Source organism: Streptosporangium sp. NPDC049376, assembly GCF_044466505.1.
GTDB lineage: Bacteria > Actinomycetota > Actinomycetes > Streptosporangiales > Streptosporangiaceae > Streptosporangium.
Window position 1 is genome coordinate 283,069 of the sequence record NZ_JBITMT010000008.1, and the last position, 46,935, is coordinate 330,003.

The following is a 46,935-nucleotide window of genomic DNA, read 5'->3' on the forward strand; positions in this document are numbered from 1 at the left end:
GGCGGTCAGCGCCGCCAGCGGTACGGCCGCCGCCTCCTCGTGCCCCAGGGAGCGGGGCCTGCAGGCGAACTGCCGCGAGGGGGCCGTGACGTACTCGGCGTAGGCGCCCGCCTGGCGGGGGAACCACGGCATGCCGTACACCTCGTCGCCGACGGCCAGGGTGTGCACGCCGTACCCGATCTCCTCGACGACGCCGCAGACGTCCCAGCCGAGGACGAAGGGCGGGGCACCCAGGACACCCGCCATGCCGCCGCCCGCCCTGGTCTTGGCGTCGACGGGGTTCACCCCGGCGGCGACGACCCGGACCAGCACCTCGGTCGGCAGCGGCCGTGGCCTGTCCAGCAGGACGGGGTGCAGCACCTCGGGGCCGCCGAAGACGTCCTGGCTTACGGCGCGCATGGAAGTCATGTTCTGTCTCCTCCTCGGTCGTGGCCGCGGGGCGGCGCGGCGCGGCAGAGGGTAACCCCGCCCGCCGGGCCCGCGCGGGCGCCTTGTCCTTTCCGGGAAACCTCCGGCACCTTTCGTTCACGGACTGTTCAGGAGAGCGTTCCCGGGAACCGGGGTAGACCGGATCTTCCGGTTATGGAGGGGTAGTAACTTCGACGCATGCGACTGGGCGTTCTCGACATCGGTTCCAACACGGTTCATCTCCTGGTGATGGACGCGCACCGGGGCGCCCGGCCGCTCCCCGCCTACTCCCACAAGGTGGACCTCCGGCTCGCCGAGTACATGGAGGACGGCGAGCGGCTCTCCGAGGAGGGCGCGGCGCTGCTGCGCGGGCACGTCGAGGAGGCGCTGCGGCTGGCCGAGGACAAGGGCGTCGAGGACCTCATGGCGTTCGCGACCTCGGCGGTCAGGGAGGCGGTCAACGGCGAGGAGGTGCTCGCCGACCTCAACGCGCGGGCCGAGGTGAACATCCAGGTCCTCTCCGGTCAGGACGAGGCGCGGCTGACCTTCCTGGCCGTGCGGCGGTGGTTCGGCTGGTCGTCGGGGCGGCTGCTGGTGCTGGACATCGGCGGGGGCTCCCTGGAGATCGCCTCGGGCATCGACGAGCAGCCGGACGTCGCGATCTCGCTGCCGCTCGGGGCGGGCAGGCTCACCCGCGACCGCCTCAGCGCCGACCCGCCCTCCCAGGAGGAGATCAGGGCCCTGCGCAGGCACGTGCGGGCGGAGATCGCCCGCAAGGTCGGCGACGTCGCCAGGTACGGCAGGGCGGACCACGCGGTGGCGACCTCGAAGACCTTCAGGCAGCTGGCGAGGATAACCGGGGCGGCCCCGTCGAGTGAGGGGAACGTCCGCCGGGTGCTCAGGCACACCGAGCTGGTGGAGTGGACCGGAAGGCTGGCGGGGATGGACCCGCGCGCGCGGGCGGGCCTGCCGGGGGTCTCCGAGGGGCGGGCGCCACAGCTGCCCGCGGGGGCGATCGTCGCCGACGCCGCGATGGACCTGCTGGGGGTGGGGGAGCTTGAGGTGTGCCCCTGGGCGCTGCGCGAGGGCGTCATCCTGCGCAGACTCGACACGATGCCCGAGATCTGAGGTTTACCGGCTCTTCGTCGGGTAGGGGCGCGCCTTCATGAACAGCGCTCAGGTACAAGGCGCCGCCCGCAGAGCGGCCGGCAGCCGGACTCTGGAGAGACTGACCCGCCTCGGGCTCGCCTGCCGTGGCGTCCTGTACGGCCTCATCGGCTTCCTGGCCCTGCGGATCGCCTTCGGCGGCGGAAGCGGAGGCAAGGAGGCCGACAAGACCGGGGCGGTCGAGACGGTCGCCGAGCAGCCGTTCGGCACCGTGCTGTTGTGGCTGATGGTCGCCGGCTTCGTGGCCCTGACCCTCTGGCAGATCTCCGAGGCGGTCCTCGACCGGGGCGGGAAGGTCAAGGACCGGGCCGAGGCGGTCGCGCGGGCGGTCACCTACGGGCTGCTGGTGGCGACGCTGCTCGGCCTGCTGCTGAGGGGCGACCCGGGCAACTCGTCCGACGACAGCTCCAAGGACCTGACCGCCATGGCGATGGACCTGCCCGGCGGGCGGGTCCTGGTCGGCGTGGTGGGACTCGGGGTGGTCGCGCTCGGAGCCCACTGGATCCACAGCGGATGGAAGAGGAAGTTCCTCGATGACCTGCGCACCGGGGAGGTGCCGCCGGGCGCGCGGCGCCTGGCCGAGCGGCTCGGCACGGCCGGATACCTCGCCCGCGGCGTGATCGCGGTGGCGGCCGGGGTCTTCGTCGTCCAGGCCGCGGTCACCTACGACCCGGAAAGGGCCAGGGGCGTCGACTCGACGCTGCGCGCGCTGGCGGACACTCCGGCCGGGCCGTGGCTGCTGGGCGTCGTGGCCTTCGGCCTGCTGCTTTTCGCGGCCTACTGTTTTCTCCAGGCGCGCTGGCACCGGCTGTGACGTACGGCCACGCGCCTCGGCGCCGCCGTGGCAAGCCTCACCTACCTATCCGGTAAGTCACCCTATTGGTGCTTTTCCATGACATCGCCCTGTCCGGGTCCCGCGTCCTTCCATGGAGGCGGATGGCATCGGGAGGGCCATATGGATTTGTCGGAGCGCGACGGCGGTGAACGGATTCTCCACCTGGAAGGGTCCCCCGACCAGGTGGGGAGGGCCAGAAAACTGATCTCGGCGGCTCTCGGCAGGGACCACCCCCTCCACGACGACTGCGTGCTGCTCACCAGTGAGATAGCCACCAACGCGGTCGTCCACTCCAGGTCGGGGGACGGCGGCATGTTCACCGTCACCGTCACCCACTGGGCGGGCGGCGTGCGGGTCTCCGTCCAGGACGACGGCTCGGCCGAGGTCCCCTGCCTGTGCCACACCCCCGCCGACGCCACCGGGGGGCGCGGCCTGCCGCTGCTTGAGGCGCTGTCCCACAGCTGGGGATTCACCCGGGAGGCGGGGACCAACCTGGTCTGGTTCGAGCTCGTCCTGGAGACCGCCGGGGTGCCGGGGGACAGGCTGGCCGCCGTACGGTGAGCCCTCAGGCGGCGGGGGAGGCCAGTAGCCGGTCCAGCACCCGGACGCCGAACTCAAGCCCCTCGACCGGGACGCGCTCGTCCACCCCGTGGAACATGCCGAAGTAGTCAAGGTCGGGGGAGAGCCGCAACGGCGCGAAGCCGTACCCCCTGATGCCGATCTCGGCGAAGGACTTGGCGTCGGTGCCCCCCGACATCACGTACGGCACCGGCCGCGCCTGTCCGTCCTCGGCGAGGATCGCCGCGCGGAGCAGCTCGAAGAAGGGCGCGTCCGGCGACGCGTCCGGCGCCTCCTCCAGGTTGAGGAACTCGCGGGTGATCCTCGGCCCGAGCAGCCGGTCGATCGTCTCCAGGAACTCCTCCCGGTATCCGGGCAGGAACCGCCCGTCCACGTGGGCGGTCGCGGTGCCGGGGATCACGTTGACCTTGTAACCCGCCTGGAGCATCGTCGGGTTGGCCGAGTTGCGGATCTGCGCCGCGAACAGCGTGCCCGCCCGGCCGAGCCGCTCGGCCTCCTGTTCGAGCCGGTCGCGGTCGATGCGTTCCCCCAGGATCTCCTCAAGGCTCGTGAGCAGGGCGGCGACGCCGGGCGTCAGCCGTACCGGCCAGCGGTGGGCGGCGAGCCTGGACAGGGCGTGGCACAGCTCGGCGACCGCGTTGTCCGCCGGAGGGCGGGAGCCGTGGCCCGTCACGCCGTCCGCGGTCAGCCTCATCCACGCGGTGCCGCGCTCGCCGACCGCGATCGGGTAGACGCGCCGCCCCCGCACCTCGACGCTGTAGCCACCCGACTCACCGATCGCCTCGGTGCAGCCGTCGAACAGCTCCCTGCGCCGCCGCACCGCGTACCGCGCGCCGTACTCGCCGGTCGCCTCCTCGTCGGCGAGGAAGGCCAGCACCATGTCCCTGGCCGGACGCACGCCGCGTCTGGCCCAGTCGCGGACCAGGGCGAGCGTCATGGACAGCGTGCCCTTCATGTCGACCGCGCCCCTGCCCCAGACGCAGCCGCCGGTGATCTCCCCGGAGAACGGGTGGATCCGCCAGTCGGCGGGCTCGGCGGGCACCACGTCCAGGTGGCCGTGGACCAGCAGGGCCTCGGGCGAGTCGCCGGGAATCCTGGCGACCACGCTGGTCCTGCGGCTGGCCGACTCGAAGACCACCGGCTCGATGCCCACCTCGGCCAGCAGTTCCGCGACGTACTCGGCCGCGGGCCGTTCCCCTGCGCCCGGATTGGTGGTGTCGAACCTGATCAGGTTCGAGCAGATCGACGAGACCTCGCCAGTCATGGAACACGCCCCCCGCAAACCGACTGATCATGGGTGCATACCCACGGTGACGTCTTTGCATCTTGTTATCCACACGTATAAATTTATCCGCATGGATAACAAAGTGTGGAGTCTGGTCAGGGCGCTCTTCGTCGCCGTGCTCGTCATCTCCGTCGCGGCACTCGGGACGGCCGCCGTCGTCGGCGGCAACTGGGTGGTGTGGCTGCGCGGCGCCGCCGTCGCGGTCGCCTCCGCCTGGCTCGTCGTCCTCGCCGGGCGGGCCGCGCACGGCAGGCGGTCGGCCTACGTGCGCATCCGCTTCGTCACCGCCGCCGCGCCCGTCGGAATCGTGCTCATCATCCTCGCGCCGGACAGCGGCTACCCCGGCTGGATGAAGGTGGAGCAGGGCGTGATCGGCGTCCTGGTCGCCGTCGTCGCGTTCACGATCAACCGCCGCGCCGTGCGCGAGGCGTTTCCGAAGCGTGGCAGGCTGAGGTGACATGGAGATCGCCAGAACCCGCCGGGCCGCGGCCACCGAGGCACGCAGGGCCCAGATCGCCTCCGCCACCATCGCGGTGCTCGCCGAGCGCGGCTACGCGGAGACCACCTTCGAGGCCATCTGCGAGCACGCCGGGCTGAGCAGCAAGAGACTGATCTCCTACCACTTCTCCACCAAGGAACAGCTCTTCGAGGCCGTCGTCGGCCAGGTCACCGCCGACGCCGCCGCCTTCATGCGCCCGCGGCTCGACGCCGCCACCGGGGCCCGCGCGCTGCTTGAGGCCTACATCAGGGCGAACATCGCCTTCGTCGCCGCGCACCCCGGGCACGTGCGCGCGATACAGCAGATCGTGTACAACCACGTGCCCGTCGGCGGCCGGGAGCACGACGCCGCGATCGGCAGACTGGTCGCGCTGTTCGAGGACGGGCAGCGCGCGGGAACGTTCAGGGCGTTCGACGGCGAGCTGATGGGCACGGCGCTGCGGTCGGCCATCGACGCGACGGCCGACCGCGTCGTCAACGGCCACGACGCGGACCACTGCGCCGACGAACTCGTCGAGATCTTCGACAGGGCGACACGGGCCGAACCCTCGTGAACCCCTGTTCCCGGGCGGCAGCCCGGGCCTCGGCCGGATCGTGATCACTGTCAGCGACACGCGCTTCGGCGACCTCAGGCACAACCTGGGCAGGGTGCCGGGCCCGGTCCGGAGGTCCCCGGACGCTCTGGCCGGCCCGGGTTCCTTTGACGTCACCGTGCCGCGGCCGGGTGTGGCGCCGGGCCGCGTGGGTTCAGGCGTGGGAGCCGGAGTGTTCCATCGGCGGCGCGATCGCCTGGGCGTCCACCCCCTCGCCGACCCAGAGCCCGATCAGGAAGGCCGCGGTCGCCTCAAGCAGGTCCGCCCGTTCCAGCCCTCCGCCGTCGAACGGCCCGCAGCCCAGGTCACGTACCAGGCTCCGTACGGTCTCCAGCGCCTGCGCGTCGTCACCGCAGAGCGGGACCGCCAGCGGACGGCCGCCGAAGACCGGCGGGTCCAAGTGCCACACGCTCCGGTGGCAGAGGTTGAACGCCTTGACGACGCGCGCGCCGGGCGCCGCCGCGGCCACACGCTCGGCGGCGGAGGGGCCGCCCGCGGTCTCCAGCAGGAAGCCGGGGGCGACCGGGTTGGTGCAGTCGATCAGCGTGCGGCCGTCCAGGACGCCGGCCAGGGCGGAGACCACCCCGGTGGCCGCGCCGTACGGCACCGCAAGCAGCACCGCGTCCACGCCGTGCCAGGCCGCCCGCCGGGGGTCTCCCGCGCGTGCGCCGATCCTGTCCGCGAGGGCCGCCGCACGGCCCTCGTCCCGCCCGCCGACCAGCACGTCGTGCCCGGCGCGCGCCCACCTTCCGGCCAGGGCCTCCGCCATGCCGCCGGTGCCCACGATTCCGATCCTCATCGTGTTCGTCCCTTCCTGTGGTCGGACCCGGGTACGACGTTAGGCAGCCGATCGGGCACCATTTGGTGCGTGTCCGCCGGCCAGGGGTTCCTCGCCGACTGCCGGGCCAGGCTCGCCTTCGACCTGCTGGCCAACACCTGGAACGCCGTGGTCGTCTGGGCGCTGCGCGAGGGCCCGGTACGGCCCGGCAGGCTGCGCGAACGAATCGGCGGGATCAGCCCCAAGGTGCTCACCGAGACCCTGCGCAGGCTGGAGTTCAACGGCCTGGTCGAACGCCGGGTCCACCCCGGCGCACCGCCCCACGTCGACTACGGTCTCACCGACCTCGGCCGGAGCCTGCTGCCGCCGATAGAGGCGTTCGGCCTGTGGGCCGCCGAACACGGCGACGAGGTCATGCGCGCCCAGGAACGCGTGGAGACCCGCGACGGGTCCTGAAACGGAACCGCGGCTCATGGTCGCCGGTCTCGCGGCGCAATCCCCTTGAGTTTGGATCGCAAGCTGGTTTACAGTTCAAACCAGAGGTTTACGGTTCAAACTAGTTTGAGGAGCAGGGGGATGGATCGGCTCGACGACGACGACCGGCCACTGAGTCCGGAGGAGATGCTCCGCCTGATCGAGGAGCAGCAGGCCACGACGACCAGGCGGCTCGGCGGCGACCCGCTGCTGACCCACACGCCATGGGGGATCACCTGGTTCGCCGGGTTCGGCGCCCTGTTCCTGAACTACGCCTACGGCCTGCTCTCCCGGAGCACGGCACTGGCGGTGCTGTTCGCGCTGATGGTCCTCTCCATGGCGACCACCCTTTTCGCGCAGCGGACGGTCAGCGGCCAGGTGAGGGGAGAGGCGGCCGACCGGGGCATGATGTACGGCATCTCCTGGTCGTTCGGCTTCGCCTGCGTGGTCGCGATCTGCGTCAGGCTCTCGCTCCTGCTGCCCTCCGAGGAGTCCGGCCTGCTGTGGGCGGTGACGTCCATGACGGTCGTCGCCGTCCTCTACGCCGTGGGGGGCGCGCTGTGGCGGGTGCGGACGATGTTCTTCCTCGGCGCCTGGCTCGCCGCGCTCAACGTGGCGGGTGCCATCGCGGGACCGACCGTCCACGCCCTGCTCATGTCCGTCGGAGCCGGTGGAGTGTTCACCGTCGTCGGAGTGGTGCAGCGGGCGCGGCAGCGGGGCGGGGCATGACGGGACCGCGCGAGCTCGACCCGGTCATCCACGCCCAGGCCAGGCTCCGGGTGGTCGCCACGCTCAACACGCTGGGCGAGGCCAACCAGATCACCTTCCCGGGGCTGCGGGAGCTGCTCGGGATGACCGCGGGAAACCTGTCCGTACACCTGGGGAAGCTGGAGGAAGCCGGTTACGTGGAGATCGTCAAGACCCACCGGGGGCGCACCCCGACGACCTACGTCGCTCTGACCCGGCGGGGGCGCCGGGCCTTCGAGGACTACACCGCCGCCATCCGTGAACTTCTCGACCTGTCCTAGGAGGGGACCCCAATGACAGAGATCCTGGCCCGCGCCGTCGAGGTCACCCGTGCCTACGGGGCCGTCACGGCGCTCGACCGCGTCAGCCTGGACATCCGGGCCGGTGAACTGGTCGGGCTGCTCGGTCCGAACGGCGCGGGCAAGTCCACGCTGGTCAACCTGTTCGCCGGGCTCAGAAGGCCGACCTCGGGAACCGTCGAACTGCTCGGCGGCTCACCGCTCGACCCGGCCAGGCGCCGCGGCATCGGCGTCACCCCGCAGGAGACCGGCCTGCCGCCCGCGCTGCGGGTCGGCGAGTGCGTCGACTTCGTGGCCGCCCACTTCCCCGGCGCGGTGAGCAGAGGGGAACTGCTCGAACGCTTCGGCCTCGTCGACCTGGCCAGGCGCCAGATCGGCGGCCTGTCCGGCGGGCAGAAGCGGCGTCTGGCGGTCGCGCTCGCCTTCACCGGAAACCCCCGCCTGGTCTTCCTCGACGAGCCGACCACCGGTCTCGACGTCGAGGCCCGCCACGCCCTCTGGGGCGCGGTCAGGGACTTCCACGCCGGAGGCGGGACCGTGGTCCTGACCAGCCACTACCTGGAGGAGATCGAGGCCCTGGCCCAGCGGGTCGTCGTGATCGGCGAGGGCCGGGTGCTCACCGACGACACCGTTGGGGCGGTGCGCGGCCTGGTGGGCGTCCACCGTGTCACGCTGACCGTCTCCGAACCGCCCGCCCTCGCCGGAGTCATCGGTGTCGAGCGAGAGGGCGACCGTACGCACCTGCTCACCGCCGACGCCGACGCCCTGGTCCGCGAGCTGGTGCTGAGCGGCGTCCCCTTCTCCGGCCTTGAGGTCAGGCCGACCTCCCTTGAGGAGGCCTTCCTCTCCATCACCGGCCGTGAGCCCCAGGCCGCCTGAGGCCGCCCCTCGCGGCCCGACCCCCAACGGACCCCTCCCACCGGACCCCGACAGGAGCCCGTGATGTCCCTCGTCCTCACCCACACCCGCTACCAGTTCCTCGAAACCGTCCGCGTGCCCATGACGGTGATCGGAAGCTCCGTCTTCCCCGCGCTGTCGATGCTGTTCTTCGTGGTGCCCTTCGCCGGGGACGACCCGGTCGCGGCGACCTACGCGACCGGCGCGATGCTGGTCTTCGCGGTCATGTCCTCCTGCCTGTTCACCTACGGCATCGGTGTCGCCGAGGACAGGGCCCAACCGTGGGACCCCTACCTGCGCACCCTGCCCGCCGGGCCGCTGCCCCGCTTCACCGGGCGCATCCTCACCGTCATGGGCATCATGACGATCGCGGTCATCCCCGTCCTGCTCATCGCGGCCTTCCTCACGGAGGCGACGGTGACCCTCGGGCAGCTGCTGCTCGGCCTGGCCGCGCTGCTCCTGGGATCGCTTCCCTTCACCCTGATGGGCCTGTTCATCGGCTACGCGCTGCCGTCGAAGGCCGCCATCGTCGTGGCCCAGGTGGTGTTCTTCCCGATGGCCGTCGGCGGCGGTCTGCTCACCGGTCCTCCCAGCACCGCCCCGGCGTTCATCCAGGCCGTCGCCCCCTACCTGCCGACCAGGGGCGCGGTCGAGCTGGTCTGGGCCGCCAGCACGGGCTTCTCGCCCGCCCCGCTCTCCCTGGCGATGCTGGCGCTGTGGGTCGCGGTATTCGCCGGCCTGGCCGTGTGGGCCTACCGCCGCGACGAGGGGCGCCGCTTCTCCTGAGCTAATCCGAGAGACCTTGGAAGGAGCCCTCACCCGCCTCACAGGGGCAGGCGGGGACGGCGACACCGGAGAAAGTCCCCGGTCTCGCGTAACACGATGTCAGCGAGGGCGGAACGGCCCGGGCCAGGTGGCCCGGGCCGTTCCCGTGTCCGGGAAGGGGAGCGTTTCCGCAGGTCAGCTCGTGGCGCTCCTCGGTCACCGCCACCACCCGAGCGCTCGCGCTCCACCTTCTCAAAGGTGGAGTCTCTGGTTTTGTCCTGTTGCGCCGACTTTTCGGGACCCGTCCTGTACATCAGGCGCTGTCGCTCGTTTCCTGGGCCCGTGGATTTCCCCCACGCGAAGGTAGCTCTGTGTAACTGACGGTTACGGTTCGTGTTTAATGGGGTGGCTACCACTTGAGGTGGATCGACAACTCCAGGAAAGAGGAGAAAGCATCGTGCGCCGCATCGTCATCGGGTTCGCTGCCGCTGGGATGGCCGTCTTCGGCATGCTGGCGACCACGGCGGCACCGTCAGCCGCCGACCCCGCACCGTCCAATGGGCTCGGCGTTCTTGAGTCCAACTCAAACCCGTGCGTAACGGCTAGTAATACCGGAATCCTCACCGCCATCTTGAAGAAGTGCTGACCGTGTCAGCTTGACCGTGGGTCCGGCAGCCGTAGCCGGTGACTGAGATCGATGGTGTCGTTGGGAAGCCGGATCGTCCGGGGTGGTCTGCCCTGGGCGACCCGGCTTCTGAGCGCTGTCCCAGGCGGTTCTGCACGGCTGTCGATGAACCCGGGTTCCGATGTCACCGGCCGGCGCCGACCGGCAAGCCGGCACGTGTCCGGCTCAAGTGACGATGCGGCCCGCGAAAGCTCTTGACCTGGGATTTCCTGCCTTACCTCCGCGCTTCCCCCTGGCCGGTCCTCCTCGGCCGCCGCCGTTACCCGCACGCCTTTCGCCTCTCCGGCGAAGCCGGGCTGCCTGCGAGTGCCCACCTCGCTGCTCGCCCTCGTCTCGGGGCGCCGGCCGGGCCGGTGCCGCTGACCGTGCTCGGGCCGGGTCCGGCGGCCTGGCGCTCGGCGTCCGCGCGATGCGGCGCGGGATCTGCCCCCCGACCGGCATATCGGACGATATTCCACGCCTTATATCACCATTTTTAGGCATATAACATAATCGAATATTTCGGGCTTTTCTTGTCTCTTTCCTAGGTCAAAGATAACTTTTGTCGCGCACCTCTGTGCGGGCGTCCCGCCCGCGGTCCACCCCTCGCTTCCCATCGGAGGTACCAGCGCGTGATCACCAGAAAGGCGGCCGTCGCCGCCGCGGGCGTTCTGGCCCTGGGAGGACTGGTGTACGGCCATCCCCCCGCCCAGGCCGGGACCTCCGGTCTGTCCGCCCCCCTGGCGACCTGCCGTTCCTACACCAACGACGCCAGGACCATCGGGTACGGCGGCTGCACCATCATGGACGGCTGGGAGCGCTGGCGGCTCGGCGTGCGGTGCACGACCGGCGGCGCCGACTACCACTCGCCCTGGCAGTACACCTCGCACACGAAGAGCTATCGGTGCCCGGGAGGCGGCAGGGTGACCGGTGTCTGGACCGACAGCGAGTCCTGAGCCCGGAATTCTCCCCGAACGGTCCGAGGTGATTAACGGCATATTTCATGACATATGCAATATGCCGTGAAATCTCAGGGTGAGCAGAGCGTTCTCTCGATGGCCGTCAGGACGCGCTCCGCCTTCCGGGAACCGGTCACGACTGTTTCGCCGAAGCGGGCGCGTACCCGCCGTCTCGCCTCCGCGCGATCCGTTCCCTCCGCCAGGTCCCGGCACGAGGCCAGCGCCCGGCCGACCGGCTCCCCCCGGCCGGGCGCGGCGCCGAGCGCGGGGTCGATCTCCCGCAGGGCGCCCAGCAGCGCCCGGACCCGGCGCGCGTCGGGGGACACGCCGACGGACGTCCCCGCGGACGGCGGGCCGGGCGCGGGGGTGGTGGGGGCCGGGGTGCTCGCCTTGACGGCGTTGTGCGCTCTGCTGATCCGGTCACCGACGGCGCCGATCCCGGAGACCAGGGCAAAGCCTGTCACGGCCGTCAGCACCAGCGCCTTCAGCGGGCTGTGCCGCTTCGGCCCCCGGTCACGGCCGGGGGAACGTTTGCCGAGAGTGCCCATCCACCGGACAATAACGGCGCGTCCCTCGTGGAGCGACATCCTGTCACATGCGGGGAACGACCCGGGAGACCACACGATCTCCCGGGTGCGACGCCCGCGGACACAGCCCTCAGAGGTACAGGCCGATGCTCTCCGGCTCGGCCGGGGCCTCGCCCACCCCGTCACGCAGGGCGAACAGCTCGGCGAGGGTCGCGCCCGACACCGGGACGCTTTCCGCTGTGCCCAGCCACCCGACCGCCTCGTCGTGCGGAAGGGCGCCGACCTCAAGCTGGGCGAGGCAGCGGCCCGGGCGGACCACCGCAGGGTGGAGCCGGGACAGGCTCTCGTTGGTCGTGATCGCGACCAGGACGTCACGGCCGTGACCGAGCAGGCCGTCGGTCAGGTTGAGCAGCCGGGAGAGACCCTGCCCCGTCACCTCCTTGGCTCCGGCCCTGATCAGCTCGTCACAGTCCTCAAGCACGAGGAGGCGCCACTTCTTGCCGCCCTCGTCGTCGGAGTCAGAGCCGACCGCGACCTCCATCAGATAGCCGGGGGAGTTGAACAGCCGCTCCGGGTCGAGCACGCAGTCGACCTGGCACCAGGAGCGCCACTCGCGGGCGAGCGTGCGCAGCAGCGTCGTCTTCCCGGTGCCGGGCGGTCCGTGCAGCAGGACCAGGCGGCCACGCACGTCGGCGGGGGTCAGGGCCATCAGCCGGTCGAGCGGGCCGCGCAGGGACCGGGAGTAGTTGCCGCCGATCTCCGCCCAGGGGACGGCGGTGATGGGCTTGCCGGAACGGCGGGCGCCGTGCGGGCCCTGCCACCAGAAGCCCATCTCGACGTGGTCGCTCTCCGGTACGGCCTCCCGCGCGTCCTTGACCGTCTCCTCGATCACCGAGCGGGCCAGCCCCTCGTCGACCGCGGTGACGCTGACCAGCGCGGAGCGGTTGCGGTAGCGGACGACCCGCAGCGTCCAGCCCTCCCCGCGGATCAGCCGGGACTCCCGCCCGTCGTCCTCCCGCGCGACCCGCACCAGCGTCCCCGTCGCCGGGGCGAGCGGGGCGTCGGCGCGGATCCGTTCCAGTTCGGTGGTGCGCGACCACGGCTGGGCGCCCGTCGCGAACGGCGACAGCGCCAGGGCGTCGATCACGTCGACCGCCGAGTCGCCGTCGTCGAGCCAGATGTTCATCGGTACTTCCGCCGGGTGCGGCTCCGGAGTGATACTGACCTCCCTGAGAACGGACATGTCGGCAATGATTCCCTTCGCGGCCATCCGGGTCGAGGGATTTACCTCACTTCCTGGACAGCACGCCGTCGTAGGTGGTGCCGAAGCCCATGCCGTCGGTCCAGTGGTAGGCCAGCCGTCCGCCCTTGCCGGTGAGGGTGAGGTCGCCCGGGACGCACTGGAGGACGTCGTGGACCTTCAGCTCGAAACCGAGGGCCTTCCCACTGGTTCTGGTGAGCGCGAGGGTGCCCGAGCACCCCGAGGTCGGCTCGGTCCACGAGCCCGACTTCTCCCCCTGGGCCAGGACGATCGTCACGTCGTGCTCGCGGAGGGGGAAGGGTCCGCTCTCCGTCGGCTTGATGTGCCCGGACCAGGTCCCGGCGAACGCGGCGGGGACTCCGGCGCCTCCTGGACCCGCCGAGGACTCGGGGACCGGCTCCCCGGTGTCGTAGACGTCGCCGGGCAGGTCGTCGTACTCCCCCCGGGACTCCTCCGGAGGGGAGGCGGTGGCGCCCGCGGGCGTGCCCGTCACGTGGGGGCCGCCCGTCGAGGCGGGGACCGAACCCGGCCCGCCGGCCAGGTACCAGACCGTGACACCCCCGGCGGCCACGAGCGCAACGGCGGCCAGACCGGCGCCGAGCACGGTCCCGGAACGCCGCCGGGACGCCTGGGTGCGCAGGCCCGCGCCGCCCTCACCGGTGCTCTCCCCGGCCTTCGCCCCTCCGGTGGCCTCTCCGGCCACCGCCCCGCCCACGGGCTTCCCGGACGGCGGAGCCTGCCCGCCCGGATCGACGAGGCTCACCATCAGGGAACGGGCGGTGGGCCTGCGCGCCGGGTCCTTGTCCAGGCACGCGCCGATCAGCCCGGCCAGCCTGGCGGGCAGTACGGAAAGGTCGGGCCGGTGGTTGAGGATCCGGTTCAGCACGGCGGGCAGTGTGTCGGCCCCGAACGGCGAACGCCCGCTCGCCGCGCACAGCATGGTGGCCGCCCAGGCGAACACGTCGGAGGCGGGCGAGGCCGGGGAACCGCCGATCTGCTCGGGCGCCATGTAGGCCGGGGTGCCGACGATGCCCGAGGTCATCGTCGCCGCGCCGTCCGCCCTGGCGATGCCGAAGTCCACGACCCGGGGGCCGTCGGGACCGAGCAGCACGTTGGCCGGCTTGAAGTCCCGGTGCACGACCCCGGCCGCGTGGATCGCCGCCAGCGCGGTCGCCGTGCCGACCACGAGCCGCTCCAGCTCACCGCCCCGCAGCGGCCCGCGCTCCCTGATCCGCTGCTGCAGGGACGGCCCGTCGACGAACTCGCTCACCACGTACGGCCGGGGCCCGTCGACCGAGGCGGCCAGCACGCGGGCCGTGCAGAAGGGGGCGACGCTCTCCAGCGCCGACAGCTCCCTGGCCAGTCGCGCGCGGGTCTCGGCGTCGGCGCCGAACAGCAGCTTGACGGCGACCTGCTCCCCGCCGGGCGTCTGCCCCAGGTAGACGACGCCCTGGCCGCCCTCGCCCAGCCTTCCGGTCAGCCGGAAGGCGCCCAGGCTGCGGGGGTCGTCCTGGGACAGGGGGGTGGTGCTCACGGGGCAAGGCTAGCGATGCCCGCCTGATATAGGCATATTTTGAGACATGCGGACGATCGACTGGGTGGACGACGCCATCGAACTCGTGGACCAGACGGCGCTTCCCGACAGATGCGACATGCTCAGGATCGGCACGGTGGACGAGCTCATCGGGGCCATCCGGCGGCTGGCCGTACGGGGGGCGCCCGCGCTGGGGGTCGCCGGGGCGCTCGGGGTGGCGCTCGCCGTACGCGACGAACCCGACCCCGTGGCGGTCGCGGCCAGGCTGCGCGCGGCCAGGCCGACCGCGGTCAACCTCGCCTGGGCCGTCGACGCCGCGCTCGGCCGTCTGGACGGCGGGTTCGAGGCGGTCCTCGCCCACGCCCTGCGGATCAGGGACGACGACATCGCGGCCTGCCGCGCGATGGGGGAGCGGGGCGCCGACCTGGTGCGCGAGCTCACCGGGCGTGACCGGGTGCGGATCATGACCGTCTGCAACACCGGAGGCCTGGCCGCGGTCGAGCGCGGCACCGCCCTCGGCGTCGTGCAGACCCTGCACGAGCGGGGACGGCTGGCCGAGGCGCTGGCCATGGAGACCAGGCCGCTGCTGCAGGGCGCCAGGCTGACGGCCTGGGAGCTGGACCGGATGGGCGCGCCGTACCGGCTGATCGCCGACTCGGCGGGACCGTTCCTGCTGGCCAGGGGGTACGCGGACGCGGTGCTCATCGGTGCCGACCGGATCGCCGCGGACGGCGACACGGCGAACAAGATCGGCTCGTACGCCCTGGCCCTGGGCGCCCGCCGGGCGGGTGTGCCGTTCGTCGTCGTCGCCCCGGAGAGCACCGTCGACCCCGCCACCCCGACCGGTGCCGGGATCGAGATCGAGGAACGCGACCAGGACGAGGTGCTCGGCGTGCGCGGGACACGGCTCGCGCCCGCGGGGGCCCGCGCGGCCAACCCGGCCTTCGACGTCACCCCGCACGATCTGGTCACGGCCATCGTCACCGAGCGCAGGATCATCCGCCCTGACCTGGGAGAACGACCCTGAATGGGTTTGGGGGAATTTCTATGGGTAGGCGAGGGTGATCGGTCGCCAGAGTCCCGTTTCTTCAGGAGATCAGTTCGTAAACCACGGGATCAGGCGAAGCGTCAACGACTACGCTCCGATTAACCCCCTGTACCCAAACCGTGGAGAACCCTCGTGGCCATCGATCTTGTTACCCGTCGAGAGTGGGGTGCCCGGGAGCCGCGCGGTTCCTACGGCAGGCTCACCTCGACCAAAGGAGTCAAGGTCCACTACACCGGCGGCCAGGTGAGCCCGGGCATCGTCGACGACCACGCCAAGTGCGTCGCGATGGTCAGGTCGATCCAGAACTTCCACATGGACGGCAACGGCTGGATCGACATCGGCTACTCGATGATCGCCTGCCCGCACCGCAAGGTGTTCGAGGGCCGTGGCCCCGGTCACCTGCCCGCGGCCAACGGCGCCGGTCTCAACAGCGCCCACTACGCCGTGCTCGGCCTGGTCGGCAACGCCGGTCTGGTCCAGCCGACCGACGACACCCTGAACGCCATCCTCGACGCCGTCGACTACCTGCGCCTCAAGGGCGGCGCCGGCAGAGAGATCAAGGGCCACCGCGACGGCTACTCGACCGACTGCCCGGGAGACGCGCTGTACGCCTGGGTCAGAAGGGGCGCCCCCCGCCCCGGCGGCGGCCAGACCCCCGGCGAGCCCCAGGAGCCGTCCCCGCCCGCCTTCCCCGGCCGCGTCCTGAAGTACCCGCCCCTCCTGGAGGGGGAGGACGTGCGCACCTGGCAGGCCAAGATGAAGGCCCGAGGCTGGGACATCGACGTCGACGGCCTGTACGGCGAGCGCTCCCGTGAGGTGTGCCGCGCCTTCCAGACGGAGAAGAGCCTGCCGGTCACCGGCGCCGTCGACCGCGCGACCTGGGACGCCACCTGGAAGGCCCCGGTCACCTGATCCGCCCTGGTGGGCATCCGGCCCACCAGAAGGCCCCGCCCTCCCGGCCCCTCCGCCGGGAGGGCGGGGCCTTTCCTCGTGTGACCCCGGGTAATCCCAGGCCGGCGAGACCGTACGCCTCGGCCGTGAGCGGGAGCCCGCCGTTCGGGACCGGGGGGAGGGAAGGCGGTTTGGCGGGTGGGCTTACTATCCGGTTCATGACGGTGCCGCCTGAGGAACTTCGAACGGCCGACGGTTTCCCGCCGACCACGCGGGAGCGGTGGCGTGAGCTCGCGCTCGGCGTCCTGCGCAAGTCCGGGATCGAGACGGACTCACCGGAGGAGGCGCTGTCCTCCACCACCTACGACGGCGTGACCATCGCGCCGCTCTACGACTCCTCCGACCTGCCCGGCGACCCGGGCCTGCCCGGTGCGGCGCCGTACGTCAGAGGGGCCCGCCCTGTGGGGGGCTGGGACGTCAGGCAGCGCCATGAGGTGGCCGACAGGGAGGCGGTCCTGGCCGACCTGGAGAACGGCGTCACCTCACTGTGGCTCACGCTGGAGCCGGAGGACCTGCCGCGTGTCCTCGGCGAGGAGATCTACCTGGACCTGGTCCCGATCGTCCTGGACGCCGGGGAACGCACCGCGGAGGCGGCCGGGACACTGTTCGCGCTGGCTGAACGGCGCGGCGTCGCCCGGGGTGGCCTGACCGGAAACCTGGGGGCCGACCCGGTCCGCGACCCCGTGACCGCGGCCGAACTGGCCCGGCGCTGCGCGGCCGACTTCCCAGGGCTGCGCGCGGTCGTGGTCGACGGCACGCCGTACCACGACATGGGGGCAAGCGACGCCGAGGAGCTCGGCTGCGCGACGGCGGCGGGGGTGGCGGCACTGCGGACGCTGACCGGCGCGGGACTGCCGGTCGAGGAGGCGTTCGGTCAGCTGGAGTTCCGCTACGCGGCGACCGCCGACCAGTTCCTCACCATCGCCAAGCTCCGCGCCGCGCGCCGGGTCTGGGCGCGCGTCGCCGAGGTGTGCGGGGCGGTGGAGAACGCGGGGCAGCGCCAGCACGCGGTGACCGGCTCGGCGATGATGACGGCCCGCGACCCCTGGGTGAACATGCTCCGCACCACACTGGCCTGCTTCGCGGCCGGGGCGGGCGGAGCGGACGCGGTGACCGTGCAGCCGTTCGACGCCTGCCTGGGGCTGCCCGACGCCTTCGCCCGCAGGATCGCCCGCAACACCCACGCGCTGCTCGTCGAGGAGGCGGGGACGGCCAGGGTGACGGACCCCGCGGGCGGGTCGTGGTACGTCGAGCGGCTCACCGAGGACCTGGCGGGCAAGGCCTGGGAGTGGTTCCAGGAGATCGAACGCGCCGGGGGCATGGCCGCGGCCGTGGAGTCGGGGCTCGCCTCCGGCCGGATCGCCGCCACCTGGCGTGAGCGCTCCGGCAACATCGCGCACCGCCGCGACCCGATCACCGGGGTGAGCGAGTTCCCCGACCTCGGTGAGCGCCCGCTGAGCAGGCCGCCCAGACCGCGTCCCCGGGCCGGTGTCCGTTACGCCCAGGAGTTCGAGGCGCTGCGCGATCTGGCGGACGCCCAGGAGGTCAGGCCCGCGGTGTTCCTGGCCGTCATCGGCCCGGTCGCCGCGCACACCGCCAGGGCCTCCTTCGCGGCCAACCTGTTCAACGCCGGGGGCGTCGCGGCCCTCACCGCCCCCGTGCCGCCGGGAGGCACGGTCGATCCGGCCGCGATCGCCGCGGCCTTCGCCGCGAGCGGCGCCAGGATCGCCTGCCTGTGCTCAAGCGACCGGCTGTACGGCGAGCACGCCGAGGCCGTGGCCGCCGCGCTGCGCGAGGCCGGGGCGGTGAAGGTGTGGCTGGCGGGCAGGGGGGACCACGTGGGCGTGGACGCCACCGTCCACGCCGGGTGCGACGCGCTCGGCGTGCTCCGCACGATCTTCGACGACCTGGAGGTGGCTCGTTGATTCCCGACTTCTCCGGAATCGGGCTGACCGGAGAGCCCGCGGCGCCCCCCGACCGGGAGGGCTGGGCGCGGGCCGTGCGGCGGGCGACCGGTCAGAACCCGGACGAACTGACGTGGCGGACGCCGGAGGGCATCGACGTCAAGCCGCTGTACACGGCCGACGACCTCGACGGGCTCGGCTTCCTGGAGACCTACCCGGGGACGGTGCCGTACCTGCGCGGGCCGTACCCGACCATGTACGTCAACCAGCCGTGGACCGTCAGGCAGTACGCCGGGTTCTCCACGGCCGAGGAGTCCAACGCCTTCTACCGCCGCAACCTGGCGGCCGGGCAGAAGGGACTGTCGGTCGCCTTCGACCTGGCCACCCACCGGGGCTACGACTCCGACCATCCGAGGGTGGCCGGAGACGTGGGCATGGCGGGGGTCGCCATCGACTCCATCTACGACATGCGGCAGCTGTTCGACGGCATCCCCCTCGACCGGATGAGCGTGTCGATGACCATGAACGGCGCGGTGCTCCCGGTGCTCGCGCTCTACATCGTGGCCGCCGAGGAGCAGGGGGTGGCGCCGGAGCAGCTGGCCGGGACCATCCAGAACGACATCCTCAAGGAGTTCATGGTCCGCAACACCTACATCTATCCGCCCGCTCCGTCGATGCGGATCATCTCCGACATCTTCTCCTACACCAGCGAGCGGATGCCGAAGTTCAACTCCATCTCGATCTCCGGGTACCACATCCAGGAGGCCGGGGCCACGTGCGACCTGGAGCTGGCCTACACCCTGGCCGACGGCGTCGAGTACCTCAGGGCGGGCACCGCGGCCGGGCTCGACGTCGACAGGTTCGCGCCCCGCCTGTCGTTCTTCTGGTGCATCGGCATGAACTTCTTCATGGAGGTCGCCAAGCTCCGCGCCGCCCGGCTGCTGTGGGCGCGCCTGGTCTCCGGGTTCGGCGCGGAGAACCCCAGGTCGCTGTCGCTGCGGACCCACTCGCAGACCTCCGGCTGGTCGTTGACCGCCCAGGACGTCTTCAACAACGTGGTGCGCACCTGCGTCGAGGCGATGGCCGCGACCCAGGGGCACACCCAGTCGCTGCACACCAACGCCCTGGACGAGGCGCTGGCGCTGCCGACCGACTTCTCCGCAAGGATCGCCCGCAACACCCAGCTGCTGCTGCAGCAGGAGTCGGGCACCTGCCGGGTGATCGACCCGTGGGGCGGCTCCTACTACGTCGAGCGGCTCACCCACGAGCTGGCGGTCAGGGCCTGGGGGCACATCCAGGAGGTCGAGGCGGCGGGCGGCATGGCCAGGGCGATCGACCAGGGCCTGCCCAAGCTGCGCATCGAGGAGGCCGCGGCCCGGACCCAGGCCCGTATCGACTCCGGGCGCCAGCCGGTGATCGGCGTCAACAAGTACCGGCCCGACGCCGAGGAGCCCATCGAGGTCCTCAAGGTCGACAACAGCGCGGTGCGCGCCCAGCAGCTCGACAAACTCCGCAGGCTGCGCCAGGAGCGCGACCCGGCGCGGGTCGAACGGGCCCTTGAGGCGCTGACCAAGGGCGCGGCCGGGGACGGCAACCTGCTGGCGCTGTCCATCGAGGCGGCGCGGGCCATGGCGACGGTCGGGGAGATCTCCGACGCGCTGGAGAAGGTCTTCGGCAGGCACGCGGGCCAGATCCGCACGATCTCCGGTGTCTACCGGCAGGAGGTGGGTCCGGGAGTGGACGAGGTCCGTACGGCCTGCGCCGAGTTCGAGCGGCTTGAGGGGCGCCGCCCTCGCATCCTGGTCGCCAAGATGGGCCAGGACGGCCACGACCGGGGGCAGAAGGTGATCGCGACGGCCTTCGCCGACCTCGGGTTCGACGTGGACGTCGGCCCGCTGTTCCAGACGCCCGAGGAGGTCGCCCGCCAGGCGGTCGAGGCCGACGTGCACGTGGTCGGGGTCTCCTCGCTGGCCGCCGGGCACCTGACGCTGGTGCCCGCGCTGCGGGCGGCGCTGGCCGAGCTGGGCGCGGAGGACGTCATGATCGTGGTCGGCGGGGTGATCCCGCCGGGAGACTTCGAGGCGCTGCGCGCCGCGGGGGCCTCGGCGATCTTCCCGCCCGGGACCGTGATCGCCGGGGCCGCCGGGGAGCTGCTGGCCGAACTGCGTACCCGGCTCGGCCATGTCCAGGACGGTTGAGGACTACGCCCGGGGGGTCAAGGAGGGCTCCCGGGTCTGGATCGCCAGGGCGATCACGCTGGTCGAGTCGAGCAGGCCCGACCACCGGGCCATGGCCCAGCGGCTGCTGGTCGAGCTGGCCCCGCTGGCGGGCAGGGCCCGCCGGGTCGGGGTGACCGGGGTGCCCGGCGTGGGCAAGTCCACCTTCGTCGACACGCTCGGCACCCTCCTGACCGGGAGGGGACACCGGGTCGCGGTGCTCGCCGTCGATCCGTCGTCGACCAGGACCGGCGGCAGCATCCTGGGCGACAAGACCAGGATGTCCAGACTGGCGGCCGACCCGGCCGCCTTCATCCGCCCGTCCCCGACCTCGGGCACGCTCGGCGGGGTGGCCAAGGCGACCCGTGAGGCGATGGTCGTGGTCGAGGCGGCGGGCTACGACGTCGTACTCGTCGAGACGGTGGGGGTCGGCCAGTCGGAGACCGCGGTCGCCGACATGGTGGACACCTTCCTGCTGCTCGCGCTGGCCAGGACCGGCGACCAGCTCCAGGGCATCAAGAAGGGCGTGCTGGAGCTGGCGGACGTGATCGCGGTCAACAAGGCCGACGGGCCGCACGAACAGGACGCCAGGAGGGCGGCCAGGGAGCTGGCCGGGGCGCTGCGGCTGTTGCGCTCCGAGCGCACGGTGCCCGTGCTGACCTGCAGCGGACTCGAAGGCGCGGGGATGGAGGAGCTGTGGCGTCAGGTCGTGGCGCACCAGGAGGCCATGGAGGTCTCGGGCGAGCTGTCCGCCCGCCGCCGCGCGCAGCAGGTCGGCTGGACCTGGGCGCTGGTGACCGAACGCCTGCTGGCCGGGCTCCGCGGGCATCCGGAGGTGGCCGCGATCGCCCCGGAGGTCGAGCGGCTGGTGCAGACGGGGGAGCTGACGCCGTCCCTGGCCGCCGACCGCATCCTGGACGCCTTCGGGCACCGGCCCGCGTGACCGCGCGAGGTCATGTGATCCCGGTCACGCTGAGCGACCACAGGTGGGAACTGATTTGCGAATTCTGCCCACATTACATGAATCCTTGCTTAAGAAACTGATTCATTACAGTTATGGTAAAACGATTATTTGGCTGCGACCTTGATCGCCCACTGCCAATCATGTGATACTTCGCCCAAAGGGTTGTGAAAGGCGTATTAAAGCCCTTTAGTCATGTGAGCGTGAGAAGGCGCATGGTGAGGCGCGGGAAGGACACAGAGGGGCCGCCGGTCGACCGGCCCTGACTGTTTCCCGTGTGGGACGGGTCACACCGGAGTGACCGCGGTCCCTGATTGCGTTCGACCGCCCCGGCATCGCCGTGGGCGGCGGTCACGCTGCGTGTGTTCGCGTCATGCGAGGTGGGAGAGCGTAGCAATGTCGATCGACGCGACCGCGGGAACATTCCGGCGGAGCAGGACCGTCCCCGTTCACCGTGCCCTTCCCGGGCTGATGAGGGACCCGGTGAACGCCCTGGCCGAGATGGGCAGACGGGCGAAGGGCGAGGTCGTCCGGCTTGACCTCGGGCTCTTCCGCCCCTATCTGGTCACCCATCCCGACCACGTCCAGCGGGTGCTGAGAGCCGAGTGGACCGGCTACCGCCGCGACGGCATGTTCTGGCGCCCCCTGCGCCGCATGACCGGTGCCAGCGTCCTGGGCGAGGACGAGCCCTGGGAGTCGAGCAGGAAGGTCCTGCAGCCCCTCTTCACCAGACGCTACATCGCCACGCTCGCCGGGGAGATGGCGAAGGTGATCACCGGCTGTGTCTCCCGCCTCGACGCGTACGTCACGTCGGGACGGCCCGTCGACATCATGGAGGAGATGTCCAGGATCGTGAACAGGGCCGTGATCCGGGTGCTGTTCGGCGACCGGATCACCCCCGAGGAGGGCGAACTCCTGGCCCCCGCCTACGACACGGCCGCGACCTCGATCAACTTCCGGCTGCTCATGCCGTTCATGCCCTACTCGGTACGGGTCCCCGGCGACCGGGCCTTCATGAGGGCCGTCAAGACGGTGGACGACGTGGTGTTCCCGGTGATCCGCCAGGCGCGGGCCGAACACGGCGACGGCCACGACGTCATCTCCGCGCTCTGCCGGGTCGGCCAGGAGGACGGCGGCGCGCCGCTCGACGACCAGCAGATCCGCGACAACCTCGTCAGCGTCTACGGCGCGGCCTCGGAGTCGACGGCCATGACCCTGACCTGGCTGTGGCCGCTGCTGGAGGCCCACCCGCACGTCGCGGCCAGGCTCCAGGAGGAGATCGACCGGGTCGTCGGCGCCGGCCCCGTGACGCCGGAGCACCTGCCCGAGCTGCGCTACACCGGCATGGTCCTGCAGGAACTGCTGCGCCTGTACCCGGCCGGCTGGATCTTCCCCAGGATGGCCGCCAGGACCGCCGAGCTGGGCGGGACGCGGATCAAGGCGGGCGCCCAGGTGCTGATCAGCCCCTACGCCACCCACCGGCTCGACGAGTTCTGGGAGCGCCCGCTCGACTTCGACCCGGAGCGCTTCGCGCCCGGCGCGCGGGACGGCGCGCACCGCTACTCCTACTTCCCCTTCGGCGGCGGGCCGCACCAGTGCCTGGGCAAGCACCTGTTCCACGTCGAGGCGCCCCTCATCGTGGCCGCCGTGCTGAGCCGCTTCCGCCTCCAGGTCGCGGCGGGGCCGTACACCCCCTTCCCCGCGGCCTCGCTCAGACCCAGGGAGAGAGTGATGATGAACCTTCTCCCGCTCAGGCACGCCCCCGGCGCGGCGGCGTGACCCGCACGGACGCCGCACCCCGGCCCGAGGCCGCGGAGTGCGGGACGATCTGCGCCGTCGCGGGCCGGGCCCAGCGGGACATGCGCGAGTGGGCCGAGGCCTACCCCGGCCTGTTCTCCGCCAAGCCGTTCGACGCGGCCCTCTACAGCACCCTGTCGCTGGCCATGGCCTTCAGCGGGCCCTGGTTCACCGCCGAGCAGCTGCGCATGGCCAACAAGGTCTGCCTGTGGGCCTTCGGCCTCGACTGGCTCGTCGACTACGTCGCGACCTCCCCCGAGGAGGTGGAGGGCGTCGTACGGCGCTGCCTGGAGGTGGCAGACGGCGCGGCGCCGGAGGACGGCGACGACCTCACCCTGATGCTCGCCGGGATCCGCGACGAGCTGGCCGCCTCGCCCGCCCACCCCGTGCTGGGCCCGTTCTGGCGCGCGGAGCTGGGGCGGATGCTGGAGGCGATGCTGCGCGAGGCCCGCTGGAAGGCCGACAAGGTCACCCCCGGGTTCGACGACTACCTCGGCAACGCCGACAACCTCGGCTTCTGCTTCGCCTTCGCCGCCCACTGGCTTTACACCGCGGGCGCGGCCGAGAGCCCCGCCGAAGGACTCGGTGAGATCCTCGACGAGGTCGCGGAGGCGTCGAGATCGGTACAGCGGGTGATCCGCCTCATCAACGACCTGGGCACCTACGAGCGCGACGTCGTCTGGGGCGACCTCAACGCCCTGCTGCTCGGGCCGGAGCGCGCCGAGGTCGAACGGCGGGTCGCCGAACTGGCCGCGCGCAGCCGCGAGCTGATCGCCCCGCTGCGGGACAGGGCCCCCGAACTCGCGGGCTACCTGGAGCGGCAGATGGACTTCTGCGCGGGCTTCTACCAGGTCACCGACTACTGGGGTGCGCTGTGACCGTCGAAGACCTGCGGGTGCCCGGTGCCGTACCGCGGGGCCGGAACACGACGCCGGAGCCGGGCGCTCCCCGCGAGGAGAGCCGGGTGGCCGCGGCCGCGGCCGAGCTGGTCGCGAGCCTGACGGCCGAGCCGTGGGGCCAGGTCTCCGTCTCGGTCTACGAGACGGGACGGCTGGTGAGCCTGGCCCCCTGGCTCACGGGCCACGCCGAACGCGTGCGGTTCCTGCTCGCCGCCCAGCGTCCCGACGGCGGCTGGGGCGCCCCCGGCGGCTACGCGCTGGTGCCCACCCTCGCCGCGGTCGAGGCGCTGGCCGCCGAACTCGGGCGTGTCCCCGGCGCCTCGGGGACTCCCTTCGCGGACGAGGCGGCGGTCGGCGGAGCCGTACGGCGTGGCCTGGCCGCGCTGCGCCGCTGGGCCGGTGCGGAGCCGGGAGCGGGCCGGGGCGGTGATCCACGCGTCCCCTACGACCTGCGGGAACTGCCGGACATGCCGGCGGTCGAGCTCATCGTGCCCGACCTGCTCGCCCGCCTCAACGGGCACCTGGCGGCGCTGGAGGAGGGGGAGCCGCTGCCGCCTCCCCGGGGCATGAACGGCGGGAAGCTGGCGCTGGTCAGGACCGGGCTGGCCGCGGGTGCCGCGGTCCCGCAGAAGATGCTGCACGCGCTGGAGGTCGCCGCGGAGGCGGCGTCGAAGGCCCCGGGAGTCGTCCCGACGCCCCTTCGCGAGGGGCGGGCCGCCGCGATCGGCGCCTCGCCCGCCGCGGGCGCCGCGTGGCTCGGCGGCCCGGGGGAGGACTCACCCGTGCGCCACTACCTGGAGGCGGTCGTGGACCGCTACGCGGGCCCGGTGCCCTGCGCGGCCCCCGTGACGGTCTTCGAGCGGGGCTGGACGCTGAGCTGGCTGCGGCGCGCGGGCGTCCCGGTGGCCGTGCCGGAGGAGCTGACGGCCGGGCTGGCCGCCGCCATCGGCCCCGGCGGCGTCGCCGCGGGCCCGGGGCTGCCGCCGGACGCCGACACCACCTCCGTCGGCCTGTACACGCTGGCGCTGCTGCGCGCGCCCCGGGAGCCCGACGCCCTGTGGGCCTACGAGACCGAGACCCACTTCTGCACCTGGCAGGGGGAGGAGGGGGCGTCGCCGACGGTCAACGCGCACGTGCTGGACGCCTTCGGCGAGTATCTGCGGCTGGCGGGCACCGGCGGGCGGAACGCGCGTTACGCGGCGGCGACGGGCAAGCTGTCGGCCTGGCTGCGCGGGCGCCAGCTACCCGACGGCAGCTGGCTGGACCGCTGGCACGTCTCGCCGTACTACGCGACCGCCTGCTGCGCCCTGGCCCTCGGCGAGTACGGCGGCGCGGAGTCGGCCGACGCGGTGCGCGGCGCCACGCGCTGGCTGCTGGACACCCAGCGTGAGGACGGCTCATGGGGCCGCTGGACGGGAACGGCGGAGGAGACCGCCTACGCCCTGCAGACCCTGCTGCTGACGCCTGCCGCCCTGCCGGCCACGGAAGAGGCCCCAGCAGAAGCCACGACAGAGGCCCCAACAGGGGCCACAGCGGGGGCCGCGGAGGAGGCCGTCGAGCAGGAGCGCCGCGCGGCGGCCGTCGAGCGCGGGCACCGCAGGCTGCTGACCATGGTGACCGGGTTCGGGGAACCGCTGGACAGACCCGCTCTCTGGCACGACAAAGACCTTTACTACCCGGCGGCGATCGTCAGGGCGGCCGTCCTGGGCGCCCTTCACCTGGCGCGTCGCCACCGTCCGTGACCTGCCGTGGCACACCGGTCACGGCAGGGCGGCCCGGCCGGCGCGTCCCTGACAGCGGACGGTGACCGGAATTCAACGCAGAATATTGATCTGCGAAAAGGACAGAAGCCCACATCTGGTCAATGTTGCCTTGAGTGTAATTGGCTATATTGCTAAGGTTCTCCGGGTGCCATGGCCGGATGCCGTCGTCCGGCGCAATGTGGCGTCTATTCCTTCACACGTATTTATCGTCGTGAAACGATAATGTGACTTTCTCTCACTTTTGCCGGGATGGGTGCTATGCGCTTGCGCAATGCGCGTTTGCGGACCAAGGTCACGGCACTGCTGGTGTCACTTATCGCGCTGTGGGCCTTCACCGCATGGGTCACCGTACGTGAGGGCTTCAACATGCTGGGCGTGGCCAGGCTCGACGCGAGCGTCGCGGAACCGAGCGAGAAGCTGCTGGTCGAGCTGCAGAACGAGCGCAGGCTCAGCCTGATCTACCTCGGCACCTCGGGCTCGGCCCGCCAGCAGCGCGAGACCCTCAGCGCCCAGCGCAGACGCACCGAGGACGCGGTGGCCAACTTCAGGGCCCTCGCCCAGGGAGGCGACGTCCAGTGGCTCGGCGGCGACGCCCTCAACCGGCGCATCACGGAGACCGTCCAGAGACTCGACGGCCTGCGGCAGGGCCGCAAGGCCATCGACGCGGGCACCATCGACCGGCTCAAGGCGGCCGACGTCTTCACCGACGTCGTCGACTCCCTCTACCGGATCTACGACTCCATGGCGACGCTCGACGACGCCGCCATCGCCAAGGACACCCGGACGGTCATCGAGCTGAGCAGGGCAAGGGACCTTCTGGCCCTGGAGGACGCCGTCGCGGCGGGAGGCCTGACCGCGGGCCGCCTGACCGACGCCGAACGCGCCCTGTTCGCGCAGACCGTCGGCACCCGGCGCTTCCTCTTCCAGGACGCCCTCACCGAGCTGCCCGCAGCGGACCGGGCCATCTGCGACAGCCTGATCGGCAGCGAGCCCTTCACCCGCATGCGCGTCATGGAGGAGCAGCTCATGCGGGGCGGCGCGCCCGCCCCCACCGAGCCCGTCGACGCCCGGCAGTGGGCCGCCTCGACCCAGGTCGTGCTGGCCAAGTTCCAGGAGGTGGTGCTGAGCGCGGGAGACGGCGTCGTCCAGCGGGCCACCCCCGTCGCCACCGGCGTGATCGTACGGCTCTCGCTCGCGGGCGGACTCGGCCTGCTGGCCGTCATCGCCTCGATCGTCCTGTCCATCACCACCGCACGGACCCTGGTCCAGCAGCTCGACAAGCTCAGGGTCGCCGCCTGGGACCTGGCCAACGAGCGGCTGCCCTCCGTGGTCGAGCGCATCGGCCACGGCGAGGACGTCGACATCGCGGCGGAGGCGCCGCCGCTGGAGTTCGGCAACGACCAGATCGGCCACGTCGGCCAGGCCTTCAACGCCGTACAGCGCACCGCCGTCAAGGTCGCGGCCGAGCAGGCGCAGCTACGGCGTGACATCGCGGACATCCTGCGCAACCTCGCCCGCCGTACCCAGTCGCTGGTCCACCGGCAGCTGAGTGTCCTGGACATCATGGAACGGCGGGAGGACGACCCGCAGGAACTGCGTGACCTGTTCCGCCTCGACCACCTGGCGACCCGCATGCGGAGATACGCCGAGAACCTCCTGGTGCTGTCCGGGGCCGCCCCCGGACGCGCCTGGCGCGACTCGGTGCCGATGATCGACGTGGTCCGCGGCGCGCTGGCCGAGATCGAGGACTACACCCGGGTCGACGTGCTGCCGCTCGGCGAGGTCGCGCTGGACGGGCGGGCCGTCGGCGACGTCATCCACCTGGTCGCCGAGCTGGTGGAGAACGCCGCCGCCTTCTCCCCGCCCTACACGACGGTGCAGGTCAGCGGATACTCCGTGGCCCACGGGCACGCCCTGGAGATCGAGGACCGGGGCCTGGGCATGAGCCAGGAGGACATCGACGCCGCCAACGAGCGGATCGCGAACCCGCCGGAGCTCAAGCTGTCGGGCAACGCCCGCCTGGGCCTCTACGTGGTCAGCCGCCTGGCCGAACGGCACGAGATCCGGGTGACGTTCAAGGCCTCGCCGTACGGCGGCACGACCGTGGTGGTCCTGCTGCCCCAGGAGCTCATCAAGGAACAGGCGGAGCGGGAGCCGGAACCCGCCGTCGCGGTGCCGCAGCCCCGCACGGTCGGCGTGGGAGGCCCGGGAGGGCCGCCGGCCCAGCCGGCACCGTACGCCGGACCCCGCGCGGCGACCCAAGGCGGGCACCAGGCAGCGCCTCAGCCGCCGCAGGGGCCACGGAACCGGGGCGCTGATCCGCTGACGGGCACCGGCCAGGACGGCGCCGGGCGGCGCGAGACGCGCCCGGCCACCCACAGGAGGATTCCGGGAGGAGTGCAGGAGCCCCAGGTGGGCGAGGGCGGTCCCGGTACGGCGCTGCCCCCCGTCCTGCCTCCCCCCGACACCAGCCACACGCCTGGCGGCCTGCCGCGGCGCGTGCCGCAGACGCACCTCGCCGCACCGCTGCAGGAGGACGAGCCCGCGCCGCGGGGGCCGGGCACCGAAGATCCGGACGAGCGTTCCCCGGAGATGATCCGCACGGCCATGGCGTCCTTCCAGGACGGCACCCGCCGGGGGCGTTCGGACGCGGCACAGCTGCTCGACAAGGAGGATGACCGCGCCGACGGGGGCGGATCCCGCGGGTGAGAACCGGGACCGTCCCGGATCTCCGCCGCGCCGATCCGGTGCAGACGGGCCGCCAGAGACACACGATCGAACGCCCACCGGCAGAAAGAGGACTACGAGTGGTGCAGGGAACAGGATCTTCCACCGACCTGGCCTGGTTGCTGGACGATCTCATCGAGCGGGTCGGAGAGGCCGAACACGGCATCGTCTTCTCCACCGACGGTCTGTTGCTGGCGACCTCGGCGGAGTTCGACCGGTCGGACGCCGAACACCTGGCAGCCGTCGGATCGGCGATCCAGAGCCTTGGCAAGGGCGTCAGCGACCGGGTCAACGGAGGCGCGGTACGTCAGACCATCATCGAGATGCGTTCCGCCTACCTGATCGTGACCGCGGCGGGCCAGGGCGCCTGCCTGGCGGTGCTCTGCACGAACGAGGCCGACGTGGGCCTGGTGGCCTACGAGATGGCCATGCTCGTCGCGCGGGTCGGCCAGTACCTCATCTCGCCCGCCAGAACGGCGGAGCCGGTCAAGGACGACGTACCACGATGAACGACCCCTTCGAGGAGCTGCCCGACACGCAGTGGGTGGGTGACGATGCCGGGGCGATCGTCCGGCCGTACATCCTGACCCGCGGCAGGACGGAACCGGCCAGCGGCAGATTCGACCTCGTCACACTGGCGGTGGCCGTCAGAGCCCTGTCGCAGCGGGACACCGGGCTCGATCCTGAGTGCCTGGCCATCGTGCGGCTCTGCCTGCAGCCGCAGTCGGTCGCAGAGATCGCCGCGCACATCAACCTTCCGGCGGGCACGGTCCGTGTCCTGCTGGGCGACCTGCTCGACCAGGGCTACATCGCCCTGCAAGAGCCGCATTCGGAGACCGACATGCAAGACGAGAGGCTGTACAGGGCGGTGCTCGATGGACTCCGTGCGCTCTAGCCGCGACGCGGGCCGGATCAAGCTGCCCAGGGCGATCAAGATCCTGGTCGCGGGAGGCTTCGGCGCGGGGAAGACGACCCTGGTCGGCTCCGTCTCCGAGATAGCGCCGCTGAGCACCGAGGAGACGCTGACCAACAGGGGCGTCGGCATCGACGACCTGTCCGGCGTCGAGAGCAAGCGGACGACCACGGTCGCGATGGACTTCGGCCGCATCACCATCGGCGACGCCTACCGGCTCTACCTCTTCGGCACCCCCGGCCAGGAGCGGTTCTGGTTCCTCTGGGACGAGCTGGCGCTCGGCGCGCTCGGCGCGGTCGTCATCGCCGACACCCGCAGGCTGGCCGACTGCTTCCCCTCCCTCGACTACTTCGAGCGGCGCCAGACGCCCTTCATCGTCGCGGTGAACTGCTTCGACGACTCCCGCCGCTACGACCTGGAGGAGGTACGGCTCGGCCTCACCCTCCACGAGGACATCCCGATCGTGATGTGCGACGCCAGGCAGCGGGAGTCGGGCAAGGAGGTGCTGATCGCCCTGGTCGAGCACGCGATGCGGACGCGTCTCGGCGCGACGGTCGGAGGGGACCTTCACGGGGGCGCGGTCTCCCAGTGAGGGATCCCGCCGGGCGCGCCGTACGGCCAGGTGCGGCACCGGCGGTCCCGGTCGCTAGTGTGGCCTGCGTGGTTCACCGAACGCGGGCCGTCGCGGCCGTACTGACGGTTCTGCTGACCGGCCTGGCGGGTCTGGTCACCGGCTGCGGTGCCGGAGGCGCCGTCTACAACTTCGGCACCGTCGTGCGCGGGGAGGCGGGCAGGACCGTCGAGGTCGGCCTCCCCCTCGGCAGGCGCTTCTCCCTCGCCGTGACCGACGGCGCCGCGGGCTGGCGGCTCGCGGCCCTGCCGGACGCCAGGGTCGCCTCCTTCATCAGTCAGGAGCGGCGGACCGAGGACGGGCGCGCGACCCGCTACTTCGTGTTCAACGCCAAGTATCGCGGCACGGCCACCATCACCCTCCTCGCCTGCGCCGACTGCGCGGACGGCGGGCGGGAGCAGGCGACCTTCAAGATCACCGTCACCTGAGCCGGTGGCGGTCCCGCCGCCTTCGATGTCAGGCTTGGGGTCATGAACCACCGTTTGTCCGATGTCGATCTCTCCCAGAAGCTCTCCAAGAAGGAGGCCACGGAACGGCTCGACGCCGCCCTCGAACGGCTGCTGCGGCTGAGACTCATGCTGGGCGGGCAGATCGGCGAGCGCCGCATCGGCCCGCCGGTGTGCGTGGTGTTCGAAGGCTGGGACGCCTCAGGCAAGGGCGGGGCCATCAAACGCCTCGTGCGTCCCCTCGACCCCCGGCACGTACGGGTCGCCCAGTTCGCCGCGCCGACCTACGACGAGAAACGGCACCACTTCCTGTGGCGGTTCTGGCCGGTGCTGCCCGGCTGGGGAGGGATGACCGTGCTCGACCGCTCCTGGTACGGGCGGGTGCTGGTCGAGCGGGTCGAGGGGTTCGCCACCGAGGAACAGTGGTCGCGGGCCTACGACGAGATCGTGGAGTTCGAGCGGTCCCTCGTCGCCGAGGGCATGATCATGGTCAAGTTCTGGATGCACGTCTCGCCGGAGGAACAGCTACGGCGCTTCGAGGACCGGGCGGGTGACCCGCTGCGGGTCTGGAAGCTGACCGACGAGGACTGGCGCAACCGCGAGAAGCGCCCGCAGTACGAGGCCGCCGTCGAGGAGATGCTCGCCCGCACCGACCGGCCCCGCGCGCCCTGGCACGTCGTCCCCGGCGACGACAAACGACTGGCCCGCGTCGTGGTGGCGGAAACGGTCTGCGCCGCGATGGAGGAGAAGATGCTGTGACATCCGCCCCGCCTGGCGGCGTCGCGGGCCTGGGTGCTTTCGGGCCGGTGCTTTCCCTCGTCGCTCATCCGCTTCGCTCCTTCGCTCCTCGGTCCAGGCACCGACGCGCCCAAGCCGAAGCGCCTGGTCGGAGGACTAGAGATCCAGCTCTGAGGAGGTGAAGCGGTCGCGGAGGAAGCGGCCGTGGTCTCTCAGGGCCTGGTCGTCGCCCCTGTGCACGGCCTGGGCCACCTCGCCCAGTTTGGTCTCCAGCAGGCCGAGCTGGGCGAGCAGTTCCTCGTGGGCGCTGCGTTCGCGTTCCGAGCGGCGGCTCAGCGCGTAGGAGCGGGGCAGGTTGGCGTAGGCCTCCAGGCTGGAGGGCAGATAGTCGCGGATCGTCTGGGAGACGACGTGCAGGTGGTCGGGGGAGGTGGTCAGCGCCTCCGCCCGGCCGAGGACGCCGTCGAGCACCTCGGCCAGGGCGCCGACCCTGGCCTGCACGTCCTCGGGAAAACGCGCCGAGCCGTGCACCTTCCGCCGCAGCGCCTCCAGGTCGGTCCTGAGCAGGCCCGCCTCGACCTCGGCGTTGGAGACGGCCAGCCTGATCCGCTCCGGCGGGGCCAGCAGCGCGCCGACGCCGTACAGACCGGCGACGACCAGCGGCCAGAACGCGCCCGCCAGGCCGAGCAGGTGGGCGCCGAGACCGGCCAGGGCCAGGACGCATCCGGTGATGTTCCTGGTCGAGCCGAGATACCTCAGCACCCGCTCACTGGTAGCCACGGATCTCCTTGAACGCCGCGGCCAGTGACCCGTCGCGGGCGTCGAAGACGGCGCCGCCGGTCAGCGTGGCGATCTGCCTCATCTCCTCGACGTCGCTGTCGCCGAACAGCACCACGAACGTCCTGGTCCGCCGCTGCTCGCCGGGCAGCGCCCGGTAGAAGGCGGCGAAGTCGTCGTAGGAGATGCCGTCGGTGTTCTCGCCGTCGGTCATCAGCACCACCGACGTGTAGTGCCCGTCACCGGCCGTCGCCGCCTGCTGGTACGCGGTGCGCAGCCCGTCGAAGATCGCCGTCCCGCCCTCGATCCGCAGGCCCTGCGCGTAGGACTTGATCTCGTTGAGGACCGGCTGCGGATTCCCCTCCGGGAGGGTGAACGACTTCGGCTGCCCGACCGAGCCGCTGAACGGGATCATGATCACGTTCTCCCGGTCGCGGAAGCGGGAGAACGTGCCGGAGGCCGAGGTGTCGGCGCCGGTGAGGGTGACCAGCGCCCGGCGCAGGTTCTCGATCCTGTCGCCCTCCATCGACCCCGAGACGTCCAGCACGAACAGGGCCCGGGAGGGGACACGCGCCTCGTCGAGGTAGGCGGTGATCAGCCCGTCCGCGGTGCTCCTGCGGTTGGGGAAGGGCAGTTCGAGCAGCGGCGCGGTGCCGAACTCGGGGCCGGGCCGTACCTGTGGCACGGTGGGCCGCCTGTGGGTGGTGGTCATGATCTGCCGCTGGATGTCCGGGGTGCGCAGCCAGGAGGTCAGCCTGCCGTACAGCTCCCGCTTCTCCTGGGTGGCCGAGGCCAGCAGGGTCAGCGGGTAGTCCGCGGTGACCACCCCGTCGCTCGGGTAGATCAGGCTCATCCCCTTGACGCCCAGCAGCACCGACTCGTAGTTCACCAGGCCGTCGACCCCGCCGTCCCTGGCGTAGGCCTCGGCCAGCCAGCCGGAGGAGCCCGAGGTCAGCCGCTGGGCGGAGAAGAACTGCTTCAGCTTGGGCGTGACCGCCGTGACCTGCTCCGGGCTCAGCGCCTCCCCGGCGTCCGACAGCGCCGCGGCCACCCCGACAAGCGCGGAGAATCCGGAGTTGGACGAGGCCGGGTTGGTCATGCCGAAGGTGAAGCGTCCCTGCTGGGCGGCGTCCGCGATCTGCTGCCAGCTGACCGGTCTGCCCTCCCAGCCGAGTTCGCGTGCCTTGGCCGTCCTGAGGCCGAGCAGCACGGGGGAGGACATGATCCTGGTCTCGGTGGACAGGCGGCCCTTGGCGCCGTCGATCAGCGACAGGTAGCGGTTGGAGGAGAACCAGATCGCGTCGTAGGAGCCGTCCGCGTCGCCCCTGGCCACCTGCTCGGCGCCGTCCAGGGTGCCGGCGTAGGAGATCCGCACCTTCACCCCCGAGTTCCGCAGCATCGGTTCGAGGTCCTTGACCTCGCTTCCCGCCAGCACCCTGAGGACGTCGGGGCCGTCCTCGACCTCGTCGCCCGTTCCGTTCGAGCACGCCGCGAGCGCGGTCACGCAGAGCAGCGCGAGCGCCACCGTCAACCGGGCCGTACGACGGCCTGCGAGACGCCTCATCGGGCCCCCTCGGCGCGCTCAAGGTAGGTCCTGGCGTGCGCCAGCTCGGTGTTCAGGCTCTCCACGGTGGTCGCCATGCTCTCCACGGCCTGCGACCTGAAGCCGTCGATCATGTCCATGGTCGCGTAGACGTTGTCGAAGGCCCTGCGCAGCACGTCCATGTCGACGACCGTCGAGGCCGCCTGGTTCTGGATCGCCCCCGCCTGGGTGCGCAGCATCTCACTGGTGGCCAGGATCAGGTCGCCGGTCGTCGCGTTGAGCGCGGTGATCTGGTCGAGCACCAGCTTCTGGTTGGTCAGCGCCTGGGCGACGGTGACCGCGGTGCGCAGCGCGGCGACCGTCGTGGTCGTGGCGCGGTCGACGCCCTTGCTGAGTTCGAGGTTGTTCTTGCGGACCAGGTCGAGGGCCAGATACCCCTGAACGGAGACCGCGAGCTGGGTGAGGATGTCCTGGTGCCGCTGCCGTACGGTGAACAGGGCGTCAGAGCGCAGCGCGGTGGCCTTCTCCGGGTCGGAGGCCTCCAGGACGAGGACGCGCCCCTCAAGCTCGCGGTCGAGCTCGGCGGCCATCACGGCGTACTCCTGCAGGCGGGTCATCGTCTCCCACAGGTTGGCCTTCTCGCCCTCGATGGCGGCGTTGTCCTTCAGCAGCTCGTCCTGGCCGGACTTCAACGCCCTGATGATGTCGTCCAGGTGCTGCTGCGCGGAGCGGTACCTGGCGAAGTAGTCGCGCAGCCGGTCGCCGAACGGGATGAGCCCGAGCAGCTTGCGCGGGCCGCTCGCCGCCTGCCTGGGGTCGAGGTCGACCACCGTACGGCGCAGCGCGACCAGCCGGTCGGCCACCCGGCCCTGGGCGTCCGCGCTCTCGCCCTTGGCCGAGGCCAGGGCGGTCACCGGGCGCTTGAGCATCCGGTTGGCCGTCTGGGAGGCGGAGCGGATCTCGCCGTCCCCCATGGAGGAGATGTCGTTCACCTTGCGGGTGAAGTCAGGGGCCCTGTGGTCGAGCGCGGCCAGTTCGTCGGCGAACCGCCGCGCCTTGGCGGCGAGTTCGTCCGCGCGGCCCTCGGCCAGCGGCAGCATGGTCGCCGCCGCGGACGGGGAGACGGCCGTGACCGGGGCCGGGGGGGTGAGCACCAGTTCGTTCTCGGCCACCTTCAGCGCACTCCTTCCGAGGCTTTTTCCGGCGCTTTTTCCGGGGCTTCCTGACGTCCCGGGCTGCCCGGGTTTCCCTGCTGGGGCACGGCGCCGCTGGCGTACAGCCGGTCGATGTTCGTGATGAGCCCCTCCAGGTGCTCGTAGGTGGGGGGTTCGACCACGTCGACCAGGTCACGCGCCGCCGGGGCGCCGGACTTGGCGACCAGAGCGGTGAAGGCCGCGGGGTCCGCGGTGCGGAAGCCGTACCTGGCGGCCAGGCCCCGCAGCCCGGGGTCCTCGGTCAGCAGCTTGCCGACCCGCGAGCCGTCGGCGGTGAGGGGCACCAGCGTGTGCTTGCTCAGCACGGTCGGCGACGGGTAGAGCAGCCGCATCCCGGGTTTGATCGAGCCGTCCCCCGCGAAGACGTGGGAGAGGTACTGGGCTTCGTAGATCATGACCATCGGCGTCTTGCCCGACCCCATGACCAGGTAGTCGTCGAAGGGGGCCTCGGAGGAGGCCTGGGAGTAACCCTGGTCGAGGAAGATCGGCGCCACGGTCCTCGCCACCCCGGTCACCTGCGCGGTGCTGTTGACCACGTCCTCGCCGTTGGCGACGTAGCTGGTGATGGCCAGGTACATGGCCGCCGAGTTGGAGGTCCTGACGTCGGTCGTGGTCAGCAGCACCCGTTTGCGCGCCGGATAGGCGGTGTTGCCGGGCAGCTTGTCCCAGCGGGTGCCCTTGGCGGCCAGGTCGAGATACTTGGCGACGTCGAACACCGGGTAGCCGTGCCCCGAGTCACGCACCAGGCCCGCCTTCGTCAGCAGGTCGGCGATCGGCTGGAAGGTCGCGATGGCCATGGGGGAGTAGAAGGGGGAGAAGACGGTGGAGACCCCGCGGTCCTTTCTGATCTTCTCGGCGGCGGGAAGGCTTGAGGGAAAGGCGAACGCGTAGCCGTCGAGTTTGACCTCGGTGGCGATCTGCCGGGAGCCCGCGGTGTCCACCTCGACCCGCAGGCCGTGTTTGGCGAACGCGGCACGGACCTGAGGATCCTCGAAGAAGGGCTTCTTCTCCGAGCCGATCACCCCGCGCACCGTCACCAGGCCGCCACCTGGGCCTTCGTCGTTCCTGTTGCCCAGGACGACGGCCACGACGACCGCGGCGCCGAGCAGCAGCGCGAGGACGACACCGATCGACCGTTTCATTCCACCCCATTTCTACAAATAGCATCTCTTGTTGGAATTATCGGAGGAGGGGAAACGAACGCGCGCCGGATGCCGGGGTATGCATGAGAATTAAGAGGCCGTTCATTCTTTCGTCATCTGGAAAGGCCGTCATGCGACTGAGATCCCGGCTGGGCGCACTGGACCGGCGGGTGTTCGCGGCGGTCGCGGACGCCAGGCTCCCCGGCCTCGAACGCCTCCTGCCCGCCCTGTCGCGGGCGGCCGACCACTCGCTGCTGTGGGCGGGGGTCGCCGGGGGATGCGCGCTCAGCGGCCGTGCGCCGCTGCGCCGCGCGGCCACCCGGGGGCTGCTCGCGATCGGGGTGGCCAGCCCGACGGTGAATCTGGTCTGCAAGCGGTTCTTCGGCCGCTCCAGGCCCTCCCTGGAGGGCTTCCCGCTGGCCCGGCTGATCAGGGTGCCCGCCTCGGCCTCGTTCCCGTCCGGGCACTCGGCCTCGGCCGCCGCCTTCGCCACCGCCGTGGCGATGGAGGCTCCGCTGCCCGTCGCCGCCCCCGTCACGCTTCTCGCGGCGGCGGTCTGCTTCTCGCGGGTCTACACCGGCGTGCACTACCCGGGCGACGTGTTCGCCGGGGCCGGGGTCGGTGTGGCGGCCGGGGTGCTGACCCGGCGGCTGTGGCCGGCCGTACGTCTGCTGAGGGCCGCGCGCATCAGGGGAATGGCCCCAGGAAACGCCGTAAACGAGGCGGAGGATGACTGATCGGGTTTTTCACGTTTGACGGGTCGTGACAGGCCCGGCGATAGTTGGGCAGGTGACTGCCCCCCGACTGATCTCATGCGCCGTGGTCACCACGATGGCCCTGAGCGCCTGCACCACCGTAAGCTCGAACGATCCCGTGGTCGGCGGCCCGACCGCCGGCGGTGTGGTCGGAGAGGGAACCGGACCCGTCGTGGGATCGGACCCGGCCACCGCGCCGACGGTCGTCGAGCTCACGGCCGACGCCTACCGCGCCGAACTGAACAAGGCGCGCGGCCCCATCAGGGACGCCATCAGGAAACTGAACGACACCGGAGGCAAGGGCCTCGGCGAACGGCTCGAACGGACGGTCTCCACGATGGAGAGCGCCGTCTCGGGCCTGGAGGCCCTCGTCCCGCCGTCCGACGTCAAGGTCCAGCACGGCAACTACGTGGGCGCGCTCAGAAGTCTCACGAGCGCGCTGTCCGACGCCAAGGAGGACGTCGAGGCGCAGGACGTGTGCACCGGGCCCGCGGTGCTGACGGGGGCCGACGAGAGCGGACGCCTCTCGCCGGTGCGCGACAGCGGCCGCGCGCTGACCGGCTATCCGGCCGACGTCGTCTCCGTGAAGGTCAGCGGCGAGCGGTCGCGCCGCTTGGGCAACGGCTCCTACATCTCCTCCGAGAGCCGCCCGGGACGCGCCTACCTGGAGCTGAAGAACGGCAACAACAGGGACGCGGTCGTCGTGCTGACACGCGGCAAGAAGAAGGTGATCTCGGTCTACGTCCGCAAGAAGTCGTCGTTCAAGATCAAGGGGGTGCGGGACGGCACGTACAAGGTCTACTACACCCTCGGCGTCGACTGGGACTCCAGGGCCCGCGCCTTCAGCCGCTCGTGCACCTTCGAGCAGTTCGGCAAGTCCGTCAAGTTCAGGACCACCCGCACCTGGTCGCAGATCCGCTGGACCAACTGGACGCTGACCCTCAACGCCGTCGTCGGCGGCACCGTACGGCCCAGGCACATCAAACCGAGCGAGTTCCCCAGCTGACCCTCCGGGGGCCGGGAACGACGAGACCGCGACCTCCGTCGCGAGATCGCGGTCCCGGCCTCTCCGGTGGCCCGTAGGGCGTCAGCTGGAGAACAGCATGCCCACCCAACTGCGGCGGTGGTGACCGTAGTGACCGTGGTGCGGCGCGCCCCAGCCCGGAGCCCCGTGCTGCATGGGCGGCGGCGGGGGAGGCGGGGGAGCGGAGTGGTACTGGCTCTCGATCCGGGTCAGCGTCTCCAGCTCGCCGTAGTCCAGGAAGATGCCGCGACAACTGTCGCACTGGTCGATGTGGACACCGTTGCGCTCATAGGTGCGCATGTTGCCCCGACACTTCGGGCACTGCATCTGGCCGATCTCCTTGTCCTAGGGTTGCTTTTGGCGTAACCACAACCTACTGCGTGGGCACACTATGGCAGGCGGTTCGGAACTGGACAATCCTCTGACAGGTGTCGACGAGTGTCTGTTCGACCTCGTCCAGTGGCCGCCCCTCCCGCTCCGCCGCGATCACGGCCGCCGCGGTGAGCTGCACGGTCATCGCCTGAGCCGGGAGGTTCAGCCGTTCCCACGGGTCGCCGTCCACACCCGCGGCGAGCCCGCCGGCCGCCCGGTAGGCGGTCAGGAAACGGTGCCAGACGGCCGGGTCGAGCAGCCCGGCGGCGAACCAGGCCGCGGGCCTGGCCAGGTCCCAGGCCTGGTCGCCGACCCCCAGGTCGTCGACGTCGATGAGGATCCACCCCTCCCCGGTCCTGACGAGCTGGCCCATGTGCCAGTCACCGTGGGTGAGCCCCGTCGCCTCGGGGGCGGGGGCGGCGTCCAGGGCCGGAAGGCAGGCCAGCGCGACCAGGGCGGCCCGCGCCGCGGCCGAGGGGTTGCCCCGCAGCCGGGCGGCCATGGCGGCCACCTTGCCCGGTCCGCCCGCGGCGGGCAGCGGCGGCAGCGCCCCGGCCGGTACGGCGTGCAGCCGGGCCAGCAGCCGCGCCGACTCCTCCCAGGGGGCCGCCTCGGGGGCGGCGGGATCGACCGGGGTGCCCGCGGGCCACACGGTGACCAGCCTGCCGCCCACCGAAAGCACCTCCTCGGTCACGGGCCCGAGCATGCTCCCGCGCAGCGCCGGGTGCGCCACGGCCCGCATCCGCCGTTCGAGCGGCTCGCGCGGGGCGCCGGGGGCGTGCGCCTTCACCACGACGCCGCCCGCCCGGACGATGACCACGTCCGGCCTGGTCGGCACCACCTCGGCGGGGCCGGTGCCGTACCGGGCGGCGACACGGCCGAGCCCGGCCATGAGATCGTCGTCGGGGCCGTCGTGAAAGTCCTCACTGTCGCTCACCCGGCAAGTGAACCACCGATCCGGGCCCGCGTAGGGTGCTGGCATGAGGATCGGATTCGCGGCGCCGCTGTCCGGGGCCTGGGCCTCACCGGCCAACATGGTGCGGATCGCCCGCAGGGCCGAGGAGCTCGGCTACCACGAGCTGTGGACCTTCCAGCGGCTGCTGTACCCGCGGGGCCACGGGATGGACCTGGTCTACCGCAGCGTGCACGACCCGGTGGTGACGCTGGCCTACCTGGCGGGGGTCACCGAGCGGATACGGCTCGGCGTCGCGGTGCTCAACATGCCCTTCGCCTCGCCGCCGCTGCTGGCCAAGCAACTGGCCAGCCTGCAGGCGGTCTCCGGCGGGCGGCTTGACGCCGGGCTCGGGCTCGGCTGGATGCCGGAGGAGTTCGCCGCCTCCGGGGTGCCCCTCGAACGGCGGGGGCGGCGCGCCGAGGAGTACATCGGCCTGCTGCGGCGGCTGTGGTCGGAGGAGACGGTCGAACACCGGGGCGAGTTCTACGAGTTGCCGCCCGCGCACCAGGACCCCAAGCCGCCCACGCCGCCGCCCATCCTGCTCGGCGGGAGCGCCGAGGTGGCGCTGCGGCGGGCGGGCCGGCTCGCGGACGGCTGGATCGGTTCGAGCCGTGAGGACCTGGGCCGCGTCGACAAAAAAATCTACATTGTAAAGGAGGCGGCGCGTGCGGCGGGCAGGGACGCCGAGACGCTGCGCTTCGTCACCCGGGGCGTCACCCGGGTCAGGCCGGGGGGAGAGGCCGAGCGCGCCCCGCTGACCGGATCGTTCGAGGAGATCAGACGGGACGTGGCCGCCCTTGAGGCCAAGGGCGTCACCGAGGTCTTCCACGACCTCAACTTCGATCCGGAGATCGGTTCGCCCGACGCCGACCCCCGTGAGTCGATGCGCAGGGCGGAGGCCGCGCTGGAGGCCCTCGCACCCTGACCTGGTGTTGGGTTGGATGGGGACATGAGGGAACGGGAGATCGCGGACCGGCTGGAGATCGCCGACCTGCTCGCCAGATACGCCCACGTCCTGGACGCCGGAGACTGGGCACGCCTCGACCTCGTGTTCACCGCGGGCGCGGTGCTCGACCACACCTCGGCGGGCGGCGTCCGGGGCACCCGCGAGGAGGTCAGGCGGTGGCTGGCCGAGACGCTGTCGCGCTGGCCGGTGCGGCACCACCTGATCGGCCTGCCGGTCGTCAGGTTCGAGGGGGACGAGGCCGAGGTGACCGTCCCCTACACCGGCACGCTCGTCCCTCCCGGAGGCGTCCTGGACGCCGGCCTCGTCCGGCACGGCGGCTGGCACCACCACCGCCTGGTCCGCACGCCGTACGGCTGGCGCAGCGGGGAGCTGGTCGAGGAACAGGCCTGGCGTGTGACGGGGGACGGCGGCGTGTGAAGCATGCCGGACCTGTCATTCTTAGTTGCGTGATGTCGTATCTGTCGGGCCGTAACGCGGGGGAACGGTGAAAGAAAGCAAGCCGATCGAGTGCTGGCTGTCGGACATGGACGGGGTCCTCGTCCACGAAGGACACCCCGTTCCCGGCGCGGACGAGTTCGTCCGCCGCCTGCACCAGTCGGGCAGGCGTTTCCTCGTGCTCACGAACAACTCCATCTACACCCCCCGGGACCTGTCCGTACGGCTGCGTGCCGTCGGCCTGGAGATCCCGCCGGAGTCGATCTGGACCTCCGCGCTGGCCACGGCGCGGTTCCTGGACGGTCAGCGGCCCGGCGGCTCGGCCTACGTGATCGGTGAGGCGGGGCTGACGACCGCCCTGCACGAGGCCGGTTACGTGCTGACCGACATCGACCCCGACTACGTGGTGCTCGGCGAGACCCGCACCTACAGCTTCACCCAGATCACCCGGGCCATCCGGCTCATCGAGGGCGGCGCCCGCTTCATCGCGACCAACCCCGACCCGGTCGGCCCGTCGAGTGAGGGGTCGCTGCCCGCGTGCGGCGCGGTCGCGGCGATGATCACCAAGGCGACCGGCGTGCAGCCGTACTTCGTCGGCAAGCCGAACCCGATGATGATGCGCAGCGCGCTGCGGGCCATCGAGGGGCACAGCGAGACCACCGCCATGATCGGCGACCGGATGGACACCGACATCGTCTCCGGCATGGAGGCCGGGCTGCACACGATCCTGGTGCTCAGCGGTGTCACGTCCAAGGACGAGATCGAGCGGTACCCCTTCCGCCCGTCCCGGGTGGCCGACTCGGTCGCCGACCTGATCGATCTGATCGACGCCGACGTCTGACGCCGCCCGGGGTCAGCGCAGCGGCATCTCGGAGGCGGGGGCGCGGGCGGTCGGCGAGTCGGCGTCCGGGATGAACAGGCGCGGCGCGCCGCCGCTCAGGGACACCACCCAGACGTCGGCGTCGCGGCCGCCCGCGCCCCCCTTCGGCACCGCGTACATCACATGGTCGTCGTCGAGCCACGCCGCCTGGTCGTCCACGCTGCGGGTCTCCGCGAGCGGGGTCTCGGCGCCGGTCGCGAGGTCGAGGGAGTGGAAGCGCCAGACGTCGGTGTTGAGCCCGGTCCGTTTCTTGTAGACCAGGCGCCCGCCGTCCGGCGACAGGGACGGGCACTCGGCGTTCTCCCGCAGGGCGGTCAGGGTGCGCCGCCCGATGTCGCCCTCGACGAGGTACCTGCGGTCCTGGGTGGCCACGGTGGCGAAGAAGCGCTCCCCGCCGGGGACGAACGTCACACCCCACACGTTGCGGTCGGCGTTGTCGTTCGGCCGCCCGTTCAGCAGGAACGTGAACCGTTCGACGTTGCCGACCGGGTCGCCGCCGACCCGGCCGATGAGGGTCTCGGTCGAGAAACCGTCGGAGAGGTAGGAGTGCCCCGTCACGAAGGTCGTCGTCGCGTAGTAGCGGCCGTCCTCGGAGATCCGGGCGCGGCTCGGGATCCCGGTGACCGGGGCCTCCCCTTCGGGCCGGAGCCGCTCGTCCAGCAGGGTGACGGCGAACGGCTGGATCGGGTTGCGCGTCTGGCGCAGGCAGAGGCCGCCCGCGGGGGAGGCGGCCGTGCGCTCGCAGCGGGGCGGCAGGACGACGCGCTCGCGCCGCACGTCGGCGGCCGGGAGCACGGCGAGGTGGCCGAACCCGGGTCCCGGGCGCAACGACCGGAACACGACCTGCCGGCCCTCGGGCAGTTCGGCCCGGCCGTCGCCCGCGGCGCCGGTCGCCCCCGCGCGCAGCACCGAAAGGACGACGTAGCCCACGGCAACGGCGGCGACGAGGACCGCGGCCGTCTTGATGAGCCTGTCGTTCCCGGTCCCGCGCGCGCTGGGCTGGGTCATCGGGCCTCCGTACGGCGGTCGCGGGCTCGTGTGATCATCGGTACGGCGGTGAGCAGGGCGGCGGTGAGGGCGGCGGCGAAGACCCACACGGCGGTCTCGCCCTCGGCGACCGTCCAGATCGCGCCGAAGGCCACCGCGCCCAGGGCCCGCCCGCCCGCGACCGCCGTCTGGACGACGGAGATCCCGGTCGCCGTCAGCCCGGCGGGCAGCATGGGGGCGGCCGCGGCGGGCAGCACGCCGTCGGTCGCCGCGTAGTAGGCGCCGAGGAACGCCAGGCACAGCACGGCCCCGGCGACGCCTCCGGCCAGGATCGCGGCGAGGTAGGCGCACAGCAGCAGGCCGTACCCGGCGGCGAAGACGCGGTTCCTGCCGTGACGGTCGGAGAGCCTGCCGAACGGCACGGCAAGGGCGAGGTAGACCAGGCTCGTGCCGACGAACAGCAGCGGGAACCAGCGGGTCGTGACCGACTCGCCGCGCAGCAGGACGAGGTAGAGGAAGCCGTCGCCGATCGTCGCCGCCGACAGCACGGCGGCGGCGCAGAGAAGCCGCAGGAACCCGCCGATCCGCAGCAGCGCCGCGACGTCGCGGGGCGAGAGCGGCCCGGACGGGGACGAGGTGTGCTCCGGTACGCGCTGCAGGAACAGCAGCACGCCGAGGACCGCGGCGCAGAACGAGACGACGAAGACCATGTCGAAGTCGCCCGGCGCGAGCGCGAGCAGCCCGAAGGCGGCGACGGGGCCGAGCAGCGCGCCGGTCGCGTCAAGGGCCCGGTGCACGCCGAAGGACCTGCCGAGCCGGTCGGGGGGAGCCGCGGTGGCGATGAGCAGGTCACGCGGCGCGGTCCGCAGCCCCTTGCCCGCGCGGTCGACCGCGACCGCGGCCGACAGCGCCCCCGCGCCGGCCACGGGCAGCAGCATCAGCTTGGCGGCGGCCCCGAGGGCGTACCCCGCGCCCGCCACGAGCTTGGGACGGCGCAGCCGGTCGGCGAAGAAGCCGCCGAGCAGCCGGACCAGGACGGTCGCGCCCTGGTAGAGACCGTCCAGCATGCCGTACGCCAGAGGGGTGAGCCCCAGGGCGAGCGTCGCGAACAGCGGCAGGACGGCCGTCACCATCTCGGAGGAGACGTCGGTGATCAGGCTCACCAGGCCCAGGACCACGACGACCCGGGGCACGGGGGCTCTCGGCCCCGTGCCGCGCGGGATGTCGCGTACCGATACGTACACCTCAGCCGGTGCCCGGGAGCGGTCCGTCGGTGGAGAAGGCGTTCAGGACGTTGCCGGTGATGGTGGAGATGTCGTTGTCGTAGTGGTTGTAGAACAGGCTGCCCGCCCAGGAGATCGAACTGGCGGAGAAGACCGCGCCCCCCTTGGGGTAGAAGGTGAGGGCCACGTCGCCGCGGACCAGCCAGTTGACGGTGCCGCCCTCCATGAGGTTGGCCGTGTTGTTCTCCTCCTTGACGAACATGTACTCGTCGCCGAAGCCGGTGCCCGAGCCCAGGACGACGGTGTTGTCCGGGGTGCCGAGGGCGTAGTCGGCGCGGTCGAGTTCCTCGCCCATGGGGCCGCCCCTGCTCTGCAGGGAGTCGAAGTCGCCGATGGGGCCGGTGGCCTTGACGCCGTCGAAGACCCAGGCCGCCCTGGGGTCGTGGCTCTCGGGGGAGCGGTCGAGGGGGCGGCTGTACAGGCCGGTTCCCAGCCGTGAGCCGAAGCCCTGGGCGGTGAAGCCGACGCCGACCAGCTGCTGCGGGGGTCTGCCGCGGAAGCGCCACAGGCCGCCGAACTCGCCGGTGGTGTTGTGGTAGTACTCGCCGGGGGCGCTCTGCCAGGCCTCGGTGCCGTCGTGCCTGCGTAGTTCGGTGTAGGTGCCGGTGCGGTCGAGCGGGGTGACCCAGTAGAAGCCGTTGCCGCCCAGGTACATCAGCCTGCCGCCGTCGTTCAGCCAGCCCTCCAGGGCGTCGAGCATGGGTTCGGAGGTGTACTCGGGGTGGCTGCCGGTGACGACGACCTGGTAGTCGTCCAGCAGTTTCCTGCCCTCCCGGTGCAGGTCGTGGTCGGTGACGTAGTCCACGGTGCGGCCGGTGGACTCCAGCCAGTCGATGATGTGGGTGTCGGCCTCGAACTGCCACGGCCTGCCCTCGCCCTTCGGGCCGGTGGAGAGCGGGCGCAGGTTGGTGATGGGCCGCAGCGCGGAGGAGTAGACCACGCCGCTGCCGTCGCTGTGCCGGGAGTACTGGCTCATCCCGCTCGTCAGGCCGCCCGTCATCCCGTAGGCCAGGTAACTGAAGGTCGGCACCAGCAGGGCGACCTTGGAGGTGGCCTTGCCCCGCTTGGGGCGCACCACGAAGGTCGCGTGGTAGACGCGTCCGTCGGCCTCCAGCTTGGCCGCGTACACGCCGCTGCGGGCGTCGGCGGGCACCCGCCAGGTGAAGGCGCTCTCCCAGGCGGCGTCGCCCAGGTCGTCGTCGTGGAAGTACAGTGCCCCGTACTGCCCGGGCGCCCGCCTGAAGTTCTGCTCGTCGGCCTGCCAGTTGTGCCCGGTGACGGCGCGGACCGGCAGGTTGACCGTACGGCCGCGCAGCCGGTTGGGGGAGACGTCCACGACCTGGTCGGTGTCCATCCGCTGGGAGAAGTCGAGGGCGAGCGCCGCCCGCCCGGCCGGGCCGCCGTCGCGCAGGGCCTGGACCTCCCGCTCCTCCAGCGCCCGGCCGTACACCCGGGGGGCGTCGACCTTGCCGTTGTAGAACCCGGTCGGCCGGTCCTGGGCTCCCTGGTAGGCGGCCACCAGCAGCGGGGCGGTGGCGTCTCTCAGCCCGCGGGCCTCGATCGTGCGGGTGACGACGGCCTGGGAGTCGTTGGGGTGGCCGGTCAGCGGGTACTGGTACAGCCTCACCTTCCCGGTCCCGGCGTCGTAGGAGACCGCGGCGAAGTACCAGCCGGAGGAGTTCACGTGCTGCGGCCGTACGGCGCCGCCGGGCTCGACCCCGCGCAGCGCCGGGGCCCACGGCTTGAGCCGCACGCCGGTGCTCACCGTGTGGGCCTGCCCGGACCGGTCGGTCAGCCGCAGGCCGAGCCCGCCGTCCCGGTCCACGAACATGCCGTATCCGGCCTGTTCCCTCTCCGACCACTTGGTCACGATCCCCTGCGCGGCCCCGGTGCCGACGGGGGTCCGCCGGTAGGCGACGGGGTTGAGCTCGGAGCCGGGGACGGTGGTCGGCGCGATCCACGCCGTGATGGTGAAGCTTCCGCCGAGCCGCAGGGCGGGGGCGTCCGGGACGCTCACGTACGAGCCGACGGGGAGGGTCTGGTGACGGCCGGGGTACTCCTTGTTGACGGCGGACTCGATGACCTGCTCCTTGAGGCCGGGTCCGCGCGGGTCCGCGTCGCCGTGCACCACCCGGACCATCGTCGCCCTGAAGGTGGGGCTCTTCGTGCTCACCATGAACTTCACGGACTCACCCGGCTGGACGCTCAGCCGGTCCGGATAGCCGCTGATCCCCAGGGCGTCCAGCGCCTCCTGGGGCGTGCCCGGATCGACGGGAAGCGGGAGAGGGTCGACCTTCGGGGTCTGGGGCCAGGCCGCCGCGGTCCCCACTCCCGTGGCCAGGGGGCTGGAGCCGCCGATCGCGACGGCCAGAGCCGTGACCAGCAGTGCCGTCCTCAGTCGTCTGCGCGCGATCACTCGATCACCTCTCTGCCGGCCCTGGAACCGTGGTCACCCGGAGGCTGCGCGCCGTCTCGACCGGCACGCGGCCTCCGTCACCTCGCGGAGAACGTGCGATGCTAAAGACTTCGCTTCAAGTTAGAACAAAGGGTAAGAACGTGCTAGAGGGTGCGTATCGCCCTGCTGGCCGATAGTGGTCAGCGGGCGGTACCCGGTTCCACCGTGTTCTTCGTGGGGAGCGAGGTCAGCGCAGCGTGGCCGCCAGGTGCTTGGCCAGGCCCTCCGAGGCGGCCCGCACCATCTCCAGCACCTCGGTGAAGCCCGTGCGGCCCCCGTAGTAGGGGTCGGGCACCTCGGCGTCCCGCGGCGCCGCCGGATCGAAGGAACGCAGCAGCCGTACGTCGGCCCCCGCCGGGGCCAGGCGGCGCAGCACCCGCAGGTTGTCCCGGTCCATCGCCAGCACCAGGTCCACCTCGCCGAACCAGCCCGCCAGGAACTGCCTCGCCCGGTGCGCGGAACCGTCGTAGCCGTGCTCGGCCAGCACCTCCGAGGCCCGCTGGTCCATCGGGTCACCCTGGTGCCAGCCTCCCGTGCCCGCGCTGTCGACCGTCACCAGATCGCCGAGCCCGTGGTCGGCCAGGGTGTCCCTCAGGACGACCTCGGCCATGGGGGAGCGGCAGATGTTTCCCAGGCACACCAGACACACGCGATAACTCATGTCCCCAGCATGCCGCCCCGCCGGTTCCCCCGGAGCGGGAGCCCCCGCGGGAACGGCGGGGCCACATCGGGTGCCGGGCGGGCCGTGTGAGACGCCGAGGCGGGGGCGGGGCGGGGGGGCCCCCCCCCCCCCCCCGGGGGGGGGGGGGGCCCCCGCGCGGGGGGGGGGGGGCCCCCCCCCGGGCCCCCCCCCGGGGAGCCCCACCCCGTGGGGCCCCCCCA

47 protein-coding genes (1 of these 47 only partly in view) are annotated in these 46,935 nt (G+C 71.8%); 31 read left to right on the plus strand and 16 right to left on the minus strand.

Going from position 1 to position 46,935, the window contains the following annotated elements; all coding sequences use genetic code 11:
- Positions 1–399 carry the start of an NADP-dependent oxidoreductase gene (locus ACIBVQ_RS22295; RefSeq protein WP_399179682.1) on the minus strand. The gene continues 558 nt to the left of window position 1, outside the view, so the window shows 399 of its 957 coding nt (coding positions 1–399); it begins with the start codon at positions 397–399; the stop codon falls past the left edge of the window.
- Between the two features lie 207 nt (positions 400–606).
- Between ACIBVQ_RS22295 and ACIBVQ_RS22300 the strand changes: the two genes are divergently transcribed.
- The 3 genes from ACIBVQ_RS22300 (at position 607) to ACIBVQ_RS22310 (ending at position 2,971) form a co-directional block, all read left to right on the plus strand.
- The gene (locus ACIBVQ_RS22300) at positions 607–1,536 is read left to right on the plus strand and encodes a Ppx/GppA phosphatase family protein (protein ID WP_352011990.1); all 930 of its coding nucleotides are present in this window, start codon (positions 607–609) and stop codon (positions 1,534–1,536) included.
- Between the two features lie 37 nt (positions 1,537–1,573).
- Entirely contained in the window at positions 1,574–2,389 is an 816-nt protein-coding gene (locus tag ACIBVQ_RS22305) for a DUF1206 domain-containing protein (RefSeq protein WP_399179625.1), read from the plus strand.
- A gap of 141 nt (positions 2,390–2,530) precedes the next feature.
- Complete coding sequence (locus tag ACIBVQ_RS22310; RefSeq protein ID WP_352011992.1) at positions 2,531–2,971, plus strand: ATP-binding protein; 441 nt, start codon at positions 2,531–2,533, stop codon at positions 2,969–2,971.
- A gap of 4 nt (positions 2,972–2,975) precedes the next feature.
- On the opposite strand, the gene ACIBVQ_RS22315 is transcribed toward ACIBVQ_RS22310, so the two are convergent.
- Positions 2,976–4,253, minus strand: a complete 1,278-nt coding sequence (locus tag ACIBVQ_RS22315; RefSeq protein ID WP_399179627.1) for a M20/M25/M40 family metallo-hydrolase — start codon at positions 4,251–4,253, stop codon at positions 2,976–2,978.
- Positions 4,254–4,344: 91 nt separating this feature from the next.
- On the opposite strand from ACIBVQ_RS22315, the gene ACIBVQ_RS22320 reads away from it, so the two are divergent.
- Both ACIBVQ_RS22320 and ACIBVQ_RS22325 read left to right on the plus strand, forming a co-directional pair.
- Positions 4,345–4,731, plus strand: a complete 387-nt coding sequence (locus ACIBVQ_RS22320; protein ID WP_399179629.1) for a hypothetical protein — start codon at positions 4,345–4,347, stop codon at positions 4,729–4,731.
- 1 nt (position 4,732) lies between these two features.
- Positions 4,733–5,326 (plus strand): helix-turn-helix domain-containing protein, encoded by a 594-nt coding sequence (locus tag ACIBVQ_RS22325; RefSeq protein ID WP_352011995.1) that lies wholly within the window; start codon positions 4,733–4,735, stop codon positions 5,324–5,326.
- Positions 5,327–5,519: 193 nt separating this feature from the next.
- Here ACIBVQ_RS22325 and ACIBVQ_RS22330 read toward each other — a convergent pair whose 3' ends face one another.
- A complete protein-coding gene (locus ACIBVQ_RS22330) occupies positions 5,520–6,164 on the minus strand; it encodes an NADPH-dependent F420 reductase (RefSeq protein WP_399179632.1) in 645 nt (214 codons plus the stop codon).
- 69 nt (positions 6,165–6,233) lie between these two features.
- Between ACIBVQ_RS22330 and ACIBVQ_RS22335 the strand changes: the two genes are divergently transcribed.
- From ACIBVQ_RS22335 to ACIBVQ_RS22365, 7 genes are all read left to right on the plus strand, one after another.
- Positions 6,234–6,599 (plus strand): winged helix-turn-helix transcriptional regulator, encoded by a 366-nt coding sequence (locus ACIBVQ_RS22335; RefSeq protein WP_399179634.1) that lies wholly within the window; start codon positions 6,234–6,236, stop codon positions 6,597–6,599.
- Positions 6,600–6,719: 120 nt separating this feature from the next.
- Complete coding sequence (locus ACIBVQ_RS22340) at positions 6,720–7,346, plus strand: hypothetical protein (RefSeq protein ID WP_386187947.1); 627 nt, start codon at positions 6,720–6,722, stop codon at positions 7,344–7,346.
- Positions 7,343–7,645: a transcriptional regulator gene (locus tag ACIBVQ_RS22345; protein ID WP_352011999.1), complete on the plus strand. Its 303-nt coding sequence runs from the start codon at positions 7,343–7,345 to the stop codon at positions 7,643–7,645. Before ACIBVQ_RS22340 ends, ACIBVQ_RS22345 begins: the two co-directional genes overlap by 4 nt.
- A 12-nt stretch (positions 7,646–7,657) precedes the next feature.
- On the plus strand, positions 7,658–8,542 hold the full coding sequence (locus ACIBVQ_RS22350; RefSeq protein ID WP_362911742.1) for an ABC transporter ATP-binding protein: 885 nt from the start codon (positions 7,658–7,660) through the stop codon (positions 8,540–8,542).
- Between the two features lie 63 nt (positions 8,543–8,605).
- Positions 8,606–9,346, plus strand: a complete 741-nt coding sequence (locus ACIBVQ_RS22355; RefSeq protein WP_362911744.1) for an ABC transporter permease — start codon at positions 8,606–8,608, stop codon at positions 9,344–9,346.
- 436 nt (positions 9,347–9,782) lie between these two features.
- Positions 9,783–9,971: a hypothetical protein gene (locus ACIBVQ_RS22360; RefSeq protein ID WP_362911746.1), complete on the plus strand. Its 189-nt coding sequence runs from the start codon at positions 9,783–9,785 to the stop codon at positions 9,969–9,971.
- 650 nt (positions 9,972–10,621) lie between these two features.
- Positions 10,622–10,945 carry a hypothetical protein gene (locus tag ACIBVQ_RS22365; RefSeq protein WP_352012003.1) on the plus strand — a complete coding sequence of 108 codons (324 nt, stop codon included), beginning with the start codon at positions 10,622–10,624 and terminating at the stop codon, positions 10,943–10,945.
- Between the two features lie 74 nt (positions 10,946–11,019).
- Here the strand turns inward: ACIBVQ_RS22365 and ACIBVQ_RS22370 are convergent, their stop codons facing one another.
- From ACIBVQ_RS22370 to ACIBVQ_RS22380, 3 genes are all read right to left on the minus strand, one after another.
- Positions 11,020–11,496 (minus strand): hypothetical protein, encoded by a 477-nt coding sequence (locus ACIBVQ_RS22370; protein ID WP_386187952.1) that lies wholly within the window; start codon positions 11,494–11,496, stop codon positions 11,020–11,022.
- A 109-nt stretch (positions 11,497–11,605) separates the two neighbouring features.
- Positions 11,606–12,745 (minus strand): DUF5925 domain-containing protein, encoded by a 1,140-nt coding sequence (locus ACIBVQ_RS22375; RefSeq protein ID WP_399179637.1) that lies wholly within the window; start codon positions 12,743–12,745, stop codon positions 11,606–11,608.
- A 19-nt stretch (positions 12,746–12,764) separates the two neighbouring features.
- Positions 12,765–14,270, minus strand: a complete 1,506-nt coding sequence (locus ACIBVQ_RS22380) for a serine/threonine-protein kinase (protein WP_399179639.1) — start codon at positions 14,268–14,270, stop codon at positions 12,765–12,767.
- A gap of 46 nt (positions 14,271–14,316) precedes the next feature.
- Between ACIBVQ_RS22380 and mtnA the strand changes: the two genes are divergently transcribed.
- The 14 genes from mtnA to ACIBVQ_RS22450 all read left to right on the plus strand — a co-directional run bounded on the left by mtnA (position 14,317) and on the right by ACIBVQ_RS22450 (position 31,285).
- On the plus strand, positions 14,317–15,297 hold the full coding sequence (gene mtnA / locus ACIBVQ_RS22385) for an S-methyl-5-thioribose-1-phosphate isomerase (RefSeq protein ID WP_399179641.1): 981 nt from the start codon (positions 14,317–14,319) through the stop codon (positions 15,295–15,297).
- Positions 15,298–15,450: 153 nt separating this feature from the next.
- Positions 15,451–16,230, plus strand: coding sequence for an N-acetylmuramoyl-L-alanine amidase (locus ACIBVQ_RS22390; protein WP_352012008.1), 780 nt, complete (start codon positions 15,451–15,453; stop codon positions 16,228–16,230).
- A gap of 197 nt (positions 16,231–16,427) precedes the next feature.
- Entirely contained in the window at positions 16,428–18,194 is a 1,767-nt protein-coding gene (locus ACIBVQ_RS22395; protein ID WP_399179644.1) for a methylmalonyl-CoA mutase family protein, read from the plus strand.
- Positions 18,191–20,371 (plus strand): methylmalonyl-CoA mutase, encoded by a 2,181-nt coding sequence (gene scpA, locus ACIBVQ_RS22400; RefSeq protein WP_386187964.1) that lies wholly within the window; start codon positions 18,191–18,193, stop codon positions 20,369–20,371. Before ACIBVQ_RS22395 ends, scpA begins: the two co-directional genes overlap by 4 nt.
- Complete coding sequence (gene meaB / locus ACIBVQ_RS22405; RefSeq protein WP_362911755.1) at positions 20,355–21,332, plus strand: methylmalonyl Co-A mutase-associated GTPase MeaB; 978 nt, start codon at positions 20,355–20,357, stop codon at positions 21,330–21,332. Before scpA ends, meaB begins: the two co-directional genes overlap by 17 nt.
- 414 nt (positions 21,333–21,746) lie before the next feature.
- Entirely contained in the window at positions 21,747–23,129 is a 1,383-nt protein-coding gene (locus ACIBVQ_RS22410) for a cytochrome P450 (protein ID WP_362911757.1), read from the plus strand.
- A complete protein-coding gene (locus ACIBVQ_RS22415; RefSeq protein WP_399179647.1) occupies positions 23,126–24,025 on the plus strand; it encodes a terpene synthase family protein in 900 nt (299 codons plus the stop codon). Before ACIBVQ_RS22410 ends, ACIBVQ_RS22415 begins: the two co-directional genes overlap by 4 nt.
- Entirely contained in the window at positions 24,022–25,788 is a 1,767-nt protein-coding gene (locus ACIBVQ_RS22420; protein ID WP_399179649.1) for a prenyltransferase/squalene oxidase repeat-containing protein, read from the plus strand. Before ACIBVQ_RS22415 ends, ACIBVQ_RS22420 begins: the two co-directional genes overlap by 4 nt.
- Positions 25,789–26,067: 279 nt before the next feature.
- Positions 26,068–28,518, plus strand: a complete 2,451-nt coding sequence (locus ACIBVQ_RS22425; protein ID WP_399179651.1) for a nitrate- and nitrite sensing domain-containing protein — start codon at positions 26,068–26,070, stop codon at positions 28,516–28,518.
- 98 nt (positions 28,519–28,616) lie between these two features.
- Positions 28,617–29,045: a roadblock/LC7 domain-containing protein gene (locus ACIBVQ_RS22430; protein WP_352012016.1), complete on the plus strand. Its 429-nt coding sequence runs from the start codon at positions 28,617–28,619 to the stop codon at positions 29,043–29,045.
- Complete coding sequence (locus ACIBVQ_RS22435; protein WP_352012017.1) at positions 29,042–29,431, plus strand: DUF742 domain-containing protein; 390 nt, start codon at positions 29,042–29,044, stop codon at positions 29,429–29,431. Before ACIBVQ_RS22430 ends, ACIBVQ_RS22435 begins: the two co-directional genes overlap by 4 nt.
- Positions 29,412–30,041, plus strand: coding sequence for an ATP/GTP-binding protein (locus tag ACIBVQ_RS22440; protein WP_352012018.1), 630 nt, complete (start codon positions 29,412–29,414; stop codon positions 30,039–30,041). The genes ACIBVQ_RS22435 and ACIBVQ_RS22440 overlap by 20 nt, the downstream gene beginning before the upstream one ends.
- A gap of 68 nt (positions 30,042–30,109) precedes the next feature.
- Positions 30,110–30,508 (plus strand): hypothetical protein, encoded by a 399-nt coding sequence (locus ACIBVQ_RS22445; protein ID WP_352012019.1) that lies wholly within the window; start codon positions 30,110–30,112, stop codon positions 30,506–30,508.
- Between the two features lie 42 nt (positions 30,509–30,550).
- Positions 30,551–31,285, plus strand: a complete 735-nt coding sequence (locus tag ACIBVQ_RS22450; protein WP_362911763.1) for a UDP-galactose-lipid carrier transferase — start codon at positions 30,551–30,553, stop codon at positions 31,283–31,285.
- A gap of 135 nt (positions 31,286–31,420) precedes the next feature.
- Here the strand turns inward: ACIBVQ_RS22450 and ACIBVQ_RS22455 are convergent, their stop codons facing one another.
- The 4 genes from ACIBVQ_RS22455 to ACIBVQ_RS22470 are packed head-to-tail and all read right to left on the minus strand — an operon-like array spanning position 31,421 to position 35,940.
- On the minus strand, positions 31,421–32,044 hold the full coding sequence (locus ACIBVQ_RS22455; protein WP_399179654.1) for a hypothetical protein: 624 nt from the start codon (positions 32,042–32,044) through the stop codon (positions 31,421–31,423).
- The gene (locus ACIBVQ_RS22460; protein WP_399179656.1) at positions 32,031–33,605 is read right to left on the minus strand and encodes a VWA domain-containing protein; all 1,575 of its coding nucleotides are present in this window, start codon (positions 33,603–33,605) and stop codon (positions 32,031–32,033) included. The genes ACIBVQ_RS22455 and ACIBVQ_RS22460 overlap by 14 nt, the downstream gene beginning before the upstream one ends.
- Positions 33,602–34,756, minus strand: a complete 1,155-nt coding sequence (locus tag ACIBVQ_RS22465; protein WP_362911766.1) for a toxic anion resistance protein — start codon at positions 34,754–34,756, stop codon at positions 33,602–33,604. Before ACIBVQ_RS22465 ends, ACIBVQ_RS22460 begins: the two co-directional genes overlap by 4 nt.
- Before the next feature lie 2 nt (positions 34,757–34,758).
- The gene (locus tag ACIBVQ_RS22470) at positions 34,759–35,940 is read right to left on the minus strand and encodes a hypothetical protein (protein ID WP_399179658.1); all 1,182 of its coding nucleotides are present in this window, start codon (positions 35,938–35,940) and stop codon (positions 34,759–34,761) included.
- A gap of 131 nt (positions 35,941–36,071) precedes the next feature.
- Here ACIBVQ_RS22470 and ACIBVQ_RS22475 point away from each other — a divergent pair, with 131 nt between their 5' ends.
- Positions 36,072–36,677 carry a phosphatase PAP2 family protein gene (locus tag ACIBVQ_RS22475; protein ID WP_399179660.1) on the plus strand — a complete coding sequence of 202 codons (606 nt, stop codon included), beginning with the start codon at positions 36,072–36,074 and terminating at the stop codon, positions 36,675–36,677.
- A gap of 52 nt (positions 36,678–36,729) precedes the next feature.
- Complete coding sequence (locus ACIBVQ_RS22480) at positions 36,730–37,701, plus strand: hypothetical protein (RefSeq protein WP_352012026.1); 972 nt, start codon at positions 36,730–36,732, stop codon at positions 37,699–37,701.
- 81 nt (positions 37,702–37,782) lie between these two features.
- Here ACIBVQ_RS22480 and ACIBVQ_RS22485 read toward each other — a convergent pair whose 3' ends face one another.
- Both ACIBVQ_RS22485 and ACIBVQ_RS22490 read right to left on the minus strand, forming a co-directional pair.
- Positions 37,783–38,046: a zf-TFIIB domain-containing protein gene (locus ACIBVQ_RS22485; protein ID WP_352012027.1), complete on the minus strand. Its 264-nt coding sequence runs from the start codon at positions 38,044–38,046 to the stop codon at positions 37,783–37,785.
- Positions 38,047–38,092: 46 nt separating this feature from the next.
- Positions 38,093–39,028 carry a phosphotransferase family protein gene (locus ACIBVQ_RS22490; RefSeq protein WP_399179663.1) on the minus strand — a complete coding sequence of 312 codons (936 nt, stop codon included), beginning with the start codon at positions 39,026–39,028 and terminating at the stop codon, positions 38,093–38,095.
- Between the two features lie 43 nt (positions 39,029–39,071).
- On the opposite strand from ACIBVQ_RS22490, the gene ACIBVQ_RS22495 reads away from it, so the two are divergent.
- From ACIBVQ_RS22495 to ACIBVQ_RS22505, 3 genes are all read left to right on the plus strand, one after another.
- Positions 39,072–39,971 carry a TIGR03619 family F420-dependent LLM class oxidoreductase gene (locus ACIBVQ_RS22495; RefSeq protein WP_399179665.1) on the plus strand — a complete coding sequence of 300 codons (900 nt, stop codon included), beginning with the start codon at positions 39,072–39,074 and terminating at the stop codon, positions 39,969–39,971.
- A gap of 24 nt (positions 39,972–39,995) precedes the next feature.
- Complete coding sequence (locus ACIBVQ_RS22500; protein WP_352012030.1) at positions 39,996–40,430, plus strand: nuclear transport factor 2 family protein; 435 nt, start codon at positions 39,996–39,998, stop codon at positions 40,428–40,430.
- Between the two features lie 106 nt (positions 40,431–40,536).
- Entirely contained in the window at positions 40,537–41,289 is a 753-nt protein-coding gene (locus tag ACIBVQ_RS22505) for an HAD-IIA family hydrolase (protein ID WP_386188055.1), read from the plus strand.
- 12 nt (positions 41,290–41,301) lie between these two features.
- On the opposite strand, the gene ACIBVQ_RS22510 is transcribed toward ACIBVQ_RS22505, so the two are convergent.
- From ACIBVQ_RS22510 to ACIBVQ_RS22525, 4 genes are all read right to left on the minus strand, one after another.
- The gene (locus ACIBVQ_RS22510) at positions 41,302–42,336 is read right to left on the minus strand and encodes a TolB family protein (RefSeq protein WP_399179667.1); all 1,035 of its coding nucleotides are present in this window, start codon (positions 42,334–42,336) and stop codon (positions 41,302–41,304) included.
- On the minus strand, positions 42,333–43,508 hold the full coding sequence (locus tag ACIBVQ_RS22515) for an MFS transporter (protein WP_399179669.1): 1,176 nt from the start codon (positions 43,506–43,508) through the stop codon (positions 42,333–42,335). Before ACIBVQ_RS22515 ends, ACIBVQ_RS22510 begins: the two co-directional genes overlap by 4 nt.
- A 52-nt stretch (positions 43,509–43,560) precedes the next feature.
- A complete protein-coding gene (locus tag ACIBVQ_RS22520; protein WP_399179671.1) occupies positions 43,561–46,014 on the minus strand; it encodes a N,N-dimethylformamidase beta subunit family domain-containing protein in 2,454 nt (817 codons plus the stop codon).
- 226 nt (positions 46,015–46,240) lie between these two features.
- Complete coding sequence (locus tag ACIBVQ_RS22525; RefSeq protein ID WP_352012041.1) at positions 46,241–46,714, minus strand: low molecular weight protein-tyrosine-phosphatase; 474 nt, start codon at positions 46,712–46,714, stop codon at positions 46,241–46,243.
- Positions 46,715–46,935: the final 221 nt, after the last annotated feature.

Bases quoted from the DNA above. Each gene is read 5' to 3' on its own strand.
- ACIBVQ_RS22300 (WP_352011990.1), top strand. From the start codon at position 607: ATGCGACTGGGCGTTCTCGACATCGGTTCCAACACGGTTCATCTCCTG.
- ACIBVQ_RS22305 (WP_399179625.1), top strand. From the start codon at position 1,574: ATGAACAGCGCTCAGGTACAAGGCGCCGCCCGCAGAGCGGCCGGCAGC.
- ACIBVQ_RS22310 (WP_352011992.1), top strand. From the start codon at position 2,531: ATGGATTTGTCGGAGCGCGACGGCGGTGAACGGATTCTCCACCTGGAA.
- ACIBVQ_RS22315 (WP_399179627.1), bottom strand. From the start codon at position 4,253: ATGACTGGCGAGGTCTCGTCGATCTGCTCGAACCTGATCAGGTTCGAC.
- ACIBVQ_RS22320 (WP_399179629.1), top strand. From the start codon at position 4,345: ATGGATAACAAAGTGTGGAGTCTGGTCAGGGCGCTCTTCGTCGCCGTG.
- ACIBVQ_RS22325 (WP_352011995.1), top strand. From the start codon at position 4,733: ATGGAGATCGCCAGAACCCGCCGGGCCGCGGCCACCGAGGCACGCAGG.
- ACIBVQ_RS22330 (WP_399179632.1), bottom strand. From the start codon at position 6,164: ATGAGGATCGGAATCGTGGGCACCGGCGGCATGGCGGAGGCCCTGGCC.
- ACIBVQ_RS22340 (WP_386187947.1), top strand. From the start codon at position 6,720: ATGGATCGGCTCGACGACGACGACCGGCCACTGAGTCCGGAGGAGATG.
- ACIBVQ_RS22345 (WP_352011999.1), top strand. From the start codon at position 7,343: ATGACGGGACCGCGCGAGCTCGACCCGGTCATCCACGCCCAGGCCAGG.
- ACIBVQ_RS22350 (WP_362911742.1), top strand. From the start codon at position 7,658: ATGACAGAGATCCTGGCCCGCGCCGTCGAGGTCACCCGTGCCTACGGG.
- ACIBVQ_RS22355 (WP_362911744.1), top strand. From the start codon at position 8,606: ATGTCCCTCGTCCTCACCCACACCCGCTACCAGTTCCTCGAAACCGTC.
- ACIBVQ_RS22370 (WP_386187952.1), bottom strand. From the start codon at position 11,496: ATGGGCACTCTCGGCAAACGTTCCCCCGGCCGTGACCGGGGGCCGAAG.
- ACIBVQ_RS22375 (WP_399179637.1), bottom strand. From the start codon at position 12,745: ATGGCCGCGAAGGGAATCATTGCCGACATGTCCGTTCTCAGGGAGGTC.
- mtnA (WP_399179641.1), top strand. From the start codon at position 14,317: ATGCGGACGATCGACTGGGTGGACGACGCCATCGAACTCGTGGACCAG.
- ACIBVQ_RS22395 (WP_399179644.1), top strand. From the start codon at position 16,428: ATGACGGTGCCGCCTGAGGAACTTCGAACGGCCGACGGTTTCCCGCCG.
- meaB (WP_362911755.1), top strand. From the start codon at position 20,355: ATGTCCAGGACGGTTGAGGACTACGCCCGGGGGGTCAAGGAGGGCTCC.
- ACIBVQ_RS22410 (WP_362911757.1), top strand. From the start codon at position 21,747: ATGTCGATCGACGCGACCGCGGGAACATTCCGGCGGAGCAGGACCGTC.
- ACIBVQ_RS22425 (WP_399179651.1), top strand. From the start codon at position 26,068: ATGCGCTTGCGCAATGCGCGTTTGCGGACCAAGGTCACGGCACTGCTG.
- ACIBVQ_RS22435 (WP_352012017.1), top strand. From the start codon at position 29,042: ATGAACGACCCCTTCGAGGAGCTGCCCGACACGCAGTGGGTGGGTGAC.
- ACIBVQ_RS22440 (WP_352012018.1), top strand. From the start codon at position 29,412: ATGGACTCCGTGCGCTCTAGCCGCGACGCGGGCCGGATCAAGCTGCCC.
- ACIBVQ_RS22450 (WP_362911763.1), top strand. From the start codon at position 30,551: ATGAACCACCGTTTGTCCGATGTCGATCTCTCCCAGAAGCTCTCCAAG.
- ACIBVQ_RS22460 (WP_399179656.1), bottom strand. From the start codon at position 33,605: ATGAGGCGTCTCGCAGGCCGTCGTACGGCCCGGTTGACGGTGGCGCTC.
- ACIBVQ_RS22470 (WP_399179658.1), bottom strand. From the start codon at position 35,940: ATGAAACGGTCGATCGGTGTCGTCCTCGCGCTGCTGCTCGGCGCCGCG.
- ACIBVQ_RS22475 (WP_399179660.1), top strand. From the start codon at position 36,072: ATGCGACTGAGATCCCGGCTGGGCGCACTGGACCGGCGGGTGTTCGCG.
- ACIBVQ_RS22485 (WP_352012027.1), bottom strand. From the start codon at position 38,046: ATGCAGTGCCCGAAGTGTCGGGGCAACATGCGCACCTATGAGCGCAAC.
- ACIBVQ_RS22495 (WP_399179665.1), top strand. From the start codon at position 39,072: ATGAGGATCGGATTCGCGGCGCCGCTGTCCGGGGCCTGGGCCTCACCG.
- ACIBVQ_RS22500 (WP_352012030.1), top strand. From the start codon at position 39,996: ATGAGGGAACGGGAGATCGCGGACCGGCTGGAGATCGCCGACCTGCTC.
- ACIBVQ_RS22505 (WP_386188055.1), top strand. From the start codon at position 40,537: ATGGACGGGGTCCTCGTCCACGAAGGACACCCCGTTCCCGGCGCGGAC.
- ACIBVQ_RS22510 (WP_399179667.1), bottom strand. From the start codon at position 42,336: ATGACCCAGCCCAGCGCGCGCGGGACCGGGAACGACAGGCTCATCAAG.
- ACIBVQ_RS22525 (WP_352012041.1), bottom strand. From the start codon at position 46,714: ATGAGTTATCGCGTGTGTCTGGTGTGCCTGGGAAACATCTGCCGCTCC.